Genomic DNA, 50,851 nt, shown 5'->3' on the forward strand with positions numbered 1-50,851 from the left:
CATATATTGATATAGCGGCACATCTTATGTTTTAAATAACTCTCAATCGTTCTTCTTCCAGATCGATCTGATAGAGTTGCTGACGGATGAACTCTTCGTTTACTGCCGGATCTTTATTTAATTCGGTAAGAAACTGACGCTGACTTTCGAGCAGTTCATAGAAGACAGCTTTTGTCTTATCACTCATCCAGCTGTCATCAGCAGCTTTTGTCTTATCTTCCCAATGTTTCATGATCAGATCCATCCCTGCATGTCCTTTCAGTTCATTGTCATATTTGTGCTTTAGAAACTGATAGGTGTGTTGTTTCAGATCCTGTTTCATCTTTTGTCTGGCTGATTTTTCTTTTTCCTCGTTTATAAATGCGCGGAATGAGCCACTTTTTTCTATAAAATAAGGAAGCGTAAGTCCTTGAACAACAAGGGTGAGCAATATAACTACAAAGGTGATAAATAAGATCAGATTGCGATATGGAAACGCCATGCCATTGTCGAAAGCAACAGGTATGGATAATGCCGCTGCTAAAGAGACTACACCCCGCATACCTGTCCAGCCTAGTAGCAGAGGCATGAGCAATTGTCTTCTTCTGGAAGTAGCACGCGGCGCCACATTGGGACGAAAAATAAGGGTGGCCATCATCGCTGCATACGAGCTGACGATACGGGCTGCAACGAGTACTACAGTTACCAGGACTCCATATCCTATGGCTGTACGGAGGGGGATACCTTTGGAGCGTAGACCTTCTACGATCTCTGGAAGTTCCAGACCTATGATGAAAAAAACGGTACCATTGAGAATAAATACAAAACTCTCCCATACGCTGTAACCTCTGATACGACTGGTGCTATTCAGGAATATCAACCTTCTGGCAGACATAAACAATCCGCCACAAACGACAGCCATCACTCCCGAACTGTGCACCTGCTCGGCAATCCAATACATAATATACGGTTCAATGAGTGTAAGGGTGATGTCGGATGCGGCATCTGTCGGAAGGCGTTTGTGTGCCTGCACAAATAGCCAGGCCAGTACCAGTCCTATACCTGCACCGCCCACCACCATCCAAAGAAAACTAAGTGTTGCTTCATGCCAGATAAACTGTCCGGTGCCCACTGTCACTAACGCAAAGCGGAAGATAATCAATGAGGATGCATCATTGAGCAGACTTTCTCCTTCCAGAATGGCAGATGTTGACTTGGGGATTTTTACAAATTTGGTGATGGCTCCGGTACTCACAGCATCCGGAGGAGATACAATGCCGCCTAATAGAAATCCAAGTGCAATCGTGAAGCCGGGAATAAAGTAATTCGCTGCCAAGGCTACGGATAACGCTGTGAAAAAGACGACAAGGAAAGCAAAGCTACCGATGATGCGCCACCATTTTTTCATCTCTTTAAAGGAGATGGACCAGCTGGCTTCAAAAAGCAGGGGAGGGAGAAATATAAAGAAAATAAGATCAGGATTAATTCTTACGACTGGTAATCCCGGTATAAAACTGATCAGTAGCCCGCCGATAACCAGAAGTATGGGATAAGCGATTCGGAGTCTCGCAGCCCACATGTTCAGGAGTACGATGACGGCTATCATAGCCAAAATAAGAGGGAAGAAGGTGTGCATCGGATGAGTTGTGCTGTAGTTTTAATGGAAAGATTTTTACATCAGTACGTCTTTGACAGGTTGTATAGGTTTTGGAATGTCCGTTTCTCCCAGCATCTGCAACAGATCGATTTCTATGGTTCTGCAGATAGAAAGCATCGGAATGTCTGTACCTAATCCTTCAAAAGGATTTTCGGAATAATCCCCAATCAATTCCATCAGTACATAGATCCAGCCTACGATTGTCCCAAAGGGTATCATCAGCCAGACTCCGGCATCTCCCAGTTTTGAAAATTCGGCAACAATCCCTAAAGGTAAGAGCAGTATAAAAATACAGTTGAAAATAAAACTCAGATTGGCATATTGCCGGGGTATCGGAAATTTTTTGATCCGTTCGGCTCTTCCCTGATGATCGTAGAAATCGGAAAGCACTTTTTGCAGATCCAGCTGTTTCCGCATATGCAGGACTGCTTGTTCTTCCAGTGCTGCCAGTTGCTGAGATTGCAGGTTGATGAGCTGGGTTGCCTTATTAGCAGCAGTGCGGAGTTCCTGATCATCAAAGAAATAATTTTGTTTTTGGGTTTCGTTCAGGTAATCTCTATACAAACCCACACCCTCCAGTTCCTGACGTTTTCGGGCTATTTTTCCAAAGTGCCCTCTCAGACTTACATGTTCCCATTGTGTAGGGACCAGTAGTTGTTCCCGAAGGGTATACAGCCAGGCTATATGGCGGTATATCAGGTGTTTTTTTAGCTGATTGATCTCATTCGATGTAAACTGTGTATCTGCACTGTTGCATACAAAAGCATTTACCATAGTTCCCCAGCTTCTGCTGCTGTTGACGATTGCACCCCATATTTTTCGCGCTTCCCACACCCTGTCGTAAGACTGGTTGTTTTTGAAGCCTATATAAAAAGCTAATGCCGTACCGACTAAAGATACCGGCAACCAGGGAATAGAAATCCAGTGCCACCCGGCTACTTTATAAAGGATGGATACCAATACCATATAGGTAATCAGCCACCAGAGGTGATGACCTGCGAATCTGAAAATTGCCGTCAGACTAAGCGTTTTTCTTACAATCATGAATTTTAAGTGTGATGTATACTCAAATATAAAATATTTCATGAATTATTTGTGTAAAGGAGAAGGTAGACAAATTACAAAACAACAAAAGGAATCTGATTTGTTTTGTGAAAAAAAATATTTTGAAAATTATTTTTTATTCTCATATATTTATATTTAAATTTATTTTTCCGTTTAATGGAATTATAATTAACCAGATAAATTATGAAATTTCAACCCAAGAAATGTATTGTTGCGCTATTCTTAGTCGTAGCATCAGGTTATGTCAATGCTCAGGAGCAAATTATTAAAGATAATTTACAGATAGGCGAATATGATTATTCCATTGAATTGGGACCCGGAAAAAGGTTATACTTTGGAGGTATCTCTGAATCCACCGACTTTCTTTCTATGTACCGGTATAATGAAGCGTTTAATAGCAGTCATCTGAGGGTAGAGATCGGAGATGATCACGGATCTCCCGGAGACCGTTTTGTTGTCGGGGCAAAAGATTACAGAACAGGCTTGTATCATCCTTACTTTCAGGTGCTAGCTAATGGAAATATAGGGGTTGGGATGAATGAACCAGCTGAAAGACTCTCTGTAAATGGTAATATCAGAACAAAGGAGATCAAGGTTGAAGCCGCTAATTGGCCGGATTATGTTTTTAAGAAAGATTATAAATTAAGATCACTCTCCGAGCTTAATACCTATATAGAGGAGCATGGTCATCTGCCGGATATTCCTAAGGCAGCTGAAGTTGAGAAAGAAGGAGTATCACTTGGAGAAATGAATAAATTATTGCTTAAGAAAGTAGAAGAATTGACGCTTTATATACTTAATCAGGAGAAAAGGATTAGTGAATTAGAAAAGAGATAGCTGTAATAAGTTATTTAGAAAGTAAATACAGACCTAAACTAATCAATCCAAATTGTGAAAAATAGATTTTTAATATTGATGATTTGCTTATGTATAGCAGGAGCAAATAATAGAGCATACTCACAAATTCCCGAAGGACCGAAGCTTCCGAACAATATACCACCGTCACCTACAGCAGCTTCATTAGGAATCTACGGAGAGGTACCTGTTAATAATTATTCCGGACAGGTTAATGCTGAAATACCATTATATAAATATAGTCAAAGTGGTTTTGAGTTAGATATGAAATTATCTTATTTAAGTTCCGGACTTCGGTATCTGGATAAAGCTTCGATAGTAGGACTTGGCTGGAGTTTAAATGCAGGAGGTGTAATTACCAGAAGTATTAAATCTGTGGATGATCTCAGGCCCAACGGATTTTCAAATGGGACCTCCAAGGACGCAGAGCCGGATATATTTTTCTATAATTTCAATGGTAGAACAGGGCGATTTATTTTACCCTATTCTGCCGGACTGCAGTCTGCTAAAATAATTAATCAATCGGAAGATATCCTGATTTACAGGGAGAATGATGATAATTTTGCAGCCTTAACTCCGGATGGCGTAAAATATTATTTCAGACAAAAAGAATATTCTTCATTAACAAGCCCTTCGAATATTACAAATGATGTGATTTCAGCATGGTATCTCAGTGAAATAGTATTGAATAACAATGAAAGGATAGTTTTTACCTATAGTGTTGCTCCTCGTAGTCTACTATCTTCTTCTTCGCAATTAATGCAAATTAGTATTAGCTCTATTGGTACAACTGCAACCACTCCTGAATGTAATACTCAAATAATAAATAGCTATCCTCGATATCAGAGTCTCGGAGGTAATACTATAGCTAAGGCTGATGAAGTACTGCTTCAACGTATAACCGGAAAAAATGGACAAATTGCCTTTTCTTATGATGAGAGAGAAGATCTTCAAACTTCGGACGGGAAGGCCAAAAAACTAATATCATTTTTAATAAAAAATAATGAAAACGAGGTTCTCCGAAACTTTAATTTTGACTATTCTTATTTTTCGGTTGATGGGAATACCGCTAGTCGGAGATTAAAATTGACTAAAGTGGAAGAATCGGCATCCGATATCTTACAAAAGAAAACACACACTTTGGGATATTATGAAGGGAATATTCCAATGACCACCGCTGCAACACAGAAATATTATGGGTATTACAGTCAGGATCCTTTTGTGACAATGCTCAAATCTATCACTTATCCTACAGGTGGATACACACAATTTACCTATGAAAATCATGATTATTTACCAGTGTGAGTGTCTCAACAGCTTCTGTTCCTGCATCAGAATTAGGAGTACGTATTAAGAATATGATAAATTATGATATAAACGGGAATATCCTTTTGAATAGAACTTTTAATTATAATAAGCTAATAAATGGAGAATTGCTGTCGTCGGGCAGGCTACTATCCTATTATACAAATTTGGGTTCTAATCGAGCTACTTATTCTACCTCATGCGGTAATCAGCCTGTGTCTGTAACAATAGACCGTTCTTATGTATATTCCAGCAGTATAGTGTCTCTCGGGAGCTCAAGTGTCATCGTTGGTTATGATCAGGTCAATGTTGTGGATACGGGTATTAATATGAGTAATGGAAAAAAAGAATATTTTTTTGTAAATAATCCCGATACCTATGATAAAATAATTCCGGGCGTACAGGGTACAAATGATTATAAAAACGGAACCATGATTGCTGAAAAAACATATGCATGGAATCCATCAGCCAAAAGGTATACGTTAAGACAAGCCGTATACTATGATTATGAATATGTAGATCAATCAAATTATTCAGGAGCTGTTTTCGCCTATGAAAATACAAGCTTTTCAGTATACCGCATCGGAATTTTCAAATCACGTTTGAATAATAAAACAGAGAGCTTTAAAGAAGATAATGTGGATACTATAGGCGTATCAACGGCATATAAGTATACGGGTAACTATCTGAGTCCTGCTTCAATCTCTTCAAAACGTAGTACGGGGGATATTACGAGGTTGGAAAAAAAATATCCGTTTGATTTTTCAAGTGTATTTCCATGTAATGAGATGTTGTCAAATCATTTTATTTCTCCCGTTTTAGAAGAATCATACAGTGTTAATAGTCAGGAAAGTATTAGAATAAAAAACAACTATATACGTAAAAAAGAGAACAATACACAATTGTTTGTTTTGGAATCCGTCGCAAGTAAATATGATAATAATACTTTAGAGCAGCGTATAGAATCAACAAACTTTACTTCAAACGGCCGGCCTCAGCAGATCCGTCTCAGTAATGGTCCTTCAAAAGCCTACCAATGGAATAAAAACAATGAATATCCTGTTGTGGAAATCATCAACGCAAATAATAACGATACCAAGTACAACTATGATATAAGGTCTCAAAACTTAAATTTCGAGACTATAGCAGGAAGAAGCCGTACCCTTTCATTTACGACTAATTATGATGGAAATATAGAAATAAAATTATTTCCAGGTACTTTTCTGTCATCTAATAGCATTTTATATGTTGACTATATGTTATCGGGGGCGTATTCTACAAACGGCTATTTTTGTATGAGTAACTCTCCGTCACAATATTGCTATTCCGGTAATAAAGATGCAAATACACTACTGATAAAGAACGCTCCTGCAGGAAATTATACACTTACTATATATTGTAAAACCTCAATTCCAAATAGTGCAGGGATGGTGAGTGTTACCTATCCTCAAGGCACTTTAATTGAAAATGCACTAAAGGAATTTTATTATCAGGGATTTGAAGAAGAAGAGCAATACAGGCATGTGAATGCTATTTTTGGAAAAGGATGTTTATACGGTGATTATCTTATCCCTTTTACTGCACCCAATGCAAAAGCTTACATTGTCGATTACCGCTATCTGGAGAATGGAAAATGGTTTTATATGAAGAGAAGTTTTCAAAACAATATGTTATTGACTGACGGAGAGGGTATTGATGAAGTAAGAGTATATCCTGCAGGTAGTCAGATGAATACATACACCTATACCTCACAAGTCGGGATGACAAGTAAAACAGATCCAAAAGGACTTACGGAATTCTATGAGTATGATGGTTTTCAACGTCTCAGATATGTTAAAGATCTGGATAATAATATTATTAGAACTATTGATTATCGTTATAAAGGCCAATAAAATGAAAATATTCTTATTATTTACGGGATGCTTTGTATTAAATATACTCTGTCTTAGAAACGGTCTTGCTCAGGAGCATAAAACATTAGTCAGTTATAACGGTCAAAACCTAATTGAAGCAAAAAAGAGTATTACATTAAAAAGCGGATTTCATATTCCGAGTGGAAGTAATGTTGTTTTAAGGGTTAATCCGAGTGGTGGGGATATCCCTTATTTTAATACGTTTTCAGATCAGGATCATAATTATATAATGACGCGTGATCTTCTTATCCCCGGAATTACAAAAGCTAATGTTTCTGAGGCCAGAAAGGCTAATGAAGAAAAACGAGAAATAAAATATTATGATGGGCTGGGTAGAATCATTCAGCAGATACAGGTGAAGGGGTCTCCTAATTACAATGATATTGTACAGCATTTTTCTTATGATTCATTTGGCAGAGAAACGTTAAAATATCTTCTTTACAGTGCCAATGAAGCTGGTGACGGGAAATTTAAGACTTCAGCAGGTAACGATATTTTGAACTATTACAATGGAGCCGTTTCCTGGGATGCTTCTGTAGTGAAGACAGCATACCCATATGCAGAAATTGTTTTTGAGAATAGTCCATTAAACAGAGCTGTTAAAAAGGGTAATCAAGGTGCTGATTGGCAACCTGTAACTAATACAGGTAATGACCATTCCATTAAAACGAGTTATGGAACTAATTCTCTTAATGAGGTGAAGCAGTGGGTCGCGAATTTATCCGGAAATGGCGCAAACGCAATTATGTATAAAAGCGGACAACTCTTCAAAACTATTGTAAGAAATGAAAATGTTCCCATTGACCAACGGGCCGGTTCGGTGGAGGAATTTAAGGATTTTGATGGAAATATTGTACTGGTACGTATATGGGAAACCGAAGTGAAAAGTTTAAGTACATACTATGTATACGATTATTTGGGCAATATTCTATACGTATTACCACCGGCAGTCAATGAGAATGGCATAGCTACCCTTGATAATGCTTTTAATGAAGAAGATTTTAAATTTAAAGAATACATATACGGCTATAAGTATGATAAAAGAAAAAGATTAATTGAAAAAAAGATCCCGGGAAAACAAAAGGAATATTTAATTTATAATAAACTGGATCAGCTGATATTAACGCAGGATGGTAATCAACGTACAAAAGGAGAATGGTCGTATAGCAGATATGATGCTTTCGGCAGAATAGCTTCCACAGGTATTTACAAAAATACAGTTTATACTTCTGCAGAGTCTATTCGGAATATTGTTGATTCCTTTACCGGCCCCTTATGGGAAAGCAGAAACGGTCATGCTGTATATTTTAACAATACGTTTCCCGTTGCTGAAAACGGTGTCAGTATAAGTGAACGGCTTGTAAACTATTATGATGATTATAATTTTGAAGGAGCATCCTTTTTACCATTTGTAAATATAAGCAAGAGCGAAATGATCAATTCACTTCAGACAGGATCTAAAGTGTATAAGGAAGATGGAAGTGATCCTTTGTTTAGTGTCATATATTATGACGATAGGGGGCGTGTCTTACAGACTGCTTCCCAAAACCATCTGACAGGAACAGATTATGTTACTAATACCTATAATTTCGCGGGTGAACTACTGGTGAGTACACATCTCCATAAATCAAGTCCATCGGCATCTGTGACTCAGATTATCACCAAAAACGAATTTGATCATATGGGCAGACCAACTTCAATTAAGCAACAAATAAATTCGCAGAACTTAGTTACTATTAGTACTAATAACTATAATGAAATAGGGCAATTGGTCGAAAAACAAATCGGAGCAGATTATAATGGGGGCAACAGTCACGCAAACATACAATATACTTATAATGAAAGAGGATGGTTGAATACAAGTATATCTGATTTTTTTAGTCTGAAATTAAAATATGGGGATGGAAATACTCCTCAGTGGAATGGTAATATTTCTGAACAGCAATGGGGACAGACTGCATTGCCGGGTGAAAAATTTGTATATGAATATGATCAGCTCAGCCGTCTGAAAAACGGAACCAGTCCATCTGGTATGTCCGAATTATTAAACTATGATGAGATGGGAAATATTACCAAGTTAATACGGGACGGAGCTTCCATACATTATACCTATAGCGGAAATAAGTTGAGCATGGTTTCGGGAATAGCTAACGGAAATTATGCTTATGATAATAATGGGAATGTGAGTGCCGATCGTAATGGTCTGAACTATGTATATACTCATTTTAATATCCCCAAAGCAGTAAATGGCAATGGAAAAACGATAAGCTACCTGTATGATGCAAATGGCATAAAGCTTCGTAAGATTTCAAATGAAACGGGTAGAAGAGACTATATTGGTAATATCGAATATCAAAACGGGAATATAGCGATGATCCGTCATGCAGAAGGAGTAGCTATATTGAAGACAGACGGTACTTATATTTATCATTATAACCTAACGGATCATCTCGGGAATGTACGGGCAACGCTGTATCGCAATCCGGCAACTAATCAGGTAGAAGCGTTACAACGGGATGATTATTATCCTTTTGGACTACGGAAAGTTTTAAAAGGTGGAAATAATAAATATCTTTATAATGGAAAAGAGATTCAGGGCGAACTTGGAGATCAGTATGATTATGGAGCAAGGTTTTATGATCCGGTGATTGCAAGGTGGGGTATGATGGATCTATTGGCGGAGAAGTTTGCAGGTTGGTCACCGTATAATTACACGATGGACAACCCGATTAACCTAATTGACCCTACGGGCATGGCACCGGAGGATTGGGTATTGGGTAAGTTTGGTAATATTTACTGGGATAAGAATGCAACTTCACAGGCTACAACTAAGGCAGGAGAAACTTATCTAGGAAGAGATTTAATCTTTACATTTAACAGCTATATAGATGCCGACCTTTGGGATGGTCCTTTAGGAAGTTTCCCTGCTGGGAATAAAATTTCATCTACTATTAATGTAAGTGCAAATACAGATACAGATAACAATTTATTATCTATAAATGTTAATTCTGATGAGCCTAAAATAAATAAAACAGGAGGCTGGATACCTACAGATAACTATTATCCTGGAGAAACCAATTATAAGGTTAATAAATCGGGACTAAATAGCGGACAAAAAATCAGTTATGAACAACATGCAAAAGTTAATTTTTTAGAAGAGGTAGGGTTGAGTTTAATGGGATATGACAAGGTAAATGTTGCTCAGAAATTAACTATTGGGTTAAATGGAAATAATTTAGGAGTTGAAGCAGCTACGGATATTTTTCCATCTGCAAGTTTATCAGTAAAAGGAACCGGGAATTCAAATTCTTATAGATTAATGAATTATAAACAACCTTCTTTCAAGAATACTCATAAGACAAACATTGTTAGAGAAGGAAGCATGGGGGCAATGCCTGTGACAAGGACAACTTCGACAAAGCCAGCAGCAGCTTTCTATCAACGATATAAAAAATAGAACACTATGAAAGGAGATCGTTTCTTTAAAGTTTTAGTCTATATTTTAGTATTAAATATTGTTTTTTATTTAGTTTATTATATTACAAATGAAGAAGCAAAATCAATTAAATTATCAGATTTACGTAATGCAGAAGATTGGTTTTTGTTTATTTGGTTATTCGGAATACCTGTTTTATTGGATTTTTTAATTGTAGGTTTGCCTATTAGTTATGGATTTAGTAAGTATCAGTTATCACGTAAAACTTATGTTTTATTATTTTTTGCACTTATAGTTGAGTTTTTACTGACAAGTTTACTTTATGGGAATGAACCTGCTTTAACCAAGGTTGGTTTAAGTATTATTCTTTTTATCCCTTTAATAATATCCTTTAAAACTCATTTGAATTATACAAATAAAAACTAAAAAAGATAGCCACCTGCCGATGCGAGCGTGTCGCTCGTGTATAAGAGGAACTTGGAGATCAGTATGATTATGAGCAAGATTTTATGATCCGATGATTGCAAGGTGGAGTATGGCGGATCCGTTGGCGGAGCAGATGCGTCGTCATTCGCCATATAATTATGCTTTTGACAATCCGATTAGATTTATAGATCCGGATGGAAAGGCGCCTGAATGGATACCAAAAGTATATAATAATACTTTAGTACTCCAGAAAGAACAGGGTGATGATGCCCAAACGTTAGCTAAGTTTTTAGGTCTTGATCAAAAAACTGCGGATAAGGAGTATTCAAATACTAGCCGTTACGGATTATTAAAGTTGTCAGATAATATTCCTGGTGTTAAAGAAATAAATCTCTTCAAGATGTTAAGAATAATCCTGATAAATATAGTGATGCTTTTTTTGCAAAGTTGACTACTGAAACAAACTATAACTGTTTTGAATGTGCAGTATCAATATCAAAAAGAGAAACACCTAATTTTTCTTTAGCAATGAGTACAAGCAAATTTGATAAAATAATAAAGGGGATGGAAAATGTTACAGGTAACGCTCAAAAATGCAAATTTGGCGAAACGATAGTTTCTTTTGGAGGAGAAAAATTTAGTTTGTTTGATTTTGGGACTGTCTCAGACACAAAACATGGAGCTATCTATTTAGGAACCTCTAAAGAAGGGACGGAATACACATGGAGTAAGGATGGACTTTATGAAACACCTAAAGTTAGGTCTATTAATTATCTTAAAAATGAATATAGTGAAGTCGTTAAATATTATAACTATAAGTAATGTGTCGTTTCTGTAATAAGACTGCTTTTATTTTATTGATTTTAATATTGATTGCCAATGTTATAATATGTTTATTATATGAAGTGCCATTACGGAATAGTAGTGTTTTATTGATAGTAGCTGTCATTATTCTTATTATGGTAAGAACCAAAGCTAACTGGTTTGCATTTGTTGCACTTTGTCTTTATGGAATGTACGATCTATTTTACATAGGAAGGACTTCGAGTGATGCACTCACAATGGACTTTTTATACCCTGTTGAAATTCTAATACAAGAAGAGTATAATGTGCGTCGGTTGAAATGGTTTGTCGGATTGTTACCACTCTTGTTTTATCTTCAGTTTCTTATAATCTTGGTTTCAAAAACTGGTAGAAGGGAATATGGAATAATAGGTAATAAGTGATTTTGGATTAGCTTTTGATATTGTAGGAGTTACGAAGGTAAGACAGACTACAATCTGGATTGGAAATCTCTATCTACTTTAGGGAAATCTAAAGGTCTTGAATGGGGCTGAGACTGGAAAATCAAAGATATACCTCATTTTCAGAATATGTTTGGTAATGGTATGAAAGATTTAAGAGCCTTACCAAAAGATAAGAAAGGATTTCCAATATTAAAACCGTAGTAAGATGCTGAAATATACAATTTTCTCTTTGCTTCTAGTCTCTTGTAATTTTACAGAAAAGGGAAAGATTAGAAAGAATGATATCAATCAATCTGATGTTTCTGTCATCAGTAATCATCTGTTTATGGAGAAACAGGGCAAGCTAATATAATCTATGAATTTGATTCAGATAGAATTAAAGTATTGGAAACCAAATATTCTTACCTGACCGGATTGGCAAATTTAAAATCAGATAAAGATATAAAATTAGAATATAAGATTAGTTATTCTATTGATTTAGAAGGGCATCTTATAGGAAAGGAAATCCCTGCCAGAATAGATATATTCAACGAATTTAAAAACACAGTTCCTTTTGAATTGAAGTAAACCAAAGCCCCCGTCTGGCGCAAGTGTGTCACTTGTGCTATAGAATAAGCAACAGTAACGGAGAGGTAAGTTTTGCTGCATATACTAATGTTTTCCCGTCTGCAATACTGCGCTTTAATGATCAGACTATTATGAAATATAATCAACCCTCTTTTTATCAACAGCATGTTGCTCCGATAATTAATAATTCGAGCCCAACTTCTGGATCTATACCAATACATGATTTTAGTTACTATCCTTCAAGATTTTATAAAAGATATTAAGTTATGGGCATTTCAAAAGGAAGTATATTTATATATTTAGTAATTAAGTATTTGGTTTTTTTTATAATATTAGCCTTTATTGATAATCGATTTAATGAGTTGGTTTTCAATAAATCTGATAATTTTGCTTCATTGTTTCAAAATACTATAGGATATTCATTATGGATAGTTGTTTTTTCATTTTTTCTTAGCGTAATCTTCTTTATCCCTGTTTTTTTAATATGTAAGATTAAAAATGTCTTTGTTTTCATTTTGTTATCATCCCTTGTAATTTCTTTAGAATATTTTGTTTATGTTTATTTCACCTCCGTTGAATATTGGTATGATAAGAATGGGGTTATTAATTTTCTTGTAAGTATTTTGTTTTTTGTTTTTTTATTTTTTAGAAGGCATGTAGTTAAATAATAACGTTCTCTACAAAGCGAATTAAGAGAGGTTGTACCTGGTATTGTTACCTCAAATAATCCAGGTACAAAAGATTTGGCAACCAAAGGGTTTAAGGGAGGAGTTGGGTATAATTCCAAAACTAATAAAATGAGTTTTAAATTTCATGGATGGGATAAGGCTATTAATAACCACAACGGAGGGGGGACTGCTAAATATGGTCAGAACTATCTGAAATCTATAAAAGATATGATCAGGAACTCTGTAAAACCAACTTCACAAAATTATTAGAATTATGAATAAGCTTTTAATGATGTTTATTTTGCTTTATTTGTCTTGTTTTGGACTCTCTCAAGATAAAGAAGATATTGTATTGTCTGTTTTATCCAAAGTGTTGTAGGTAAGACAATCGGGTTTAATCTGAGTGATGAGAATGAGCAATTCTTTTATAATACAAAGAAAAGTGACTATGATCAATCTTTAGTCAGCAAAATTGATTTTTCTGAAATTCCTAAGAGTATCTTCTTAAAATGCAATGGCGAATTGGGGGATATTAGTTGTATTACGCAGGTGAATTACTGAACAGAGGAATACTCTTTAACAACCTTCAATCTAAAATATCAATCTTTTATTTGTGATTATTTTTCATTTACGCCTGATAATACCTTTATTAGTTCATCTGTTAAAGAATCTCCCTTCAGGTCTTTTGCAATAACGGTTCCGTCAGGAGCAATCAGGAAATTTGCAGGTATGGAAGTTATACCGTATTTCTGGTATACGTCGCTATTATTTCCTTTCAAATCTGATACTTGTGGCCATAAGAGCTTATCTTTAATAATGGCTTCAGTCCATTTTTGTTTGTCTGTATCAATGGATACACTTAGAATAGTGAAATTGTATTTTTGATAATGCTCATAAGCCCGGATAAGATTAGGGTGTTCTTCTCTGCAAGGTCCGCACCAGGAAGCCCAAAAATCTAAAAGAACATATTTTCCATTGAATTCAGATAGGCTTACCGTATTGTCACTTACATCTTTCATGGAAAAATCAAAGGCTTTCATTCCCGGTATTAATTTCTTTTTAGTTTTAATTCGTTCGCGAATAATTGCGGCATATTCTGACTGCTTTAAATTGTCAGCAAGGGTATTATATACTTCTTCAACTTTAAAAATGTAGGTGTTAATTCGTGATAAGTCATAAAGCATATCAAGACTTACGTATGAGTCAGGGTGCATTCTAGCAAATGCCAATTTATTATCCGCTTCTTCGTAATATAATTTTTCAAGCTCTCTTTTGTTGTAATTGACCAATGCAGTATCTTTTTTCTCTGATTCATTGAATTGATCCGGATCTTTTATAAGTCTTTTTTTTTGTTTCAATTGTGTTTGTTGATTTTCAAATTGTTGTAATGTTTCGTTTAATGCTGTTCCGCTGACTACAGCTCCTGTTAGCGTATCCGGACTATTTATTTCAATCTCCCCCGGCTCTAAAAACACATGTATACTTTCTGTAATAAAGTAAGCATAAGCAGGATTTTGATTTCTGGAAATGTATGCTTTTGTCGGATATTTCACTGAGCCTGTAAATGTAAATTTGTGATGCAATGCAGTAGTACTCTTCTGGATAAATTTGCCATTTTCCTTGTAAGAGAGAAACAGGGAATCTCCTTCTCTTAATTTTTCTCCGTAACCTGTAATTGTAAATGCTGTTTGTCCGTAAACTGATGTGTAACCAACAATAAATAAGAAGGAAATCAGTAATTTAAGTAGTTTTTTCATATCGGTATTGTCTGAAAACAGTTGTTATAATGAAGTTTTTGGTAGCATATATTAGCTTATCACTAAATAAGATGATATCTGAAAAAGTTATGGTGTATTGATGGAATTCAAATTTTCAGAAAGTTGAATTTACATCTTTTTATTATTCACTGCAAAAGGTGATGTAAATAAGAAAACCTTTTTTGTCGGAATCTACCCCTGATGTTGTCGTTTTTACCCAGTGCAGAATATCAGAATGTTTCCCAATTTTGTATTGTTACTAATCTTAAAACTAAACTTGGACAGATTTATGAAAAATTCACTTTACGTCAGAAATCTTATTATATTACTCTTAATCACAATCATTATGACTATGGCATCTTCATCACATGGACAACAGATTAAACCGACAGATAGTGGCTATGCTGTTGCTAATGGAACCAAAGTATATTACGAAATATATGGCGAAGGCAGACCTGTAATTTTGCTGCATGGTGCATACATGACCATTGATTTAAACTGGGGTCAGTTAATTCCGGAGCTTTCCAGGACAAGAAAAGTTATTGCCATTGAATTGCAGGGGCACGGTCATACCCCGTTTTCCGATAGAATTTTATCCCGTGCTACTTTGGCAAGCGATGTGGAAGGAGTAATGGATTACCTGAGAATTGAAAGTGCAGATATCGCAGGATATAGTTTTGGGGGTTCTGTCGCCTATCAGTTTGCCATACAAAGCCCGGAAAGACTTAAAAAATTAGTAATTATCTCTTCTACCTATAAAAGCAGTGGCTGGATGCCGGAAGTGACTAATGCATTTAAAGGTATGAAACCTGAATTATTTGCAAATTCACCTTTGCAAACGGCATATGATGCGGTGGCACCGGACAAAACAAAATGGACAAAATTTCTGGAACAGATGATGGCTTCAGCCAAAGAACCATACGACCTTGGCGATGATAATATTGCGAAAATCACTTCTCCTGTACTGCTGATCGCTGGTGACAATGATGGGCTGGATAAGATTGAGCTGGTAAAAACATATCAACTGCTGGGAGGAGCAGTATGTGCAGATTTTGGAGAACTACCTCCATCACAATTGGCGATTGTCCCCTCGCAGGGGCATAGAAGCCTGATGATGCAAACACAAACAATATTAAGCTATTTGAATAGTTTTTTACAGTAAAGGAATGTTTCAGGTCCGAATCTGGAATTGCGTCCTATATTTTGTTTCAAAAAACGGAGGGACATTGCATAAAAAAACCTTCATCAAAAGATGAAGGTTTCTGCGGAGAGTGAGGGATTTTTCTGATAAACATAAATAACTGATATGAAGCCATTTACATTTAATCAGCTAAAAACCCCACCTCGAAAGGCTCCTTTATGCGGTGTGCAAATTGTACTAAACTTTATACGTAAATATAGTGATAATTATCTGATTATCAAAAATATAAAGTTCAAAAAATGAACTGGTTATTGATTAGCGTAATGTAGATGTTCCGGGGAAATTCAGCTATCGGAATTTATAGATTTTATCCGAATATAAGATGTGATACCTGTTCATATCTGATGCCTGTGTAGGTACAGAATTCATCTATCGTCAGGAACTCTTTATCGGGCTTGTGCAGCTCTTTCTTTATTTTCTGCATTAACCTTGCACTCTGACGGTAGCTCTTGCCTGTGATGAGCTGTATGTCTTTGGGATAAATGCAGACTCTATGCATATTATTTCTCATACTTTATGTAGGTCTTTGAGCGGGCTATCTTATAGCTCTGCTATGTTTTCTTTGCTAATGCAATTTAGGGTTTATTCCGGATGGATGCTAAAGTGGTATCTGGGGCTTTTACTGTCTTTTGTGACACTGCTGGTCATATGGTACAGGGTGAGCTTGGCTATGTAGGGGGAATGCTTAAAATTTGTGTGTTGGCTGATCGGTCTGGTCCAGATTGGCGGATTTATTAAATCATAAATTTTAGTGTTATGGCAAGGCAGAAGGGAATTATCAAATTAAAGGGTACTATCGGGGATATTACTTTTTACAAAAGCGAAGACGGGTATCTGGCTCGTGAGAAAGGGGGAATTGATGGCAGCAGGATCGCTAATGATCCGGCGTTTCAGCGTACACGTGAGAATGGTGCTGAATTCGGGCGTGCACGTAAGGCTGGTAAGCTGCTGCGGACTGCGCTGCGTCCGCTGTTGCTGAGTTCGACGGATAGCCGGATGGTGGGGCGTCTGACGCAGAGCATGATGAAGGTGATCCAGGCTGATACGGTGAGTGTAAGGGGGCTTCGGAATGTGATAGATGGTGAAGCGGAATTATTAACGGGGTTTGAATTTAACATCCGTGGTGCATTGAGTACTTCTATGTTTGCTCCTTATGCTATTGAAACTGACAGGGTTGCGGGTAAGGTAAAACTGGGTATCGGGGGATTTGTCCCGGCAAATATGATTGCTGCTCCGGTGGGTGCTACTCACTTCAGGATTGTATCGGGTATTGCTTTGGTGGATTTTGAAGGTGAAGCTTTTGAAGCGAAATTTCTGGAAACTGCTGTGATGCCCTGGAATAATGTTGCTATTGCAGATATTGCTCAGGAGCATGACTTTACACCGGGTTCTAAAAAACCTCTTTTTGTTGTCCTGGGTGTAGCATTTTACCAGCAAATCAATGGTGAAATGTATCTGCTGAAGAATGGTGCGTTTAATGCGCTTTCGATTGTGAAGGTGGATGGTGGTGTGTAATGGTACTGGAACTTATCCGGGAGTATTCTGCTGGTGGAACCAATGGGAAACTCTACTATGATGGTGTTCTGGTATGCTACACTATAGAATTGCCCTGGCATAATAACAGGCGCAGGATATCGTGTATACCGGAGGGAAGATACAGGCTTATGAAGCGTCATAGTCCTAAATTTGGCTGGCATATAGTGGTACTGAATGTGCCTGGCAGATCGGCTATATTGTTTCATCCGGCAAATTATGCGCTGAAGGAGCTACAGGGGTGTATTGCTCCGGTGACAGCGTTAATGGGATCTGGTCGCGGGGTGGATTCGCGCACGGCTCTGGAGGTATTAAAGGCTTTGGTTTATCCTGTACTGGATATTGATGAGTGTGTATTTGTAGTAATCAGATCTTTAAAAAAATAATAGTATGAATCTATTGAAAAGGGCGAAGGCTCCGACTCCTAAATTGTTCAGGGTATTGCGAAATATCGGGCTTGCTCTGGCTTCTGCAGGTGGTGTATTGCTGGCTGCTCCGGTGGCTTTACCTGCTATTGTGGTGACTGTGGGTGGTTATCTCACTGTGGCTGGCGGTGTATTGTCGGCGGTTAGTCAAATCGTTGTAATGGAGGAAAAGGAGGATAAAGAAAATAAAGTGGATGGGGACAGTTCTTAGACGGAGTTGTCCAGAGTTGATGCTTATGGTCTTGCAATTGTTGTGGTGACTTGTTGCAAGTGTATGAAGCCCTCACCTGATGGTGGGGGCTTTTGTTATTTGCGGATGTATCGGTACAGGATCATGCGCCGGAGGTCTTCTACAAGCCTGATATTGTATCGGAATCGTTCTTCGGCATCTTTGAGAAGGCGTAAGCTCTCTATACTTTTTTCATGTTTTTCGGTATTTTGCAGCATGTGTGTAGTCTGCTTTATGAATTCTTTGCGGAACTCTGACAGCCGTAAGAACGGGATAACGGAGCCTGTAAGATATGGATGCCAGAATTTTGCCTGCCAAAGACTGTAGGCTAACCAATAATATTCTTCTCTATCGGTCTGGGTATTGAATAGTATCACAAAGGAATTCGGACAGGGAGTTGTGAGGGGTTTTCCGCTATTCATTCCTTTATTAAGAATAAAAATGTGTGGAGCCTGATGGTCGGTGCGTGGTGTGTGGGTTCTGATGATGAAACGTGCCATAATAACCGGATTTAAGAATTGTGAATTTCTTCTTTCCGATTTCTGCGAATGGGTGGCTGATATTTCCAAAAGAAAAAGGAAAAAAAGAAAGCACTCTTATCCGCGGAGGAGGGATTGATAAAGCAAGTTTGTATAGGAAAAATACTATCTGACCGCAGGGAGGTTGGAGATTTTTTCTAATACACCCCTACGGGGCTTGAACTTGTCTTTTCAAGAACCCGGAGCGTACCTTTGACTTCTTTTTTATCTTTTTTGGAAAGCGTGTGATCATGTTTATGTCAAAGGAATGTATGATTAATTAAAACCGGCCGTTTTTTAAATCTTTTCAAAATACTCTTCGTCTGTATTTATATTCATGTATTTCTCCAAATATTTAGCCTGATTATACACATAACCATTATAGCCTATACTCTTTAACAGAAGCTTACTGATCAATGTAAATAATCGGGCAGAAACATATGACATGTACAGGTTGATGCTATCATCAGATTGTTTATTATCCTTTTTCATAAGGATATTACCATGTAAAAGATCATTTCGATGTTCAATGATCTCAATATCCCGAAGACTAAGTTTTATTCCTAATCGTTCGAAAGGTCTGGTAAGCTTTTCGTTGTTGGTCAGATGTCGTTTACTAACAGGCTTATTTATATCGTTAAGTCTTCTTTTCAATTTTATGATGTGTGCTTCACTTAGGGTGCTGCTGTTATTATCAATAACGGTATGCAATTCTGAAATTATTTTATTTTTTAAAGCTTTGTTTTCTATAGGTATTTCTACTTCAGTACTATCTGTATCTATATTTTTTGAGAGTAATTCTATTATTACAGCAAATGAGCTGGGAACCAAAAGAAGTGAACGTGTATAGGAAGCATCAAGAATTACCAAAATAGCTGTAGAGAAATCTTCATCTGTATGAATTCGACTGACCAGGTTTGACAGATTTTCAAATGATATGCTTGTTAATTTATCAATATAATCTTTTGCAATTTCCCTATCAATGTCTAAATAAGAGTAAGGATTGGTAATGATTGGATTATACATACTCCTGATCTTCTGCCTTATCTCATTTGAAAAGTATAGATTACCTGCACTATCAAAAATGTATTCTTCATCACCTACCATTAAGCCATTTATAAATCCGATTGCCTGCTGGATGGAAAAACAAACTTTACGATAGTTTTCAAAAGTTTCTTTCTGAAGGCATTCAAAAACATAAAATCCGTTGTCTACTGTTTTTAGTTGTGTAATGTGATATTCTACGCCATTAATATTTACCAAAAGGCAATCATAACCATATGTTGTTCGGTTTCTTTTATGAACAATAGTTTCAAATTCTCCATGAAATGACTTTATTTCTTTTAGTTCCACAGGGAAAAATGTTGTAAAAAGACTTTTTGAATGGAAGCACTGAGACTGTAAGCTGTTTACTTCAAAAGTTGCAGAATGCTTTGATCCTTCATTTTTCTTGAAATCAGAACGCCTGGAAATACAATGGAGATCTTTTGTTTCATACATTACATCATCAACAGGAAATACAAACTTACTGATTTCGTTAGCTTCATCCATTTCCATATGAAAATCTGTATCAATATAAAATTTCTTTCCTCTTTTTGACAGAAAGACATGATGATCTAAGTACTCTGATAAAAAAATCTGAAATTCATCGAAAGAATTAATTTTCTCAATAAATTCTAACTGCTTGTCAAAATCTTTAAAATTTTCTGTATTTCGGGTTGAAGAAGTTTTTTTCATTAAGGGTATTCAAAATAATAGCAGATACTCTATATTATAGTTTATAGATTAAGTTTTGCTAATCGCAAACTACTAAATCGTCTATGGCTAGTTTTAATTGGGGTTTGTCTATTTTGGTAACGGCTGCCTTTACTTTTACCTGATCTTTAAAAGAGAGGAATGTCGGTACCAGTAATGTGATGTCAATCTTTAATATACGATTGATAATTACCAGATCTGTAAGTGTAAAGGGCTTGATGCCATTGATGAGCTCGGACATGTGTGTTTTGCTTTTGTGTCCGAGGAGTGTTGCCAGGTCTTGCTGTGTGAGGGTGAGTCGCTTTAGCGTGTCCCTGATTGCTTCTTTTCTGTTCCGGATAAAGATTCTTTCTATTTCTGCGAGTCGTTCGGCTTTGTCGCTTTCACGGATCTTGTCTTCGTCTATCTGGTCTGCATTATTCCACTCTGTGTTTTCATACTGCTCTATGAGATCACGAAGCCGGAATCTTAATTTTTTGAAATGATCGTTGTCTTTTGCGAGTAGTCTGAGGTTTCTATCGGCTATGAGGGCTCTTTCGTAGTCCAGTTCGCTGGTAATGGCTCCGCTTTCGACGAGTTTTTCTATATCAAAATGTGTTTTCATACTATTAATCTATGTAGCCTTTACTTCTCAGCCATTTTTCAATGGTTGCCTTGTTGTTTTTGAATATGGTCTCATATTCTTTATGTGTACCTGCCCATACTATGGTCGCTTCTCCCTGGTCATCGAATTCTATAAGTATCAATGTACGGTGTACATTGATATCGAAAAAATAGAATCCGTCACTATGTACTCTGTCTGCGTCTTCCCGTAGGTCGTGAATATGCTGTATACCGGGGTCGAATGTCTGCAGATCTTCTATTAACTTGTCGACTGCAGTCCAAAGCTTTTTATTGCCTGTATTTTTCTTCTGCAGTTTACGAAGTATTTTTATTCCTGTTATTCTCATTGGAATGACTTTACAAATATACAAAAGTTCTGATAATAACCGAACTTTTGTATATTAATTTTTAATATTTTAAGGCTTTTAACAGATAGTAATCACCTGCTACACCATTATTTGTATTCAGTAAGAGTACATGATCCTTTTAAAATATTCTTGAAAATACTTTCGGACTGATTCCTATCCCGAATCCCCACCATCTGGCTTTGTTGTATACCCATTGCTTGCCTATTGAGGATGTCGCAAAATCCCACCCTAATGGTACGAAGGTGAAGGAGATATCATTGTAAGAGTAAGAGAGTGTGATACCTGTGGAAACAAACAATTGCTTTGAGGTAAGGTCTTTTGCTATAGCTCCGTTCGTAGTCAGAAAGTTTAATTCTTCGACAGCTGGACCGGCATATAATCCCAGACTGAATTTATGTAAAGATCTTCTTCCTGATGTAAAGTATCTGTCCTGCTGGTACTGTATCAGGTCGAGGTTGAAACCTATATTACTAATACCCGAATTTGCTGATGTTGTAAATTCTACTCCTCTGGAGACTATTCGTGGGCGTACTTTGAAGGGTATCGTGGTAAGTGAAAGTGGTACTGGTCTCCAGAAATAACGCTTAAAAATGTGATTCCATTCAAAAAATCCATAAGCCTTTCCTTCTTTTAACTCCACATTTCTTTTCATGAAGATGTCTTCTTTTTTTCCATTGTTTAAACTGACTTCTTTATATCCTTCAATTGTGAGGATATTATTGTCGCCTGCTTTTACTTTGGTTACGTAACCGAGTTTATTTTTTTCTATAAAGTAGTCATCCAATGTGAGTATCTGATCATCCGGGGCTATCATTACTTTAATAACACTGAGCTGACCGGCAATATTGTTTATTTTTAAATAGAGAATTTTTTCGTTTTCTATTTTGACGGCTTTGTCCAGAACAAGGTAAAAGGTTTTGGTAGTACTCGTATCATCTGATTTGGTTGTGATAGTCTGATTGTTATTAAAGATTTTTATTTTTCCGATATCATCATTAGAAATCTGATTATCTACAGGAGCTTTACTATTGTCTATCTGAATTGAGATCGCAGATGTAAGGGGGGCTGTAGTAAAAAAATCTAATTCGATGGGAATGACTAAATCATTGTCTGTTATCATTTTCGCAGTGACGGGATTGCTTTTGGCTCTAACAATAGGATTGCCTTGTCCAAATACTGCAGGTGAGCTGAAGATTAGCCCACCTATGAAAAGGAGTAATAGTTTTTTCATAATTAACAGTTATATAATGTTATAAAATATTGCTTGTAATAAGACAACTACTCCAAATCCTTATTGCTTATCTATCCCTTACTGCCTGTAAGTAGTTCTTATGTATTGTGATGGCGTAATATAAATTGTGTACACATGTGAATATGTGCTATATTATTTGTTGTGAGTGAGTAAAACCCGGATATAGGTTGTCTCATTTGTTATGGGTTATTTTTCTGAGGTCTGCTTATCAACAGGCTATTGATAATTCCGGTTAAGAGTCCTATGATACCCCCTATAAGAAGATACTGCAGTATATATTCGGCTTTGACAAAATAGAGCAATGCAAATATCAATATTCCTAAAATGGTATTTAGAATGATACATACTAGTTTTGATATTTTGGTTAGTCCTAAATTAAGGAGTCCTAATAATGCTCCACAACCTGTGAGCGGAGAAAGTACAGCATTGATAAATGATCCTTCGAATGTGAGATACGCAGATATGAGTGCAGCCAGAATTATCGGAACCAGCACTATGATTATCTTATTTTTCATTGTTACACAGTTTAATTTGGTTAAAAAATCAGTTGGTTAAGTATTGTTCTTTAGTATGTATTTACTTTCTCTGTAAGAACTTTTCTACCTCAGCTTCATTGAAGTGTTTTATTTATTCTTATTATCAAGCAGATCAGAAATCTGTATCGACTACCTGATTCTCTATAATTTGTATGAAAATCTGCTATTTTCCTCCTGATCTTTATCTGGTGCCTTGGAATGAAGCATAATAAAAGTCTTTAATTGGTAAATTAAATATAAACAATTTTATACTCATCTAAACATAAATTGATATATATATTATGATATTTATAAATCTGAAGTTAAAATTCATCAACAGACTAAATTTTAAACAGGAGAGTCTTTAATGGCAATACCTGTAGTGAGATAGATATATGCTTTCTGGTGACGGGTGTATCGGGTGCTGTACTGATCTGACGGGATGTACTACTCTATTACCCGATGTACCATGGAACCAAAAGCACTGGAGGGATGGACGAGGGGGCTTTTTTACATAATGTTCATTATAGGGGGCTTGTCCCCGCAGCCCGTATGGGACTATAATGCACATTATGTTATTAAGCCGGGAAAAAAGGATGCCGGACACAAGTCACTGCCTGAGGGACGAAGGCTGTGTACGTCTTTTGCCTCAGCGGTGGGGCAAGCTCTTTGGGGCATGGCTACTCTACTGTCAATATTTATAAAACGCTCCTGTTCCATGAACCCAATGGGCTTGCATAGTAAGGGAGCAAAAAGTGTGTCGGGCATACTTTTGCATTGGGGTGCTTTGGATTTTTTTTAACGAGAATACGGTAAATAGTATTACGTTTTATTAAAGTGGTTTACGGAATATACGCCCTAAAAGCAGCTAATATAATTGCTCTAGTTCTATCTGGTAAAAATGGAAGTACTATTTTTTCAAAATTTTGATCTGATGCAACAATATATTTGCTAAGGTAGGTATGATTTCTATTTTCTTGCTGGCTACGTATATATAACAAATCGATATGTTCATTAATACGATCTGCTAATTGATTATCATCAATATTTCCATTTTCTAGCTTAACAAAAAGAGCATTTATAGCATCTTTAAAATCATTAATAACTCGTTCTACACGATCCAATTTTACCTCAAGTCGGTTCAGCAAACAAATTTCAATAGTTGCATTTCCTCTACCTTCACCATCAATACCAACAATTTTAATTCCTTCACCATTTGGATCTATTTCAAATTCAAAATAATCCTCCGGATGATCGACTTCAGGATGTAACAAATAAGGCCTTTCACTTAGTAACGGGTCAACTCCGGCTTTGGATAAAGCAAGATTTATACTTCCATCAACCAATAATACAGGAGCGGATACTCTAGGACCTATCACCGGAAATTTATTGTGTTTTGCACCCTCTCTGTTACAGGTGATGCAGGAAGGTATAAGATTTGTCCATTCGTAACAAAGCCAATAATATCCTGGGTGAGAGCCATCTTCCTTTACTCCTTTTTTAGGCCTATAATGTTCAATATCTGCCTTGCAGATTCTTTCACAATAAGCACATTTATTATGGTATGCTATTGAGAGATGATCTTCAACTCTTGATCTCTTTCCATCAGGGTGATCGTATGCTTCTCTATAAATGGTATCTGTAATTAAATCTTTATTACGAGTATTTGTTATTTCTAGCAAAGCTCTGTATGTTTCGTCTGATGCTAATCGATCTGTTTTATCTTCTTCTCTTTTTATTACAAATCTCATTGTCTTCTGGATTTAAATAAATTAATCAATTGCTGCTCTTTCTCGTCAGTAATAAAAGAGGATATTCGTTTTTGAACTATATCATTAAATTCTATTTCTGAATAATTTGTCTCAGTTCTTACTAATTTCTTTTGATCATGACTTTCTGGTATAATATCATCCAATCCAAAAATTGGTGATGTTAGTATTGTATTTGGTAAAAGATCTCCTAACTCTAATAATTCATCTAATCTTCTTATTTTGACTCCTTCAGCAGAGTTTCTTTCTACTCTAAATATTTGACTATTTTTAGGTGCTCCTAAGAAAGAAATTGGACTATGTGTAGACGCAATAAATTGAACTTTTGGAAATGTCTTACTGAGTTGCTGGACGATTTGCTTCTGTAATTTTGGGTGTAGATGTATGTCGATTTCATCAATTAAAACAATTCCTGTAAACTCAGACGGATCATTGACATCTGGTTGTTGATTATATAATCTGATTAAGATATCACCTATCATAGCAATCATACTTTTTAGTCCTGATGCTAATTTATTGAAGGTTACTTTCGCAAATTCTGCGTTTTCATGGTCTTTTTCAATATAAGTAGTTACTGAGACACCGTCGATTTGATCATCGAATTTAATATCATATAGATTTGGTAATATGTCGGTAAGAATCTCAGTTATATAATTTTCCCGTTTGTCAAATCGAATGCGTTGCTGACTGCGCCAAATATCAAACTGATATTGTAAATCAATCAGATGTGTTTCATCATTAAATAGTGATGATGTTAATTCTGTGGAAATAAATTCTAAGTTTTTTGAGTCTAATCCATGAGTGGTCTTGAGTCTGGATTGTCCATAGGCTGCAAAACCATGAGTTAATGGAAAAGTATCGTTTTCTAAGGTTTGGTTATATGGATATAAGTAAGTAATTGTATCAGATGAGGACAAGAATAATTTTAGGCTAATTTCAGCATTTTCATCTTCAAATCCACTTACTTGTATTTTTTGATTACAGATTGCGGTAGCGATAGCCCTAAGGATAGATGTTTTACCAGTACCATTTTCTCCTGTGAAAAATATCCATTGAGATGAAAAAGGGATTTCATTTATTTGAAGATTCTTAATGGGGCCATAATTAACAATTTCTATCTCACTTATTTTTATAGGTTTTTGAGTTTCAATTGAATTTTCTATAAGGATATCCTCTCTATATCTATCAATTTTTTCTTTTTGCCCTTCAAAGTCTGCAGCTTCTATAAAAAATATACCATTCTTAATTATAGGGAAGAAAGACTTTGCATGTTCCAATATTATATTGTCAATTAAAACCTTATCGGTCTTTATGAAATTTTCTAAACATTCCAGATAATTTCCTTGATAATATTTTTGGTACCTTATCCCATTTGACTGAAGTCCCAATTCATTTACAAAAAATTGGGTTATAAATCGTCTTTTTTCATCAGAATCGGAAGTATTAATTTCGAGACAAGTATTTCCTGACTCTAGATGAATTATAAAAATGATATTAGGCGTTTTGTTTTTCCAATCCATTCCTGTCCAGAATGAAACCGCTAAATACCATTCATTACCATAAAACCAATAACCTTTATCTAAACGACTTCCTCTATTACTTTTGCGAAAAGTGAATCGAAAAGAAGGATCTTTTTGCCAATGCTTAATGAGCAAATTATATACTTCGTTCTGTACTATATTTACGTTTAGCATAGCAGATTAATTTATTTCATTATTATATATGCTGTGGTTTTACTTGGATCATCCTTCCTAACTCTTCGTTCTGTAGTCCATTTATTTATTCCAATATTTTCATTCAAAAAACGACCTACACATTGATAAGCTAAATCGCCTCTGTTTTCAATAGTATCAGGAAGACCTTCAAGTATTCTTAATTGTAACAGCATCCAATGAACTTTATTTTCTTTCAATTTTTTTAAAAAGTCATTATCAGCACCAATTTTTTTTAAAGCACTTCTAATAAACATTTCTGTTACATCTTCTTGTGATTCATCCGGGTTATAACCCTTTTCATCGTCTATTTTAATCTCTACTGTTCCTACTTCCTTTCTAACTTCTTCGAGTTTTTTATCAAACTTTTTTTGAAGAATAATGCTAAATGTATGCCCAGAAGGCTTATTATATTCTATATCTTTTACTTTAAATAATTTTTCAAAGCTCAAAACTCTAACAGAAATAGGATATGGTTTGCCCCCAGAGCTACTCCAGAATATTCCGTTTCCGGGAATAGGTTCATTTAATAAGGAGCTTAATAAGTCATTGCTAAAATGGGCATTGGCTTTACGGAGTGCTCCAAGATCTACAGCGGAGAGTAAATGAAAGATAAACCAATTATCTCCCTGACTTAGTATTTCATCTGATATACTTCCTGGTTGCTGTGTAATTAAAACAGTTCCTAAACCAAATTTTCTTCCTTCTTTTACCCATGCAATATAGGGGCTATCTGCTCCACCTGAATTTCCTAATACAGATTGAGCTTCTTCTATAACAGCTATTGTGGGAATACTATCTGGTTCTGCCTTTGTAAATTCTGTCTGATTGTGTTCAAATATTTGTTGGAGAATGATGCCTGAAAGTATAAGTCCATTGGCTCCACGCATCTGCGATATATCTACCACACATAGTTTACCATTGCGAAGTGAGTCAAAAAGTTTATCTAACATTTGGCTACTAGGGTCATGAATGAGCCTAATAATGGTTGTAATATTAGACCGAATAGCAAATATCTCAGCATCTTGTCTATCATTAGTTCGATCTCCTAGTATAATCTCTCTTAGATCTTCAATAGGAGTAGTATTTCCGTGAACATGTACTAGATCGATTAATTTTCTCCAATTAGCAGCATTAAGTCCCTTAAGTTTTTGAACATTTTGTTGACTCTGCCTTTCTGGAGGAAGGGCTATAGATATTATTTCTGCAGGCCTTAATCTTCTTATATCAAGACGAATAGTTCCTGCAACAAAAGATTGATAGAATGGACTGGTAGATTCTCTATTAGTGAATACTACTACTTTGTCTTCTAAATGAGGTACATCACATAACCCTGGCCTTCCACTATCGTCCGGCCAAAAGTATTCTCCATCCGGATCAAATATAATTGTGCCAACAGGTGATTGTTTACCTTGTTTCTTAGTAATGACTGGTGGCTTTTTATAAAGGTTGCTAAAAAGAAGTTTTACCAAATTGGACTTCCCGAAACCTGCTCTTGCAAATACGAAGGATCTTCTGGATACTAACTGTTCAATCTTAAATTTAGTTATTACTTCCGGGGATTTTGGAACCATCCATGACTCTAACACAGCCTGAGTATCGCTTTTACTTCCATTATACACAAATTCTCCATAAGCTAAGTAACCAAAAGCTGGCGCTGGCTCATCTGCTTCGTCAACAATATTATGCCCTGCTACTTCTTTTAAAACCTCGTCTGATAGGAAAGCTACTCTACTCCCTACATGTGGTAATCTTCTATGAGAAGGTGCAAAATCGATTTTTTTTCCATTGACTCGTATAACTCCAAGAACCCGAATATCAACTTTATATTTTAAGTAGCCCTCTCTCAGATCTTCTGACACTTCTCTTCCTTCAGAAATAGCTCTTATTGCATAATCTTCACCCGCTGTGCCTGCTAATTTTCCTAATGCTGCAACAGAAGTAATACGACCAAGAACAGCCTCATTATCACCTTCTAACGCTACTACTAAAAACTGCCCATGCATGGGGATGTTTTGGAATATGTTGTCATATTTTAGCACAATATCGGCGTGAAACTCTAATCCGCCATCGCTGAATCCTTTGAAGATTCCAACTATTTTATCTTCTGGAAATAATTTCATCATTGTCTATTCATTATTGAAGAGTTACCTAAAGCTTGGTAATCAATTATATCTTTTTTGTCATCTGGTAATATGTTTTTGATAGCCTGTGCTACTTCATCCTGAAGGATGTCCAAATCAAAATCTACAACCTGTGCGTTCTCCAAAGCTCTCTGTAGACAGGCTGGATAATGAGGTATAGGGAATCCATCTAATGTGTCCATATATAGATATCCAAATATTTCGGCATCAGCAGAAGATTGAGAATTCAAAAGGTCTATTGCCCAAACCGGATCACTACTTTTCTTTCCAAACCTTACTAAATATAGCTCTCCCATTGAATATTTATTTACTTCCCGATCCACTTCCTCTTCTTCTCCATCAACTCGTTTCATATATTCTTTCCACACATAGGAATTTTTTTCCATCTCTTCCGGAACTTTAGCATATCTAGGTTCTCCTGTTGGGAAAATGTTTTCTATTTGCATTGCTAATGAATATCTAGATAATACCTGACTATGCTTTGCTAAACCAACAAAGAAAATTTTAATCCTCTTTTGTTTATACGCATTTTCGATTGCGGCATTAATCTTTTTCATCATTTCTATAAAAAGAGGTCTTTTATTAGCTGCATCATATTTGAATATTTTGCTCCTTAAAAGCCCATCTTTTACAACTACAGTATTGCTTGCGAAACCTTCATAGCAAATTTTGTTATATAATACTGCCCATTCACATAAATCCCTATATGTCAAAACCCATGATTTGGAAACTTCAGTTGGATTTTCTCTCATTTTTTTCCCGGAAGGAATCATAGGACTTAAATCATTTAAAGTCTTACATCCCAGATCTTTCATTAGTATACCTAACAAGGTTTGAGGATTTCCTAACTCATCAAATTGTCTTTGGCTTAATATATCTGTATCAGTTGTGGGTGTAATGACATCTAAGCACAGGTTATTCCCATATGAATCTACAACTCTGATTATTTGGAAGTAAAATGGATTATAAATTAGTTTGTTATTGGTTCCGTCAGTGGCAACTAAAGAAAATGTGGTAATAGTTCGTGGTTTGATAACACGTACATTTGACCTCATTCCATTGGCTTCAGCGCGGAGATCTTCTAATAAATTTTTATCAACTATCGCGCATTCTCTGATAGCCTGCTTGATTTGCGGTATTTCTTCAGGATCAAACATGTCTATGTATTTAAAGTGGCATATACATCTATCTCTTCTACATAATTACCTGTAGTTCCTTTAAATTGATTTGCCTGTCGATTAGCCGATTTTGGTTCACCTGCAGAACGTATAGCACTAATTTCCCAACCACAATCAGCTAATGCTAAAGATTCTTTTATTAATTCACGTGGGGTCTTTTTGGATTTACTAGGTAATGCTCCGAAACGAATTATCAATTTAGCATCAGGTGTACATTTAGGTGCTGTATTAGCCCAAACTTTAGCCAAATCATTTACAAAGACTGACTCAGAACCATGTTTTAGTTGTGCTTGATTAGTATAATCTACCTGGCTACTTCCTCCTAAGAACCAATTTCTTAACCACTGGTCTTGTTCATACGTTGACATGCCATAGTACGGTGGTGAGGTAATTACTCTTGTTATTTTATTTTCAAATGTATTTGTTACCGATCTACTATCTCCTAATAGAATAGTACCATCAACTTTCTTTAATTGATGTTCATTAAATATATATTTGGATCTTCTTTCAACAAGTCCTAATAAATTAACTTCTGCAGGCAGGAGCATATTTTTTCTCCAATATTGAATAGAGTAATTTGGCTTGGTTGAAAATGTACGAGGCATTTGATTAGATAAATATGAAGGCTGGGTCTTCATTGTAGGCCCATGTAAAATACCTAGAATTAAAGCTCTTAACGAAATATCTATATCGTCCAATAATTCTTTATTGATAAAGTAGTTTCTCAATTTACATATGCTAATAAGGGTATTGGGATGATAGGCTAATTCCCAAAAATCTCCTTGCGGAATATCTATAGCATCATATTCTTCAATAATATTAAGACATCTTGAATATATTTGCTGTTGATCGACATACTGCAGTTTTGATTGTGCAACCGCATGGGCTATTGGGTTACTATCAATTCCATAAGAATTCAACCCCAATAATCGGGCGGCAAAATTTGTAGTTCCCCGCCCACAAAACGGATCATAAACAACATCGGTTTTTTTTGTCTTTTGTAAAACCCGATATGGAAATGACAAAGGAAACATTGTAAAATAAGGACAAATTGTATTTAGTCTTAATTTAGGGCTTAATTTATTGTCTATATTTACTTTTCTCTTTGACATTTTTATTATTCTTATAGGTGTAAATTTTTATCAAAAACAGTTAAAATGGACTAAGATGAAGTCTATCAAAGTATTGATAGTCTATACTTCTAACATCTGTAATAGTCCATAATGAAATTATGTTTAGAACATGCAAATTTACACGATTTTGGAGAGTGTAAAACTTTCCGATTGAAATGTTAATAATTTTAGGCTTTACAGATCATTTGTAATATTTATTTTTGGCTATAGTATATATCAGTATATTAAATATTGGTAATAAAAGGCATAAATTATGCGGTTATATTTTTACTGAATATAGATTTCTACACTCTATATTTTTAATCAATTTTTATCTTTATCGTAAATATAGTACTTATTCATATAATTTGCCAATAACTTTAAGATTTATTAAAATTAATTCTTTGCATTCCTTTCGTTTGTGATAAAAAACATGAACTTGTTATAATTTCCTATTTAATAATCATGTTCAATCAAATAGAATTCCTTTATTCTTCTATTTCATCTTTCAATTTATCAATAAACATCTTTGGATTCTTTCCAGCAAATAGTCCTTCCGTAGCGAATTCTTCAAGTAAACTTAATCCATAATCTATGCCTAGACCTATAGCTGGTTGAGCAGCTGCCCCAGTTAGCGCTCCAGCTGGTCCAGCAATAAGAGCTCCAAGCCCTGCACTTGCACCAAATAATAATGTATTTTTAATTACCCTACCTTGGAGTGAATTAAAAAATGTTTTAGATTCCTTTATTTCCGCAAGATAAGCTTCTGTAACTTCAGCAGAATTTTGATTTTCACCGACTTTATTAATCCAATTTCTAAAGAATTTTGCAGTTTTGAGATGTCTCAGTTTAAAAATGTCAGAAATTTCAAAACGATTATTTAGAAATATCTGTTGTAAATCGGGTGTATTTTCAATTCTAAGAATTTGGGAAGCACTCTCTCTAATTTGGTATGCTTTACCGATATTGTTGTAAACACTTTCAGCAACCTCAAACGTATTATATTTATTGTAACTTTTAAAAGAATTTTTGGAAATAACTCCCATTTCTAAAACAGAATGAGCTAATTCTAATAATTTCTTTCTTTCTTGTAATGACAAATGCTCTGGTTCTTTATCATATGGCAAGCCTAAATTATCTAATAAATTTGATTTATATGAATCTATTACAAGACCACTAGCGCTGGTTCCTAAATCCATATTATCGGTAGTCAAATAGTAAGGAGCAATTACTCTTATTAGCTCTCTAGCTTTATTCCTAGCAAGATTGAAAGACTGCAGACCTAAGTATATATTTTTTTCTGGATCCAGATCTTCATCCACCAAAGTCCCGCCCACTAGAGGAGGCTGTCCATATATTACATTTTCATCTATTGACCCATTTGAGAGCATCCTACCAGTTCCAGAACTAATAAATGTGGATTTAATTGACAATTTAATATATCCTGAACGAAAAAGTTTTTCAACTGTTGGAACTCCCAACTTTCTGATTAAAAATGTTAAAGTAAAATTATCCTTATCTGTACTAATTACTACATAATCAAAAAGTAATAATTGTTCAAAAAAAACAGCAAGAATTTGATTTTCTTCTTCAGGAGTAAATACAGGTTTCCTACCTAGAAATGAAGAGTTATTTATGTGGTTATTATATACAATATTTTTCATTGAAAAATCTAAAAATTAAAATATTAGGATTAGAAGTAAATATATGTTAATTTATTTTGTATGTAAATACGGGATCCCGTAATAATAACTAATTTTTTATGTTCAAATTAGTTTACAAAAATTGAATAGATTTGTTACTATAGTCACTATAACCATAATATAGGCCTACAAGCCTTTATTGTATTATGAAAATCAAATAGATACTACATGAACACATATATGGAGGGTAGAGAAATACTGAAAAATGATGCCAGTTTACTATCTGCATTAGAAAACTTAGTTGAAAAACAAATGGAGTTAAAGGAAGTAATACTTTCGCCAAAAGATTTTACTCCAAATGAATTATTGTTTGAAAAATCAATTCTAAAAAGTGCCGATAGTGGTTATTTGATAGAAAATATCAGCATTGTTGCAATGGTATTTTTAGATAAATATATTTCTAAGTTTAATTTCGCCTATACTACCGATTTCCATGTAACTTTTGATTTTTTAAATAGTATTGGTAGAGACTTTAAGAAAAGTGGATTTGTAAACTATCATAGAGAATTAAAAAAAGAATATTGGAAAGTAGCTGTTTTTGATTCTAATAAAAAATTAGCAACTGATTTCAATGATTTTATCAGTTCCTTTCAAAAAGATAAACTTGTTAGAGAGTTTCATTCTTTTAATGAAGCATATAATGAATTATTACCCCTTTTAGATATTCCTAATAATATACTCTATGATAATACTGAAAAACTATTAACACTTTTAGGTAGCAATGCAACATACAATCATAATACTGGAAGAGTACTGATAGCAATCAAAGAAAAATGCCGATTAGAAAAGAATTTTGGACGGACTATGTTGAATACAGCATTAGAAGAAAAGAAACTAAATGATTCTATTATTTCTCCAATTGTGTGTGGTACATATGAAAACGAAGGTATAGATTTTTATAATGAATGCTTGAAGCCAAAGGAAAGTATAGAGGACCTTCAGTCCTCTATATTTATTGGATTATCAAATGTTGATAATATTGGTCTTACTGAGACGACCTTATTTATCGAATTATATGATAAATATTCTGCAAATCCCAACCTTGCAATTGCTTTTCTGAAAATGTTATTTGCAATATTAAGATCCAATAATAAGTATGAGAATGCATTTATAGAAGATTGTTTTGCTAGAATATCTTCCTTTACTTGGAATAAAGATACTGCGTATTTTCTACTAACAGAATTGCCTTTCATGGATAAATATGAAACTGAGCGGTTGGAAATAGTTCTGAAAATAATAAATGAAGAATATTTTGATTCTCAAATTCATATGCACCATGTATCTTTCTTCGCAGCAAATCTAAAACAAATAGAATCACGTAAGCAGGTGATAAGAGCTATCGCTTTAGCCAGACCTTTTGTAAGTATTTCTAAACCTTTTCAATCTTTCTTATATGACATAGATAGAGGGGAATTGGAGAAAATAATCATTGAACTATTGATAGATAACAACAGCTCTATAAGAGCTGTTGGATATGATTTTTTCAATAATATTACTATTGTAGACAGAGAGCCATTTAGACCAAATATTCTACATTTAGAACCTATTGAGCAGTATAAACTTTGGGTATCACTTACACAGAGTAATAAAGAGCCTAAGTACATTATACCTTGCTTAGTACAATTGTTTGATTCAACATCAGAAACTGTCAAAGAGCTCTTTATCTGTAAGCTTGAATGTTATTCTGAAAATTTTGGTGATACTCTTATTACAGAACTTGAAAATAATATAAATCATAATAATCCGGAACATTTAAGAATTATAGAAAGAATACGCTTGTACAAACAGGATTTTTATAAAAACAACATTGAAATTAAATATGGAATAAAAGAACTGAATCCATATTATACCCACTATAAATTATTCAGGGATTTTGGAATATCAGCCCGTGAAAGTATGAGTAAGTCTATTAGTAAAGGTATGGAAGAAGATAGTTTTCTAAAAATATTTAGTGGTAGCACTATTCAGCTTTCCAAAGGTGGGGGATTTAAATTATCAGGAAGGAAGGAGATTTCTAAATTGGGGCTATTCGAAAGTAGCATTATATTTCCTAGGGAATATTTCATATTCCCTACAAAATATGAATCAGAAGAATTCAAACATATGCATAATGATTGGGAATCAGAAGAATTTGCTGAAATTGAAAAACTGATAGAAAATGAGCAGTAATAATCTAATTGTACAGCAATATTTGAGTTCTCTAAAAGAGGATGCAGAGTTGGATTATCTCTTTCCACGGTTAATAAATCTCATGGGATTCAGAATAGTTCAGACGGCAAAAGAAGCCAAAGGTCAATCACAATATGGGAAAGATATCATAGCTATAGGAAAAGATGAAAGTGGTAAAAAATACAGATGGTATTTTGAATTAAAGGGATACGCAGATAAGGATATAACAGATAAAAACTTTTCTAAAACTGATGGGATACGAGAATCCATTATTGAAGCAAAAGATACTGCATTCAATGATTCCAGTATTCCAGAATTCAATAATCTACCTATCAAAATAGTATTAGTCCATAATGGGGTGATGAAGGCTAATATTAAACCTACTTTTGACGGTTTTATTTCCAGGGAATTCAAGGATGAAGAATTTGAATTTGACCGATGGGATATTTATTATCTAACAGATTTATTCAGCAGGTACTTATTCAGTGAATATCTATTAATAGATGGCGAAAGCAATAGATTATTTAAAAAGACATTAGCATTCCTAGATACACCAGACAATGACTATGGTGATTTTAAAAGACTTGTCAATTTACAATTTGATAAAATACAATCGATAAGAGGCCGGGCATTAAGTAAATTATTTGCAACTCTAGGCTTGTTGGAAACTTTGGTCTTTCATTATAGTAAAGAAAACAATAATCTTATAGCTGCTAAAGAGTGTTCTAAATATCTAATATTATATACATGGAGTTGGATATTGAGAAACAAATTAGAAAAGAAGAAAACTATTCTTCACGAATTTGATATATTGTTAAATATCCAGCTCTCTATTTTTAATGCTTATTTCAGCAGAACATTTGAAGTAGCCAGAATTAAAGATGGATTGTTCGCTGAAAATGGGAATTTATTTGAACGTATTGGATATCCATTAAGATGCTTTGAATATCTTGATGATACGGTTTATCTCTGTAGACTAAGAAGTTATATTTATAGAAGTAAAACAAATGAAAGATCTGCTATACTTTTGAAGCATAAACAGAAAGATCTTATTATTGAATTGGTGCGGAATAATTCCGGCTTTTACAGACCTGTTATTGATAACCAATCTATACCTATTGTTCAGCTGCTACTATTTTTTCTGAATAGTGAAACAAGGAAAAAGGATTTAGATTTTATAAGTAACTATATCTTTAAAATAATCAATAATGTGACTATTGAAAAGCTAAAACATGACTTATTACCTGAAATACGAAATAATCTTGCTTTAGTTGTAGAAGCCGCTGCTACTAATAGTAAACCGGAAGATTACTGTGATTCTTCATCTATACTTTTGGCTATTTTACTAGAATTAACTGTAGTCTTCAATTCGGAACCAATGTTTAAGGAAGTTTTAAAATATATAGATAAGGATCTTAGTTTACAAATCGTATCTATAGATACCGATGAATATGATGTTGAACAATTGTTGTTTGAAAAACATTTGCATTATGAATATTATGTAGATTGTATTGAGAGAGTCTCGGATGGAAGTAAATTATTGAAGGATGAAAAGGATTATGAAGGGTTTAAAAAATCTATAGTGGGAAAGAAAATACCTATACCTGTGTATAGAACTGATAGCGCAGGGCTTCCTTTTTTACGTTATCTTGCTCATAGCTACTTTAAAAATGAAATCTTACCTGAAGAATGGAGGATTTTTATAAAATAGTGACTACTATAATATCTGATTAATAGGAAGCTACTACTCTACTCAGTATCTGTATGATAGTAGTTGGATAATCCAACTACTATTATTCTATCACATTTATTTCTGTATCAACTTCTCCAATCTGTCTATCATTTCTTTTTGCTGCTGGAGCATCCGTTCGTAAAGTTCAACCATTTTATCAAGAGGATTGAAGGTACATTCATTATTATATTGATAGCCTGCTACATTAGTAACGCCAGGGTTTGAACCCTCGTAATTATTTTGAATATTTACAATGGCTTTTTCTTCATCAAAATTCTGGATTGCTTCTACAGGGATTTTTAAAACGGCAGAAATCTGCTGAAGCAGCTGAGCTTCGATGGTTTCTTTCTGCTCTAACAGGGAAACTTTTTGCTGATTCCAATCTTCACCAAGTTCGTAGGCTAAGGCATCCTGCTTGATGCCGAGCATTTCACGGAAGCGCTTTACATTGCGCCCCTGATGTATTTTGTGGTTTGGATGTATAGTATCTGTCATAGCAGCGAATTTAATTCTTTTGTAAGGAAGCAAAATACAAAATTTTCCGTTATTAACCTGTAATTAACAGAATTAGTTATGTAAAATACATACTCACTATGTAGGTTACATACGGGTTATTGGGCTACTTTGCTGAAAACGCATTGATTATGAATATAAAAAAAGCATCCCGAACACCGTACAGGAACAAAGGTAAGCTATTGGAGACACGTCGTATTACGGTTTGCCGTAAAGTGCTGGAAAAAAGAAATGATTACGGACGTTATAATCCTGTGATTACGCTCACGGGCAAATGGCTTTGGGAAAGTGGCTTTAAGGGCGGTGATAAGCTGGCTCTGAAAGTATATGAAAAGAGGATCGTGATTGAAATAGAAATGTCGGGAGAAGAGTTCTATAAGGATGTATATGACGGATTTGGGTGATGTATAATGATGTACAGGGTGTAAATAACATTCTCATTTGTATAAAATACAGATTCATAATGTAGGTTACGGATTGTATATGCCTGTAATTTGTAGGAAAACACTGTGCTTATGAATACACATAAAACGCATCCGGAAAAGCTGGATGAAAATAAACTGTTGGAAAAACGTCGTCTTACGGTGTCTGCTGTGATCGTGAATGATGGCTATCGTAAGGATGACTATGCCTGCAAGATTCTGCTGCTGGGCAAATGGGTCAGGAAATGCGGACTGGATGCGGGGGATAAACTGACGGTGGAGGTATTTGAGAACAGGATCGTGATCGAGAAAGAGAAACCTGGTATGGTAGATCCTAAATTTCTGGAACGGGAACAAAGAGCTAGTGACAGAGCGCTAAGGAAGAAACTAAAGGAAATGCTGAGTCCGGATATATTTGAAGACCTGATTATAAAAGGTGGAGAGATCTTTATCAAAACTTAAGAAGCGGTGGCGGAGTGGTAGATTGTAATAGTGGAATCGGATCGGATTTTCATCTCCGCCAACCGCAGGATATTAATTTACTTTCTCTTGTCCCGTGCATCATTGGGGAATGCGATGAGATTGAACAGTTCACGCATGCGACTGCGTACACGGTTGCCATAGTAAGCCTCGATCTCGGAAGCGGACAGATTGGTGGTAATGTGTGTCTGTAGCTGCCGGCTAATGTAGAGGTCGTACCGGGAGAGGATAATCTCTGCCATGATATTGCATTCGTTGCCATAATATTTGAGATTGTTCTCTACTCCGAGGTCATCAAAACAGTAATTGCGGGTGCTGGGTTCGTAGAGTTTGCCTTTGCTATAGCGGTGAATGACTTCGTAGCCGTCCTGTATAAATTCGAAGCTGATATCTCTACAGGATTTGATAAAGTATTTATTAACGGGTTGGGTGATATAGCGCATGAGGGTGATAAGGGTGGTCTTGCCACAGCCTATAGGACCTGAAAGAAGTAGTCCCTTGTCCAGGCTGATGTGTGCCTGATCGCAGGTGAGCTGATCCCGTAGAAAATAGGCAGTGAGCTGTATAATGAGGGGATGATCCTGTGTCTGGAAGTGAAAGGATGATCCGAATAGTTCTTTGCCTTTTTCTTCGAGCATTCGCAGGATCTGCGGATAGTCATAAGGGCTCTGCGTAGTTTTTTCCTGTGGTGGTACTGAGGTTGCGGGTTCTGTCTGATGTTGGTGTGGTATATCCATGATTGTTGTATTTTGGGGTGTTGAGTATCCAGTTGCGGGCAGCTGCCTGCCAGTCTTTCATGGGTGTCTTGCCTCCGACAAGCCATCCGTTGCTGGAAAAGTAATTGTAAAATTTATCGGCTTCGACTTCCGGATAATCTTTTGTCCGGAAATATTCTTTTAGTTCGCTGAGTTCGGGCGGTGTGAAACCTTTCTTTTTTGCGCGCAACTTTTTTTCTTTGGAAGTGTCCGGAGGGTGGTGCTGCTGATCTGGCTGTATTTCCTGTTCAGGATCGCTGGCTTGTGTGTATCCGTTTTCATTGTTTAGTGGGTTTGTATTGTTTATACTGTTTACAGAAGGTATCAGTGCTTGTTCAGTACTTGTCTGTGAGGTGGTACAATGGTTGTCTGTAGCTTGTCTGCCGGGAGGTTCAGTATTTGATCTGGATCTGCTAACGGGCTTCAGTTCGTCCGAAAAATTGAGCATGTAGACCTGGCTTCCTTTGAACGGATTGTAAGATGGCTGATAATTGATATATCCGAGGGCGTGCAGATTTTTGAGACACTTGTGATAGGTGGCTTTGGAGCTGATCTTGCTGATACGCATGATCTCGTCCCGGGATATGCTGATGGGATTACGAAACCGATTGAAGTTCCAGAACTGAAAGAGCGCTATATACAGGCTGATATGGGTGGGATTGAGTACCTGATCGGGTGCTACTTTCTCGAAGAATGCGGTGAGGTGTCTGATGTAATTCATAGGAGTGGCTTTTTGTTTCGGAATGCGATGACTTTGTTGTCATTGAGGAGCTTGTCTATGTCCTGATGATCGTAATACATTGTGCCGCCTACTCTGGTATAGGATAATGTGCCGTTGATGCGGAGATTCTGCAATGTGCCGGAGGATATATTGAGGAGCTTGCGGACTTCTGCTGATTTGAGCCATTTTTTGTTTTGATTGGGCTTGCCTTGTATAAGCTCCCGAAGATCGTCTAACAGCCGGGTACGGAACTCGTTGAGGTCTTCACGTGTGATTATTTCTACTGCCATAACATTTTGTTTAGTGGATTATGGTACAAATGTGTATGCTTTGCGGGGATTTATTTCACAACGGGGATGGTGTTGTGTGTGATTTTTTACTGGTCGGTATCGTCCATCCGGTTTATGAGTGTATGGATGAGGGTTGCAAGGAAGCGGGTGCGTTCGGATTTGCGTGCGCGGATCTCGAGAAAGGTTCGGCGGTACTGTCCCAGATCGATATTGAAGGCTTGCTGTAACTGCTCGGCTATATCTTTGAGGTCTGCGGTTCCATGATTGAATACGCCTTGTGAATGGAGTGCGTAGATGAGTTCTACGAGGGCTACTTTGGGTGCTGTCCATTGCAGTATGGGTATTGGTTTTGCGGGTGTTGCTGCCGGAGTTTTCCGGGTGGAGAGGTTTGTAAGCTGATTTTCGAGGTAGACTTGGAGCTTGTCGTGGGCTATTATTTTGGCTACTTTGTAGTCGTGGGAGGTGGCGAACTGGTGGTCGGTCTCGAAGTAGTAGGTGTCGAGGTTCAGCCTGATGTCTTGTTTGCCCCGAATGAAATAGTGCTGATCTAATAGTGTGCTTCCGGTACGGTAATATTTATAGAATTCTATATTATTATCAAAGTAGGTTTTCAGCCTCCGGAGTTCGTTGTTGTAGTATTTGCGTAATATGCGTTTTCCTCCTTTGGGCTTTTTGGTTTCGATCTTGAAGATGGAGTTGTGATAAATGAGCTTGGCTGAAATACGGGGTTTGATCTCTTTGAAGAAGTAGATTTCTTCCTGTGTGGTGTTGAAATTATGGGTGAGTATATGTTGTTTGAGTTGGGAAAGGGCTTCGAGAATAAGTGCTATAGCTCGTTCGGACAAAAGAATGGGATTATCTGTCTGGGAGTTGATGAAGGCTATACGTGCCTTCAGGGTGTGCAATATTGTATCGTATTGTTGTCTCTCCATAGAATACCCGTTTTTGGTTATGTATTATTCTATCTTCTTTTATGGGGTAGTTATGGTTATTCATAATTGATAATTTAAATATAGTATCTTAAAAAGATATTAATTACATTTTTTGATTAAATAATTGATATTTAGCGAATTTTTGTTTTATCATTTAGTGGTATTTGTTCAAATTTTTCTTTTAACATTTGCATATCGTGGCTTATTTTCTGGTCGAGGATCTTGGCGTAATGTTGGGTGGTTCGCAGATTTTTGTGTCCCAGCATTTTGCTGACTGATTCGATGGGTACTCCGTTGGACAGGGTAATAGTGGTGGCGAATGTATGACGGGCTATGTGAAAGGTGAGCTCTTTACGAATACCGCAGATGTCTGCTATTTCTTTCAGGTATGCATTCATTTTCTGATTACTCAGTATGGGAAGCAGTGTTCCTTCATTACTACACTGGGGATGATCTTCATATTTCCTGATAATCTCTAATGCTATCGGTAGCAATGGTATGCGGGATGGGGTTTCGGTTTTCTGACGGTGGGTAAATATCCATTTTCCTCCATCTATGCCGATGTTGATATGGAAAGGTGTGAGGTTGCGGACGTCTATATAGGCAAGTCCTGTAAAACAACTGAAAACAAAGATGTCACGGACTATATTGAGTCTGTCGGTGGCAAATGTCCTGCTATATATGATATGTACTTCTTCCTGGGTAAGGTAGCTGCGTTCGACTTCACGGATCTTGGATTTGTAGTTGACAAACGGATCTCTGTCGAGCCATCCATTGGCTATGCAGATATTGATGATCTTGCGGAAGTTTTTGATGTATTTGACGGCTGTATTATTGTTGCACTTACGGGTATTTCTTAAATAGAATTCGTAATCCATGATAAAGGCGTGGTCTATCTTCCGGATATCTATATCTTGTATGGTGTGTCTGGTCTGTAGAAAATCAACTGTGTGCTTCAATGAGGTCTTGTATCTCTCTAATGTGCCGGGGGCGTATTCCTGCCCGATCAGGCTTTGGATTTTATTATTGTGATCCTGGAATATGGAGACTAGCATCCGGGCTGTTCCGGCATGGGGAAAGAGTTGGTTGCGGAGGGTGTCTGTATTAACGGGGATTCCTTTTTTGAAGAGCGTACGCTCGGCTTGGGATATCTCACTGCGGATGTGATCGAGGTGGCTGTTTATTGCACGGGCTTCCTCATTGTTACCTCTGACTTTTGCTGCTTCTGTGTTCCACTTGTCTGAATGTATGAATTTGTTGGTGCTGAATTCAAAACGTCTGGACTGTATGGTGACACGTACATATATGGGGCTGTGCCCTTCTTTGTTGGTTTTTGTTCTCTTGATATAGAAGAGGATGTATACTGTAGCGTTCATAATGTGGTGACCTTTATGTTAGTATTTAATTTAAACCTGATCTGCTGTATACACAAGATGTTCAATTGCTGTTCACCTCGCTGTACAGGATGCTTTGAACCCGGAGGTGTCTGTGATGTGTACATAATTTTGGTGACACCTCGAAGGACACCTCCGGATTGGGGTTTAATACTTAACCTGATTACCGCATAAAAGAAAAAACCGCTAAACAATTAAGCTTAGCGGTTTTTTAACCATTTTGTATTGCTACTTGCGGAGAGTGAGGGATTCGAACCCCCGGACCTGTGACAGTCAACAGTTTTCAAGACTGCCGCATTCGACCACTCTGCCAACTCTCCGCGACAAAAGTAGAAATATTCATTTGTTCTGCAAAACTTATTTTTTATAGCCTTGAAAATGAGCTGAATATTTTATTTAAGGGCCTTTAAAGGGGCTTAAGGATGCAAAATTTCATGTGAATGCTTCTTAATATTCGCTGCTAATTTCTCCAGAGGCAAGTCATCTGAGTCAATTCCGAAAGGATCTTCAATAGATTCTGCAATCAATTCGAGTGAAGCCAGTACATAGAATACAAAAGGAACCGCTGCAATAACGAAGTAACCTATAGAAAACACATAACCTACGGGAAGGGTAAATACATAGAATACAATAAACTTCTTGATAAACGAGCTATATGACTGCGGAATGGGTGTGTTTTTGATCCGTTCACAGGCTCCGCAGATATTGGTCAGCGATTGCAATTCGTCATTCAGGATAATAAATTGTTCACCGGACAGGATGCCCGACTTATAGAGATTCGTTACTTTTTTGAAAATCAGGGCAGCCAGTTGATTTGGCGCATGCTTTTTCAGATCCAGATTTCCCAGTTCCGGGTGCTCCTTATCATCCAGCATATATGTCGTATAATCCGACCGCAGAAAGGATTGTGTCAATTCAGCGTAGAGAGGAATCGCTTTTCTGAAGAAAGAGCGGTTTGTATGATCATCTTCCGGAAGGAATGCATTCATTTTATAAGCCAGTGTACGGCTAATATTAGTCAGGATGCCCCATTGTTTACGGGCTTCCCACCACCTGTCATAAGCTGTATTCGTACGGAATACAAGTAGCAGGGACAATGCAAATCCTAATAAACTATGTACAATCGTAATGTTTTTGATCCAGCTCTTTTCCGACAACCGAAGATATTCAAGTTCCAGATAAGCAATTCCTCCTGAAAAAGCAGCGGCTAAAAGCAGATAGGGAAGGAGTTTGCGAACGGTGTCCGACTTGTGGAGGTAAAAGGTGGCTTTGAACCATTCTTTAGGATTATACACTTGCATTGGACAAATATAATTTGTTCAAATTTAATTTGAAAGTATCCGTGTAATGCATTAATTTCAAGGCATGGCGAAAAAGGCTGTGAAGAGGGGTTCACCATCCAAAAAAGAGGTAAAGGATGACAGAAAAGTATATCTTATATGGAGTATAGTCATTCCTGTTATCATTGTTTTGCTTGCTGTAAGTTGGCATTATCGTTCAGGAATCCGTTACTATATCAGGGAAGTCGTTTCAGGAAAGGAGCAGAACGGATGGAAAGATGCTAAGTACGACATTCGTAATGTCGAACTCATGAGCAAGCATGATGATAAGATATTCGGGATAGATATCAGTCAGTATCAGGGTGATATAGACTGGGTACAAGTCAATACAATCAATGACAAATTTCCGGTAGACTTTATTTTTATCCGGGCGACTATGGGCGAATCCGGAGTCGACTCCAGATTTAAAACAAACTGGAAACGAGCAAATTCCAGAGCCAAGATACGGGGCGCTTATCATTATTTCAGACCAAATGAAAATTCATTAAAACAAGCCCGTAATTTTGTGAAGACAGTTCACCTTAAAGCTGGTGATCTGCCTCCGGTACTGGATATAGAAGAGATGCCTGTCAATCAATCTATGGACAGTCTGCGTACAGGATTGAAGCGCTGGCTGGGATTTGTAGAAGCGCATTACGGGATCAAACCTATTTTGTATTCCGGAGATAAGTTTTTTACGGACTTTCTGGAAAAAGAATTTTCAGACCATGTCATCTGGATTGCAAATTATAACTTCTGGATAGATGATCTGAAGGATCATTGGGATTTTTGGCAATTTTCAGAAAAAGGATCCGTTAGGGGCATAAAAGGTAATGTAGATCTTAATATCTATAATGGCGATATTGAAAAACTGGAATCGCTGGCTATACCGTTTCGCAATTAATACCCGAATAAGTTCAAAACCGCTATCCGGTTTTAAGGTTTTCAAACAATTTAATCATTGTGTTTTTTAAACTTCACTTACGAATGAAAAAAATAGTAATCTTATATATGTTCCTGATATCATTATCAGGATATGGTAAAGCTGACAGCGTTCAGCAGGACAGCATGGCATTATCTGTAGAGCAATTTGCGAAAGCGGCAGATCAATATCTGATCATCGATACCCGCAAGTCCGATGATTTTCTGAAAGGCTTTATTTCCAAAAGCATCAATATCGGTTGGGAAGGACCATTTGATAGCTGGATTGCTAAAATTGTAACCAATAAAGACACAAGGATTCTTCTTGTTACAGACGAGGGGCAGGAAGAACAGATTGTACATAAATTGCATACTCTGGGGTATACCAATGTCACAGGCTATCTTAAAGGAGGATTTGGGACATGGAAAAAAGCGCATCAGCCGATTGAACGTATTGGCAGTGTTACTGCTGCTCAGGCTCTGGATCATACGCAGAAAGCGGAGTATGTATATGTAGATGTCCGGACAGCTCAGGAATACGCAGGAGGACATGTAGAAAAGTCAGTTCATGTTCCATTAAATGCATCGGATTTTGAATTTGAAATTTATCCTGATAAAACCTACCTGTTACAATGTCAGTCCGGCTACAGAAGTAGTCTGGCGGCATCATTATTGTATGCTAAGGGTATACATAATATCCTCAATGTAGAAGGTGGTTATAAAGCAGTTTCTACGGTGAAAGATACTGAACAGAAATAAGATTATTTATATGGCAACATTTAATGAAATATTACAAAAGCACAAATTGGCTCTGATCGATTTTTCAGCGACATGGTGCGGTCCGTGTCAGCAATTGGCCCCTATTCTGGAAGACGTTAAAAAACATTATGGTGAAGATCTTTCCATAATTAAAATTGATGTGGATAAAAATCAGGCACTTGCGTCGAATTTTAAAGTACAGGGTGTTCCGACACTTATACTTTTTAAAGACGGAGAGCAGGTGTGGAGGCAATCCGGGCTATTGATGAAAAACAATCTTGTACAAGTCATCGATCAATACCGTCAGGCATAGAGACTGATTGCATTTCTTCTGAATGATCTGGAAGGTAAACATTAAAAAAGGATCAGATCTGAATGTTATGTTCATTCAAATCTGATCCTTTTTGTTTAAAGTACAGAAGATTTTAAATTAAAGATCAGTTTTGGTCTTTCAGACACTGTTAATCTTCATAATCCTGATCCGATGACAAAGGAAGTCTTGTGACAAGAAGTTTATCAATTCGGTTACCATCCATATCCAGTACTTCAAATTCGAGATTTTTATAAATTACCTTATCACCTTCTTCAGGTACGCGATCCAGTAAAAAGAATACCAACCCTGCGACAGTTGTAATATTGCGGATTTCTTCTTCGTCTTTTTCGGATAATCCCACTTCCAGATTTTCCATGAAATCGTCCAGCTGATATCGTCCGTCAATAAGGAATGAACCGTCTTCACGTTTACGGATTTTACTGTTTTCAATATTGTTCAGATCATCAAAATCCCCCACCAGACCCGTCAATATATCCTTCAAGGTAATAATTCCCTGCGGTATACCATATTCATCGATCACGATGGCCTGAGCTGCTTTTGAATTTCTAAACGATTCCAATACAGACAGTGCACCACTATTTTCATTGATATACGGAATAGGGGTGATGAGAGCAGACAAGTCCGTTTCTTCGTTGTTAAGATACTGTTGAAGTAATGTTTTGACATGTACCACTCCTTTTATCTTATCAAAATTACCATCACAGATAGGGTATACCGTATGTTGAGTAGCTGTAATCACTTTCTTGTTCTCTTCAAAAGAATCCTGCAGATCCAGATAGTCGATCTTACTGCGGTGAACCATCAGATTGATTGCTTTCTTATCGCCGATTGAAAGAAGACGGTCTACAATATCATGTTCTATATTATCAATAATACCACTATCGACTCCTTCATCTACCAGCGCTTTTATTTCCTCTTCAGTAACGGCATTTTTGCTGACTTTAATGTTAAGCAATCTGACCAGGAAATCTGTAGAGATACTTAGAAACCATACAAAAGGCTTCATGATCTTACTCAGAAAGTGCATGGGGAAAGCAATCAATGTCGCATAGCGTTCCGGTATGGCCATTCCGATCCGTTTCGGAACCAACTCGCCAATCACCAAAGAAAGGTAAGTGATGATGATGACAACTAATATTACAGACAGCTGCTGGCTATAAGGCGCGAAAAACGAAATCTGCTCAAGTTGAGCATCTATAAATGTAGAGATGGTTCCTCCGCTGAAAAAACCTGTCAGAATGCCGATAAGGGTGATGCCGATCTGTACAGTAGAAAGAAATTGATTAGGATGTTCTTTGAGGTCTAAAGCGATTTTTGCAGCTGGGTTTTTCTTGTCACTCTCTGCTTGCAGGCGAGCCTTTCTGCTTGATACAATGGCTATTTCGGAGGCGGATAAAATACCGTTTAGAAGAATAAGGATAAGGATTACTATAATTTCTGTCAGCATAGAAGATTTGAAAATTACACCAATTTACTGAAAATATCAGATTTGAGAAAGAATGAAGTAATAAAAAGACAAAAGGATCATAGGTAATGCATTTTTCAATGAGCCTTTTTTTGTGATATATTGTAAATATGGGCTGTCAGGAATGTAACAAATGCTACACGATAACGTTTTCGGAAATTGTGCAAACGTTTGTGTACTGCCAACTCAGGGACATAATTGATATATTTAAAAAATGTTAAACCTGATTATCAGTCCTAATTGTGAGTACCTATGCGTAAATATTTGATTTTTAGTTTTCTTTTATGCGTTACATGCGTTTGCACTGCGCAGGTACTGAATAGTATCCGGATTATACCGCAGCCGCAATCTGTGATTATCGGATCCGGTCTTTTGAAACTGCAACAGTCAGCAAATATCTGGTCTTCGGATACCCATTTTGATGATGCTGTGCAGTATCTTCAGCAGGAGGTATTGAAAAATAAATCAGCCACCTGGTTCAGAGGTGACGATTCCAGTAAAGCGCTTATTCATTTTGTATCAGATACGAAAGTGTCTGAGGAAGGTTATGTGATACGGGTCGTTAAGGATAAAGTAGAGATACTTGCATCTACGGGTAAAGGAGCATTATACGGGGCAGTTAGTTTACTTCAGATGATCCTCACGAGTTCTTCCGGGACAATGGAGCTGCCTTATTGTGAAATTAAAGATCAGCCGGCATATGGCTGGCGCGGTTTTATGCTGGATGAGTCAAGGCATTTCTTCGGGAAGCAAAAGGTTAAATCCTTACTCGATTGGATGGCTTTTTATAAATTGAATAAATTTCACTGGCATCTGACAGACGAACCTGCCTGGCGGCTCGAAATATTGCGTTATCCTTTGCTTACCCTTGTCGGGGGAGTAGGATCGTTTACGAATGCCACTGCAGCAGCGCAGTATTATCAGCAAGCGGATATAGAGGAGATTGTACGCTATGCCGCCGATCGTAATATCGAAGTAATTCCGGAGATAGATATGCCCGGACACGCCACAGCTGCTAACCGGGCTTACCCGCAATATAGCGGAGGCGGGAATGATAAACACCCTGATTTTACATTTCATCCGGGTAAAGAAGGTACTTACGGATATCTGACCCATATCCTCAAAGAAGCAAATGTTCTTTTCCCTTCAGGGATGTTGCACCTCGGAGGAGATGAAGTCTCTTTCGGGAGTGAAGCATGGAACAATGATGCACAAATTAAGGAGCTGAAAGCTAAATATCAGCTGGCGGATAACAAGCAGGTGGAAACCTATTTTATGCGTCGTATGGCAGATAGCGTTTATAGTATGGGAGCTAAGGTGCTGGCATGGGATGAGATGGCTGATGCCGGATTACCCAAGGATAAGACCATTCTGATGTGGTGGCGCCATGACAAGCAGGATCAGTTGAAAACAGTGCTTCAAAACGGATATTCTACCATATTATGTCCGCGTCTTCCGCTTTATTTTGATTTTGTGCAGGAAGAGAACCACCGGTACGGGCGTAAATGGGGTAAAGGTTTCAATGCCCTTTCAGATGTGTATCATTTCCGTCCGTCAAAATATGATTCATTAGCTGTCCGTAAGGATCAGATATTGGGAATACAGGCCAATCTCTGGACAGAGACCGTAACCAATACCAATCGTCTGGATTATCTGATTTTTCCGAGACTTGCTGCTATGGCAGAAGTCGCATGGAGTACAGATAAAGTGAAGAGCTTTGACCGTTTTTGCGATTACCTTCCCGCTCATCTTAAATTGTACAGAGCAGCAGATCTGTATTATTTTGATCCGTTTAATAAGACCAATCCGGAGCCTGTTGTTTACAAAACACAGCGCGCTTATATCGATAACCCTGAATAATAATGAATATGAAAAACAAATTATATATGGTCTTACTGGCTGGTGCAGGTTTGCTCAGCACGCTGTCCGCAGAGGCACAATGGACCGGGCCTAAGGAAAAACCAAAAGAAAGAATCGAAGTCAAATACGGACCGTTAACGCCTGCACATCGTACAGATGAGGCTATGGAACGTTTTCGCCAGTATGGTCTGGGACAGTTTATTCATTGGGGACTGTATGCTATTCCCGGAAATGAGTGGGAAGGAGTAAGTGCGCGGGGTGGCGCTCCGGCATCCGAATGGATACGCACATGGGGCGGAACTACTGCACCCAAAGATTGGAAAAATACATATGACAATCTTTATAAGCAGTTTAATCCTAAAGGCTTTGATGCCAGACAATGGGCAAAGCAGGCGAAAGATATGGGAGCCCGATACGTGATATTCACAACCAAGCATCACGACGGATTTGCATTGTGGCCTACAAAATATACTGATTATAATATTACAAAATCACCTTATAAAAAAGATATCGTAAAGCAGGTCGTGGATGCTTACACAGCTGAAGGTATTGATGTGTATCTGTATTTTTCTATTCTGGAATGGAATAATCCTGACTATATGGGAAAAGAACCTAAAACGGAAGAGGAGAAGGCAAAGTATGCCAAGTTTCTGAACTATACTAAAAATCAATTGCTCGAATTGCTGAAAAACTATCCGCAGATAAAGGGTTTCTGGTTTGACGGTACCTGGGATCAGTCCTGGATCAAAAGCTATGATTTTACCTATAAGCTGGAAAAAGAATTACGTGAAAAACATCCCGGTCTGATTATCGGAAGCCGTTTTCGGAATGATGAATTCGGAAAGCGTCATTTTGATTCCAACGGAGATATGTTAGGTGACTATGAACAAGGCTGGGAACGTAAACTGCCTGAAGAATACAGCTGGCTGGAGGGCCGGGACTGGGATTGTGTCATGACTATTCCGCCTAATGGTTGGGGATATATGAAAGACTGGACGGGATTATATACCAAGACTTCGGATGATCTTATTGATATGCTCATGCATTCTGTATCTATGGGGGGGAATTTTGTACTCAACTTTGGCCCTGATGGCAACGGTAAAATGCATCCCGGAGAAGATAAATTGGCGAAAGAGCTGGGGGATTGGATGAAAATCAATTCAGAAGCGGTATATGGTGTCAAATATGCCGGACTTTCACCTTCTAAATACGGATACTTTACACGTAAAAATGAGCAGGTATACCTGACTGTGTTTAACAGACCCGTTAATAACATTGTGCGCATAGCTATCGATAAGAAAGCGACAGAAATACCTGCGAGTGCTTCTTTATTGATCAATGGTCAGTCTTTAGTATTAAAACGTAGTGATATCGGATTGGATCTGGATAAAAATGCCTATTTTGATGTTATTCTGCCTAAAGATTTTCAGTCTGATAAGCCTTTTGTTATTAAGATCTCTACTGTAAAAGGTGATATCAAAACGGATAAACTTATGGACGCTAAAATGTAAGTGATCTTTTTACCACACTCTTGAATAGTGATGAGCCAGATTTGTATATGTTCAAATCTGGCTTTTTTGTTTATTCTCAAAGTGGAGATAGGGTCATCTCTCCTGCGTCAGTTGCTGTCCCCACCCACAGTCTGCTATACAGATCGGATTACTAACCTCTCAGCCCTTAGGGCATCTCTCCTTAGAAAGGAGAGAATTAATCTGGTTTAATTGTTGGCTTTTTTCTGGCGCAAGCATGTTGCTTGTGCCGCTATAGGTTGCTGGTGTGGACAGCGGCCAATGCAGTTGGTGCGTTAGTTGCTGTCCCCACCCACAGTCTGTTATACAGATCGGATTACTAACCTCTCTGCCCTTCGGGCATCTCTCCTTAAAAAGGAGAGAA

General features: G+C 36.7%; 45 protein-coding genes and 1 tRNA gene. 21 read left to right on the forward strand and 25 right to left on the reverse strand.

Annotated features, from left to right (window positions below):
* Window positions 1-31 precede the first annotated feature (31 nt).
* Window positions 32-1,615 carry a Na+/H+ antiporter gene (locus tag HMPREF0766_RS20880; RefSeq protein ID WP_003001953.1) on the reverse strand — a complete coding sequence of 528 codons (1,584 nt, stop codon included), beginning with the start codon at window positions 1,613-1,615 and terminating at the stop codon, window positions 32-34.
* Window positions 1,616-1,651: 36 nt separating this feature from the next.
* A complete protein-coding gene (locus HMPREF0766_RS20885; protein WP_037461092.1) occupies window positions 1,652-2,680 on the reverse strand; it encodes a bestrophin family protein in 1,029 nt (342 codons plus the stop codon).
* A gap of 204 nt (window positions 2,681-2,884) precedes the next feature.
* On the opposite strand from HMPREF0766_RS20885, the gene HMPREF0766_RS22645 reads away from it, so the two are divergent.
* From HMPREF0766_RS22645 to HMPREF0766_RS22425, 8 genes are all read left to right on the forward strand, one after another.
* Window positions 2,885-3,538 (forward strand): hypothetical protein, encoded by a 654-nt coding sequence (locus HMPREF0766_RS22645; RefSeq protein ID WP_003001963.1) that lies wholly within the window; start codon window positions 2,885-2,887, stop codon window positions 3,536-3,538.
* 54 nt (window positions 3,539-3,592) lie between these two features.
* Window positions 3,593-4,861 carry a hypothetical protein gene (locus HMPREF0766_RS20895; protein ID WP_138944216.1) on the forward strand — a complete coding sequence of 423 codons (1,269 nt, stop codon included), beginning with the start codon at window positions 3,593-3,595 and terminating at the stop codon, window positions 4,859-4,861.
* Window positions 4,858-6,753 carry a hypothetical protein gene (locus HMPREF0766_RS20900; protein WP_037461076.1) on the forward strand — a complete coding sequence of 632 codons (1,896 nt, stop codon included), beginning with the start codon at window positions 4,858-4,860 and terminating at the stop codon, window positions 6,751-6,753. Before HMPREF0766_RS20895 ends, HMPREF0766_RS20900 begins: the two co-directional genes overlap by 4 nt.
* 1 nt (window position 6,754) lies before the next feature.
* On the forward strand, window positions 6,755-10,231 hold the full coding sequence (locus HMPREF0766_RS22650) for a DUF6443 domain-containing protein (RefSeq protein WP_236590466.1): 3,477 nt from the start codon (window positions 6,755-6,757) through the stop codon (window positions 10,229-10,231).
* A 6-nt stretch (window positions 10,232-10,237) separates the two neighbouring features.
* Window positions 10,238-10,636, forward strand: coding sequence for a hypothetical protein (locus HMPREF0766_RS20910; protein WP_003001972.1), 399 nt, complete (start codon window positions 10,238-10,240; stop codon window positions 10,634-10,636).
* Between the two features lie 109 nt (window positions 10,637-10,745).
* Complete coding sequence (locus HMPREF0766_RS20915) at window positions 10,746-11,087, forward strand: hypothetical protein (protein ID WP_169311229.1); 342 nt, start codon at window positions 10,746-10,748, stop codon at window positions 11,085-11,087.
* Between the two features lie 77 nt (window positions 11,088-11,164).
* Entirely contained in the window at window positions 11,165-11,458 is a 294-nt protein-coding gene (locus HMPREF0766_RS20920; protein WP_003001979.1) for a hypothetical protein, read from the forward strand.
* Window positions 11,459-13,247: 1,789 nt separating this feature from the next.
* The gene (locus HMPREF0766_RS22425; RefSeq protein WP_169311230.1) at window positions 13,248-13,388 is read left to right on the forward strand and encodes a hypothetical protein; all 141 of its coding nucleotides are present in this window, start codon (window positions 13,248-13,250) and stop codon (window positions 13,386-13,388) included.
* A gap of 347 nt (window positions 13,389-13,735) precedes the next feature.
* On the opposite strand, the gene HMPREF0766_RS20945 is transcribed toward HMPREF0766_RS22425, so the two are convergent.
* Entirely contained in the window at window positions 13,736-14,875 is a 1,140-nt protein-coding gene (locus tag HMPREF0766_RS20945; RefSeq protein WP_003001993.1) for a TlpA disulfide reductase family protein, read from the reverse strand.
* Between the two features lie 289 nt (window positions 14,876-15,164).
* Between HMPREF0766_RS20945 and HMPREF0766_RS20950 the strand changes: the two genes are divergently transcribed.
* The gene (locus HMPREF0766_RS20950) at window positions 15,165-16,037 is read left to right on the forward strand and encodes an alpha/beta fold hydrolase (protein WP_037461096.1); all 873 of its coding nucleotides are present in this window, start codon (window positions 15,165-15,167) and stop codon (window positions 16,035-16,037) included.
* A gap of 346 nt (window positions 16,038-16,383) precedes the next feature.
* Here HMPREF0766_RS20950 and HMPREF0766_RS20955 read toward each other — a convergent pair whose 3' ends face one another.
* Complete coding sequence (locus tag HMPREF0766_RS20955) at window positions 16,384-16,587, reverse strand: hypothetical protein (RefSeq protein ID WP_003001999.1); 204 nt, start codon at window positions 16,585-16,587, stop codon at window positions 16,384-16,386.
* Window positions 16,588-16,832: 245 nt separating this feature from the next.
* Here HMPREF0766_RS20955 and HMPREF0766_RS20960 point away from each other — a divergent pair, with 245 nt between their 5' ends.
* The 3 genes from HMPREF0766_RS20960 to HMPREF0766_RS20970 are packed head-to-tail and all read left to right on the forward strand — an operon-like array spanning window position 16,833 to window position 18,245.
* Complete coding sequence (locus HMPREF0766_RS20960) at window positions 16,833-17,591, forward strand: hypothetical protein (RefSeq protein ID WP_003002004.1); 759 nt, start codon at window positions 16,833-16,835, stop codon at window positions 17,589-17,591.
* Entirely contained in the window at window positions 17,591-17,995 is a 405-nt protein-coding gene (locus HMPREF0766_RS20965) for a DUF5675 family protein (protein ID WP_003002005.1), read from the forward strand. Before HMPREF0766_RS20960 ends, HMPREF0766_RS20965 begins: the two co-directional genes overlap by 1 nt.
* A gap of 4 nt (window positions 17,996-17,999) precedes the next feature.
* The gene (locus tag HMPREF0766_RS20970) at window positions 18,000-18,245 is read left to right on the forward strand and encodes a hypothetical protein (RefSeq protein WP_003002007.1); all 246 of its coding nucleotides are present in this window, start codon (window positions 18,000-18,002) and stop codon (window positions 18,243-18,245) included.
* 95 nt (window positions 18,246-18,340) lie between these two features.
* Here HMPREF0766_RS20970 and HMPREF0766_RS20975 read toward each other — a convergent pair whose 3' ends face one another.
* From HMPREF0766_RS20975 to HMPREF0766_RS21035, 12 genes are all read right to left on the reverse strand, one after another.
* On the reverse strand, window positions 18,341-18,763 hold the full coding sequence (locus HMPREF0766_RS20975; RefSeq protein WP_003002009.1) for a DUF6943 family protein: 423 nt from the start codon (window positions 18,761-18,763) through the stop codon (window positions 18,341-18,343).
* A 315-nt stretch (window positions 18,764-19,078) separates the two neighbouring features.
* Window positions 19,079-20,518 carry a hypothetical protein gene (locus HMPREF0766_RS20980; protein WP_003002013.1) on the reverse strand — a complete coding sequence of 480 codons (1,440 nt, stop codon included), beginning with the start codon at window positions 20,516-20,518 and terminating at the stop codon, window positions 19,079-19,081.
* Window positions 20,519-20,576: 58 nt separating this feature from the next.
* Entirely contained in the window at window positions 20,577-21,140 is a 564-nt protein-coding gene (locus HMPREF0766_RS20985) for a helix-turn-helix domain-containing protein (RefSeq protein ID WP_003002015.1), read from the reverse strand.
* A 4-nt stretch (window positions 21,141-21,144) separates the two neighbouring features.
* Window positions 21,145-21,486 carry a type II toxin-antitoxin system HigB family toxin gene (locus HMPREF0766_RS20990; protein ID WP_003002017.1) on the reverse strand — a complete coding sequence of 114 codons (342 nt, stop codon included), beginning with the start codon at window positions 21,484-21,486 and terminating at the stop codon, window positions 21,145-21,147.
* Window positions 21,487-21,625: 139 nt separating this feature from the next.
* The gene (locus tag HMPREF0766_RS20995) at window positions 21,626-22,738 is read right to left on the reverse strand and encodes a hypothetical protein (RefSeq protein ID WP_003002019.1); all 1,113 of its coding nucleotides are present in this window, start codon (window positions 22,736-22,738) and stop codon (window positions 21,626-21,628) included.
* Window positions 22,739-22,938: 200 nt separating this feature from the next.
* Window positions 22,939-23,274, reverse strand: coding sequence for a hypothetical protein (locus HMPREF0766_RS21000; protein WP_003002022.1), 336 nt, complete (start codon window positions 23,272-23,274; stop codon window positions 22,939-22,941).
* An 842-nt stretch (window positions 23,275-24,116) separates the two neighbouring features.
* Window positions 24,117-25,025 (reverse strand): HNH endonuclease family protein, encoded by a 909-nt coding sequence (locus HMPREF0766_RS21010; protein WP_003002027.1) that lies wholly within the window; start codon window positions 25,023-25,025, stop codon window positions 24,117-24,119.
* Window positions 25,022-26,737 (reverse strand): AAA family ATPase, encoded by a 1,716-nt coding sequence (locus HMPREF0766_RS21015; RefSeq protein ID WP_003002029.1) that lies wholly within the window; start codon window positions 26,735-26,737, stop codon window positions 25,022-25,024. Before HMPREF0766_RS21015 ends, HMPREF0766_RS21010 begins: the two co-directional genes overlap by 4 nt.
* Before the next feature lie 11 nt (window positions 26,738-26,748).
* A complete protein-coding gene (locus tag HMPREF0766_RS21020; RefSeq protein WP_003002030.1) occupies window positions 26,749-28,881 on the reverse strand; it encodes an ATP-binding protein in 2,133 nt (710 codons plus the stop codon).
* Window positions 28,878-30,056 carry a hypothetical protein gene (locus tag HMPREF0766_RS21025; RefSeq protein ID WP_003002032.1) on the reverse strand — a complete coding sequence of 393 codons (1,179 nt, stop codon included), beginning with the start codon at window positions 30,054-30,056 and terminating at the stop codon, window positions 28,878-28,880. The genes HMPREF0766_RS21020 and HMPREF0766_RS21025 overlap by 4 nt, the downstream gene beginning before the upstream one ends.
* A 2-nt stretch (window positions 30,057-30,058) precedes the next feature.
* Window positions 30,059-31,189, reverse strand: coding sequence for a DNA methyltransferase (locus tag HMPREF0766_RS21030; protein ID WP_003002034.1), 1,131 nt, complete (start codon window positions 31,187-31,189; stop codon window positions 30,059-30,061).
* Between the two features lie 488 nt (window positions 31,190-31,677).
* Window positions 31,678-32,853, reverse strand: a complete 1,176-nt coding sequence (locus tag HMPREF0766_RS21035) for a hypothetical protein (protein WP_003002036.1) — start codon at window positions 32,851-32,853, stop codon at window positions 31,678-31,680.
* Window positions 32,854-33,072: 219 nt separating this feature from the next.
* Here HMPREF0766_RS21035 and HMPREF0766_RS21040 point away from each other — a divergent pair, with 219 nt between their 5' ends.
* Both HMPREF0766_RS21040 and HMPREF0766_RS21045 read left to right on the forward strand, forming a co-directional pair.
* Window positions 33,073-35,061: a hypothetical protein gene (locus tag HMPREF0766_RS21040; protein WP_003002038.1), complete on the forward strand. Its 1,989-nt coding sequence runs from the start codon at window positions 33,073-33,075 to the stop codon at window positions 35,059-35,061.
* Entirely contained in the window at window positions 35,051-36,772 is a 1,722-nt protein-coding gene (locus HMPREF0766_RS21045) for a hypothetical protein (RefSeq protein WP_003002040.1), read from the forward strand. The genes HMPREF0766_RS21040 and HMPREF0766_RS21045 overlap by 11 nt, the downstream gene beginning before the upstream one ends.
* Before the next feature lie 96 nt (window positions 36,773-36,868).
* Here HMPREF0766_RS21045 and HMPREF0766_RS21050 read toward each other — a convergent pair whose 3' ends face one another.
* Window positions 36,869-37,288: a helix-turn-helix domain-containing protein gene (locus HMPREF0766_RS21050; RefSeq protein WP_003002042.1), complete on the reverse strand. Its 420-nt coding sequence runs from the start codon at window positions 37,286-37,288 to the stop codon at window positions 36,869-36,871.
* Window positions 37,289-37,437: 149 nt separating this feature from the next.
* Here HMPREF0766_RS21050 and HMPREF0766_RS21055 point away from each other — a divergent pair, with 149 nt between their 5' ends.
* Complete coding sequence (locus HMPREF0766_RS21055) at window positions 37,438-37,710, forward strand: SymE family type I addiction module toxin (protein WP_003002043.1); 273 nt, start codon at window positions 37,438-37,440, stop codon at window positions 37,708-37,710.
* A gap of 111 nt (window positions 37,711-37,821) precedes the next feature.
* Window positions 37,822-38,190, forward strand: coding sequence for a SymE family type I addiction module toxin (locus HMPREF0766_RS21060; protein ID WP_003002044.1), 369 nt, complete (start codon window positions 37,822-37,824; stop codon window positions 38,188-38,190).
* Window positions 38,191-38,267: 77 nt separating this feature from the next.
* On the opposite strand, the gene HMPREF0766_RS21065 is transcribed toward HMPREF0766_RS21060, so the two are convergent.
* The 7 genes from HMPREF0766_RS21065 to HMPREF0766_RS21095 form a co-directional block, all read right to left on the reverse strand.
* The gene (locus HMPREF0766_RS21065; RefSeq protein ID WP_003002047.1) at window positions 38,268-38,945 is read right to left on the reverse strand and encodes a P-loop NTPase family protein; all 678 of its coding nucleotides are present in this window, start codon (window positions 38,943-38,945) and stop codon (window positions 38,268-38,270) included.
* Window positions 38,866-39,684 carry a hypothetical protein gene (locus HMPREF0766_RS21070; RefSeq protein WP_003002049.1) on the reverse strand — a complete coding sequence of 273 codons (819 nt, stop codon included), beginning with the start codon at window positions 39,682-39,684 and terminating at the stop codon, window positions 38,866-38,868. The genes HMPREF0766_RS21065 and HMPREF0766_RS21070 overlap by 80 nt, the downstream gene beginning before the upstream one ends.
* Window positions 39,681-39,974 (reverse strand): helix-turn-helix domain-containing protein, encoded by a 294-nt coding sequence (locus HMPREF0766_RS21075; RefSeq protein ID WP_003002051.1) that lies wholly within the window; start codon window positions 39,972-39,974, stop codon window positions 39,681-39,683. The genes HMPREF0766_RS21070 and HMPREF0766_RS21075 overlap by 4 nt, the downstream gene beginning before the upstream one ends.
* Before the next feature lie 86 nt (window positions 39,975-40,060).
* On the reverse strand, window positions 40,061-40,879 hold the full coding sequence (locus HMPREF0766_RS21080; RefSeq protein ID WP_345938736.1) for an RteC domain-containing protein: 819 nt from the start codon (window positions 40,877-40,879) through the stop codon (window positions 40,061-40,063).
* A 158-nt stretch (window positions 40,880-41,037) separates the two neighbouring features.
* Window positions 41,038-42,282, reverse strand: coding sequence for a site-specific integrase (locus HMPREF0766_RS21085; RefSeq protein WP_003002054.1), 1,245 nt, complete (start codon window positions 42,280-42,282; stop codon window positions 41,038-41,040).
* 253 nt (window positions 42,283-42,535) lie between these two features.
* Window positions 42,536-42,620, reverse strand: a tRNA-Ser gene (locus tag HMPREF0766_RS21090).
* A 96-nt stretch (window positions 42,621-42,716) separates the two neighbouring features.
* Window positions 42,717-43,601 (reverse strand): bestrophin family protein, encoded by an 885-nt coding sequence (locus HMPREF0766_RS21095; protein WP_003002056.1) that lies wholly within the window; start codon window positions 43,599-43,601, stop codon window positions 42,717-42,719.
* A gap of 64 nt (window positions 43,602-43,665) precedes the next feature.
* Here HMPREF0766_RS21095 and HMPREF0766_RS21100 point away from each other — a divergent pair, with 64 nt between their 5' ends.
* From HMPREF0766_RS21100 to trxA, 3 genes are all read left to right on the forward strand, one after another.
* Window positions 43,666-44,523 carry a glycoside hydrolase family 25 protein gene (locus HMPREF0766_RS21100; protein WP_003002058.1) on the forward strand — a complete coding sequence of 286 codons (858 nt, stop codon included), beginning with the start codon at window positions 43,666-43,668 and terminating at the stop codon, window positions 44,521-44,523.
* Window positions 44,524-44,606: 83 nt separating this feature from the next.
* Window positions 44,607-45,299, forward strand: coding sequence for a rhodanese-like domain-containing protein (locus HMPREF0766_RS21105; protein ID WP_003002060.1), 693 nt, complete (start codon window positions 44,607-44,609; stop codon window positions 45,297-45,299).
* A 10-nt stretch (window positions 45,300-45,309) separates the two neighbouring features.
* The gene (gene trxA / locus HMPREF0766_RS21110) at window positions 45,310-45,612 is read left to right on the forward strand and encodes a thioredoxin (protein WP_003002061.1); all 303 of its coding nucleotides are present in this window, start codon (window positions 45,310-45,312) and stop codon (window positions 45,610-45,612) included.
* A gap of 148 nt (window positions 45,613-45,760) precedes the next feature.
* On the opposite strand, the gene HMPREF0766_RS21115 is transcribed toward trxA, so the two are convergent.
* On the reverse strand, window positions 45,761-47,080 hold the full coding sequence (locus HMPREF0766_RS21115) for a hemolysin family protein (RefSeq protein WP_003002064.1): 1,320 nt from the start codon (window positions 47,078-47,080) through the stop codon (window positions 45,761-45,763).
* A gap of 270 nt (window positions 47,081-47,350) precedes the next feature.
* On the opposite strand from HMPREF0766_RS21115, the gene HMPREF0766_RS21120 reads away from it, so the two are divergent.
* Window positions 47,351-48,958 (forward strand): beta-N-acetylhexosaminidase, encoded by a 1,608-nt coding sequence (locus HMPREF0766_RS21120; protein WP_037461084.1) that lies wholly within the window; start codon window positions 47,351-47,353, stop codon window positions 48,956-48,958.
* A gap of 8 nt (window positions 48,959-48,966) precedes the next feature.
* Window positions 48,967-50,469, forward strand: coding sequence for an alpha-L-fucosidase (locus HMPREF0766_RS21125; RefSeq protein WP_236590467.1), 1,503 nt, complete (start codon window positions 48,967-48,969; stop codon window positions 50,467-50,469).
* The last annotated feature ends 382 nt before the right edge of the window (window positions 50,470-50,851 follow it).

Source organism: Sphingobacterium spiritivorum ATCC 33861 (assembly GCF_000143765.1).
In the GTDB taxonomy this organism is placed as follows: Bacteria; Bacteroidota; Bacteroidia; order Sphingobacteriales; family Sphingobacteriaceae; genus Sphingobacterium; species Sphingobacterium spiritivorum.

Coding starts and splice junctions, on each gene's coding strand:
- HMPREF0766_RS20880 (WP_003001953.1), bottom strand. CDS start 1,615: ATGCACACCTTCTTCCCTCTTATTTTGGCTATGATAGCCGTCATCGTA.
- HMPREF0766_RS20885 (WP_037461092.1), bottom strand. CDS start 2,680: ATGATTGTAAGAAAAACGCTTAGTCTGACGGCAATTTTCAGATTCGCA.
- HMPREF0766_RS22645 (WP_003001963.1), top strand. CDS start 2,885: ATGAAATTTCAACCCAAGAAATGTATTGTTGCGCTATTCTTAGTCGTA.
- HMPREF0766_RS22650 (WP_236590466.1), top strand. CDS start 6,755: ATGAAAATATTCTTATTATTTACGGGATGCTTTGTATTAAATATACTC.
- HMPREF0766_RS20910 (WP_003001972.1), top strand. CDS start 10,238: ATGAAAGGAGATCGTTTCTTTAAAGTTTTAGTCTATATTTTAGTATTA.
- HMPREF0766_RS20915 (WP_169311229.1), top strand. CDS start 10,746: ATGGCGGATCCGTTGGCGGAGCAGATGCGTCGTCATTCGCCATATAAT.
- HMPREF0766_RS20920 (WP_003001979.1), top strand. CDS start 11,165: ATGAGTACAAGCAAATTTGATAAAATAATAAAGGGGATGGAAAATGTT.
- HMPREF0766_RS22425 (WP_169311230.1), top strand. CDS start 13,248: ATGAGTTTTAAATTTCATGGATGGGATAAGGCTATTAATAACCACAAC.
- HMPREF0766_RS20945 (WP_003001993.1), bottom strand. CDS start 14,875: ATGAAAAAACTACTTAAATTACTGATTTCCTTCTTATTTATTGTTGGT.
- HMPREF0766_RS20950 (WP_037461096.1), top strand. CDS start 15,165: ATGAAAAATTCACTTTACGTCAGAAATCTTATTATATTACTCTTAATC.
- HMPREF0766_RS20955 (WP_003001999.1), bottom strand. CDS start 16,587: ATGAGAAATAATATGCATAGAGTCTGCATTTATCCCAAAGACATACAG.
- HMPREF0766_RS20960 (WP_003002004.1), top strand. CDS start 16,833: ATGGCAAGGCAGAAGGGAATTATCAAATTAAAGGGTACTATCGGGGAT.
- HMPREF0766_RS20965 (WP_003002005.1), top strand. CDS start 17,591: ATGGTACTGGAACTTATCCGGGAGTATTCTGCTGGTGGAACCAATGGG.
- HMPREF0766_RS20970 (WP_003002007.1), top strand. CDS start 18,000: ATGAATCTATTGAAAAGGGCGAAGGCTCCGACTCCTAAATTGTTCAGG.
- HMPREF0766_RS20975 (WP_003002009.1), bottom strand. CDS start 18,763: ATGGCACGTTTCATCATCAGAACCCACACACCACGCACCGACCATCAG.
- HMPREF0766_RS20980 (WP_003002013.1), bottom strand. CDS start 20,518: ATGAAAAAAACTTCTTCAACCCGAAATACAGAAAATTTTAAAGATTTT.
- HMPREF0766_RS20985 (WP_003002015.1), bottom strand. CDS start 21,140: ATGAAAACACATTTTGATATAGAAAAACTCGTCGAAAGCGGAGCCATT.
- HMPREF0766_RS20990 (WP_003002017.1), bottom strand. CDS start 21,486: ATGAGAATAACAGGAATAAAAATACTTCGTAAACTGCAGAAGAAAAAT.
- HMPREF0766_RS20995 (WP_003002019.1), bottom strand. CDS start 22,738: ATGAAAAAACTATTACTCCTTTTCATAGGTGGGCTAATCTTCAGCTCA.
- HMPREF0766_RS21000 (WP_003002022.1), bottom strand. CDS start 23,274: ATGAAAAATAAGATAATCATAGTGCTGGTTCCGATAATTCTGGCTGCA.
- HMPREF0766_RS21010 (WP_003002027.1), bottom strand. CDS start 25,025: ATGAGATTTGTAATAAAAAGAGAAGAAGATAAAACAGATCGATTAGCA.
- HMPREF0766_RS21015 (WP_003002029.1), bottom strand. CDS start 26,737: ATGCTAAACGTAAATATAGTACAGAACGAAGTATATAATTTGCTCATT.
- HMPREF0766_RS21020 (WP_003002030.1), bottom strand. CDS start 28,881: ATGATGAAATTATTTCCAGAAGATAAAATAGTTGGAATCTTCAAAGGA.
- HMPREF0766_RS21025 (WP_003002032.1), bottom strand. CDS start 30,056: ATGTTTGATCCTGAAGAAATACCGCAAATCAAGCAGGCTATCAGAGAA.
- HMPREF0766_RS21030 (WP_003002034.1), bottom strand. CDS start 31,189: ATGTCAAAGAGAAAAGTAAATATAGACAATAAATTAAGCCCTAAATTA.
- HMPREF0766_RS21035 (WP_003002036.1), bottom strand. CDS start 32,853: ATGAAAAATATTGTATATAATAACCACATAAATAACTCTTCATTTCTA.
- HMPREF0766_RS21040 (WP_003002038.1), top strand. CDS start 33,073: ATGGAGGGTAGAGAAATACTGAAAAATGATGCCAGTTTACTATCTGCA.
- HMPREF0766_RS21045 (WP_003002040.1), top strand. CDS start 35,051: ATGAGCAGTAATAATCTAATTGTACAGCAATATTTGAGTTCTCTAAAA.
- HMPREF0766_RS21050 (WP_003002042.1), bottom strand. CDS start 37,288: ATGACAGATACTATACATCCAAACCACAAAATACATCAGGGGCGCAAT.
- HMPREF0766_RS21055 (WP_003002043.1), top strand. CDS start 37,438: ATGAATATAAAAAAAGCATCCCGAACACCGTACAGGAACAAAGGTAAG.
- HMPREF0766_RS21060 (WP_003002044.1), top strand. CDS start 37,822: ATGAATACACATAAAACGCATCCGGAAAAGCTGGATGAAAATAAACTG.
- HMPREF0766_RS21065 (WP_003002047.1), bottom strand. CDS start 38,945: ATGGATATACCACACCAACATCAGACAGAACCCGCAACCTCAGTACCA.
- HMPREF0766_RS21070 (WP_003002049.1), bottom strand. CDS start 39,684: ATGAATTACATCAGACACCTCACCGCATTCTTCGAGAAAGTAGCACCC.
- HMPREF0766_RS21075 (WP_003002051.1), bottom strand. CDS start 39,974: ATGGCAGTAGAAATAATCACACGTGAAGACCTCAACGAGTTCCGTACC.
- HMPREF0766_RS21085 (WP_003002054.1), bottom strand. CDS start 42,282: ATGAACGCTACAGTATACATCCTCTTCTATATCAAGAGAACAAAAACC.
- HMPREF0766_RS21095 (WP_003002056.1), bottom strand. CDS start 43,601: ATGCAAGTGTATAATCCTAAAGAATGGTTCAAAGCCACCTTTTACCTC.
- HMPREF0766_RS21100 (WP_003002058.1), top strand. CDS start 43,666: ATGGCGAAAAAGGCTGTGAAGAGGGGTTCACCATCCAAAAAAGAGGTA.
- HMPREF0766_RS21105 (WP_003002060.1), top strand. CDS start 44,607: ATGAAAAAAATAGTAATCTTATATATGTTCCTGATATCATTATCAGGA.
- trxA (WP_003002061.1), top strand. CDS start 45,310: ATGGCAACATTTAATGAAATATTACAAAAGCACAAATTGGCTCTGATC.
- HMPREF0766_RS21115 (WP_003002064.1), bottom strand. CDS start 47,080: ATGCTGACAGAAATTATAGTAATCCTTATCCTTATTCTTCTAAACGGT.
- HMPREF0766_RS21120 (WP_037461084.1), top strand. CDS start 47,351: ATGCGTAAATATTTGATTTTTAGTTTTCTTTTATGCGTTACATGCGTT.
- HMPREF0766_RS21125 (WP_236590467.1), top strand. CDS start 48,967: ATGAAAAACAAATTATATATGGTCTTACTGGCTGGTGCAGGTTTGCTC.